This is a genomic window from Bradyrhizobium sp. WSM1743 (assembly GCF_000473065.1).
In the GTDB taxonomy this organism is placed as follows: domain Bacteria; phylum Pseudomonadota; class Alphaproteobacteria; order Rhizobiales; family Xanthobacteraceae; genus Bradyrhizobium.
This window is the reverse complement of sequence record NZ_AXAZ01000035.1, coordinates 1-57,671: the sequence shown is the minus strand read 5'-3', so window position 1 is coordinate 57,671 and position 57,671 is coordinate 1. Positions and strand designations below refer to the sequence as shown.

36 protein-coding genes and 7 pseudogenes (1 of these 43 running past the window's edge) are annotated in these 57,671 nt (G+C 57.8%); 35 read left to right on the top strand and 8 right to left on the bottom strand.

Annotated features, from left to right (window positions below; all coding sequences use genetic code 11):
- From YU9_RS0120950 to pimD, 8 genes and pseudogenes are all read left to right on the top strand, one after another.
- On the top strand, window positions 1-309 hold the 3' portion of the coding sequence (locus tag YU9_RS0120950; protein ID WP_027574563.1) for a M20 aminoacylase family protein. 852 nt of this gene lie to the left of the window's left edge; 309 of the gene's 1,161 nt are visible here — the last part of the coding sequence; its start codon lies beyond the left edge, outside the window; the stop codon is at window positions 307-309.
- Window positions 310-891: 582 nt separating this feature from the next.
- Window positions 892-2,391: an aldehyde dehydrogenase gene (locus YU9_RS0120945; protein ID WP_063623731.1), complete on the top strand. Its 1,500-nt coding sequence runs from the start codon at window positions 892-894 to the stop codon at window positions 2,389-2,391.
- A 746-nt stretch (window positions 2,392-3,137) separates the two neighbouring features.
- Window positions 3,138-4,058: a TauD/TfdA family dioxygenase gene (locus tag YU9_RS0120940; RefSeq protein WP_027574561.1), complete on the top strand. Its 921-nt coding sequence runs from the start codon at window positions 3,138-3,140 to the stop codon at window positions 4,056-4,058.
- A gap of 658 nt (window positions 4,059-4,716) precedes the next feature.
- Complete coding sequence (locus YU9_RS0120935; RefSeq protein ID WP_027574560.1) at window positions 4,717-5,850, top strand: mandelate racemase/muconate lactonizing enzyme family protein; 1,134 nt, start codon at window positions 4,717-4,719, stop codon at window positions 5,848-5,850.
- A gap of 753 nt (window positions 5,851-6,603) precedes the next feature.
- Window positions 6,604-7,452, top strand: coding sequence for an acyl-CoA thioesterase II (locus YU9_RS0120930; RefSeq protein WP_027574559.1), 849 nt, complete (start codon window positions 6,604-6,606; stop codon window positions 7,450-7,452).
- A gap of 238 nt (window positions 7,453-7,690) precedes the next feature.
- Window positions 7,691-8,777, top strand: a pseudogene (locus YU9_RS42090) (IS256 family transposase).
- Window positions 8,778-9,928: 1,151 nt separating this feature from the next.
- Window positions 9,929-11,116 carry a pimeloyl-CoA dehydrogenase large subunit gene (gene pimC / locus YU9_RS0120915; protein ID WP_027574557.1) on the top strand — a complete coding sequence of 396 codons (1,188 nt, stop codon included), beginning with the start codon at window positions 9,929-9,931 and terminating at the stop codon, window positions 11,114-11,116.
- 182 nt (window positions 11,117-11,298) lie between these two features.
- A complete protein-coding gene (gene pimD / locus YU9_RS0120910) occupies window positions 11,299-12,441 on the top strand; it encodes a pimeloyl-CoA dehydrogenase small subunit (RefSeq protein WP_027574556.1) in 1,143 nt (380 codons plus the stop codon).
- Between the two features lie 839 nt (window positions 12,442-13,280).
- On the opposite strand, the gene YU9_RS0120905 is transcribed toward pimD, so the two are convergent.
- The 4 genes from YU9_RS0120905 to YU9_RS0120885 all read right to left on the bottom strand — a co-directional run bounded on the left by YU9_RS0120905 (window position 13,281) and on the right by YU9_RS0120885 (window position 19,711).
- Window positions 13,281-14,054 (bottom strand): CmcI family methyltransferase, encoded by a 774-nt coding sequence (locus YU9_RS0120905; protein WP_027574555.1) that lies wholly within the window; start codon window positions 14,052-14,054, stop codon window positions 13,281-13,283.
- Between the two features lie 1,635 nt (window positions 14,055-15,689).
- Window positions 15,690-17,360, bottom strand: coding sequence for an MFS transporter (locus YU9_RS0120895; RefSeq protein WP_027574554.1), 1,671 nt, complete (start codon window positions 17,358-17,360; stop codon window positions 15,690-15,692).
- 96 nt (window positions 17,361-17,456) lie between these two features.
- Window positions 17,457-18,902, bottom strand: a complete 1,446-nt coding sequence (locus tag YU9_RS42085; protein WP_051380455.1) for an aspartate ammonia-lyase — start codon at window positions 18,900-18,902, stop codon at window positions 17,457-17,459.
- A 332-nt stretch (window positions 18,903-19,234) separates the two neighbouring features.
- A complete protein-coding gene (locus YU9_RS0120885; RefSeq protein WP_027574553.1) occupies window positions 19,235-19,711 on the bottom strand; it encodes an Lrp/AsnC family transcriptional regulator in 477 nt (158 codons plus the stop codon).
- Window positions 19,712-20,120: 409 nt separating this feature from the next.
- Here YU9_RS0120885 and YU9_RS0120880 point away from each other — a divergent pair, with 409 nt between their 5' ends.
- From YU9_RS0120880 to YU9_RS0120810, 15 genes are all read left to right on the top strand, one after another.
- Window positions 20,121-21,332, top strand: a complete 1,212-nt coding sequence (locus YU9_RS0120880; RefSeq protein ID WP_051380454.1) for a DUF2817 domain-containing protein — start codon at window positions 20,121-20,123, stop codon at window positions 21,330-21,332.
- A gap of 72 nt (window positions 21,333-21,404) precedes the next feature.
- Window positions 21,405-22,721 (top strand): NtaA/DmoA family FMN-dependent monooxygenase, encoded by a 1,317-nt coding sequence (locus YU9_RS0120875; RefSeq protein WP_027574551.1) that lies wholly within the window; start codon window positions 21,405-21,407, stop codon window positions 22,719-22,721.
- 103 nt (window positions 22,722-22,824) lie between these two features.
- Complete coding sequence (locus YU9_RS0120870; RefSeq protein WP_036017706.1) at window positions 22,825-23,337, top strand: flavin reductase family protein; 513 nt, start codon at window positions 22,825-22,827, stop codon at window positions 23,335-23,337.
- Between the two features lie 538 nt (window positions 23,338-23,875).
- Window positions 23,876-25,384 (top strand): NAD-dependent succinate-semialdehyde dehydrogenase, encoded by a 1,509-nt coding sequence (locus YU9_RS0120865; RefSeq protein ID WP_051380453.1) that lies wholly within the window; start codon window positions 23,876-23,878, stop codon window positions 25,382-25,384.
- A gap of 11 nt (window positions 25,385-25,395) precedes the next feature.
- Complete coding sequence (locus YU9_RS0120860; protein ID WP_027574548.1) at window positions 25,396-26,781, top strand: aminotransferase; 1,386 nt, start codon at window positions 25,396-25,398, stop codon at window positions 26,779-26,781.
- 266 nt (window positions 26,782-27,047) lie between these two features.
- Window positions 27,048-28,271 (top strand): enolase C-terminal domain-like protein, encoded by a 1,224-nt coding sequence (locus YU9_RS0120855; RefSeq protein WP_245266460.1) that lies wholly within the window; start codon window positions 27,048-27,050, stop codon window positions 28,269-28,271.
- A 791-nt stretch (window positions 28,272-29,062) separates the two neighbouring features.
- Window positions 29,063-29,458, top strand: a complete 396-nt coding sequence (locus YU9_RS51115) for a hypothetical protein (RefSeq protein WP_036017702.1) — start codon at window positions 29,063-29,065, stop codon at window positions 29,456-29,458.
- Window positions 29,459-29,714: 256 nt separating this feature from the next.
- A complete protein-coding gene (locus YU9_RS0120845) occupies window positions 29,715-30,890 on the top strand; it encodes a Xaa-Pro peptidase family protein (RefSeq protein WP_027574545.1) in 1,176 nt (391 codons plus the stop codon).
- Window positions 30,891-31,122: 232 nt separating this feature from the next.
- Window positions 31,123-32,544, top strand: coding sequence for an amidohydrolase (locus tag YU9_RS0120840; protein WP_027574544.1), 1,422 nt, complete (start codon window positions 31,123-31,125; stop codon window positions 32,542-32,544).
- Window positions 32,545-33,361: 817 nt separating this feature from the next.
- Entirely contained in the window at window positions 33,362-34,210 is an 849-nt protein-coding gene (locus tag YU9_RS0120835) for a TauD/TfdA family dioxygenase (protein WP_051380452.1), read from the top strand.
- 375 nt (window positions 34,211-34,585) lie between these two features.
- Complete coding sequence (locus YU9_RS0120830) at window positions 34,586-35,722, top strand: ABC transporter substrate-binding protein (RefSeq protein ID WP_027574542.1); 1,137 nt, start codon at window positions 34,586-34,588, stop codon at window positions 35,720-35,722.
- Window positions 35,707-37,476, top strand: coding sequence for an ABC transporter permease subunit (locus YU9_RS42075; protein WP_051380451.1), 1,770 nt, complete (start codon window positions 35,707-35,709; stop codon window positions 37,474-37,476). Before YU9_RS0120830 ends, YU9_RS42075 begins: the two co-directional genes overlap by 16 nt.
- Before the next feature lie 60 nt (window positions 37,477-37,536).
- The gene (locus YU9_RS0120820; RefSeq protein ID WP_245266459.1) at window positions 37,537-38,625 is read left to right on the top strand and encodes an ABC transporter ATP-binding protein; all 1,089 of its coding nucleotides are present in this window, start codon (window positions 37,537-37,539) and stop codon (window positions 38,623-38,625) included.
- Window positions 38,626-38,742: 117 nt separating this feature from the next.
- The gene (locus YU9_RS0120815) at window positions 38,743-39,708 is read left to right on the top strand and encodes a D-2-hydroxyacid dehydrogenase (RefSeq protein WP_027574540.1); all 966 of its coding nucleotides are present in this window, start codon (window positions 38,743-38,745) and stop codon (window positions 39,706-39,708) included.
- Window positions 39,709-39,891: 183 nt separating this feature from the next.
- On the top strand, window positions 39,892-41,592 hold the full coding sequence (locus YU9_RS0120810; RefSeq protein WP_027574539.1) for a dihydroxy-acid dehydratase: 1,701 nt from the start codon (window positions 39,892-39,894) through the stop codon (window positions 41,590-41,592).
- Between the two features lie 1,697 nt (window positions 41,593-43,289).
- On the opposite strand, the gene YU9_RS0120800 is transcribed toward YU9_RS0120810, so the two are convergent.
- A complete protein-coding gene (locus tag YU9_RS0120800; RefSeq protein WP_245266457.1) occupies window positions 43,290-43,838 on the bottom strand; it encodes a MarR family winged helix-turn-helix transcriptional regulator in 549 nt (182 codons plus the stop codon).
- A gap of 436 nt (window positions 43,839-44,274) precedes the next feature.
- Here YU9_RS0120800 and YU9_RS0120795 point away from each other — a divergent pair, with 436 nt between their 5' ends.
- Window positions 44,275-45,792, top strand: coding sequence for a porin (locus YU9_RS0120795; protein ID WP_027574536.1), 1,518 nt, complete (start codon window positions 44,275-44,277; stop codon window positions 45,790-45,792).
- Window positions 45,793-46,095: 303 nt separating this feature from the next.
- Window positions 46,096-46,233, top strand: coding sequence for a GMC oxidoreductase (locus tag YU9_RS45980; RefSeq protein WP_084299022.1), 138 nt, complete (start codon window positions 46,096-46,098; stop codon window positions 46,231-46,233).
- A 609-nt stretch (window positions 46,234-46,842) separates the two neighbouring features.
- Here the strand turns inward: YU9_RS45980 and YU9_RS45975 are convergent.
- The 3 pseudogenes from YU9_RS45975 to YU9_RS42065 all read right to left on the bottom strand — a co-directional run bounded on the left by YU9_RS45975 (window position 46,843) and on the right by YU9_RS42065 (window position 49,269).
- A pseudogene (locus tag YU9_RS45975) lies at window positions 46,843-47,437 on the bottom strand (aminodeoxychorismate/anthranilate synthase component II).
- Window positions 47,434-48,820 (bottom strand): annotated as a pseudogene (gene pabB, locus YU9_RS42070) (aminodeoxychorismate synthase component I). The pseudogenes YU9_RS45975 and pabB overlap by 4 nt, the downstream one beginning before the upstream one ends.
- Before the next feature lie 127 nt (window positions 48,821-48,947).
- Window positions 48,948-49,269 (bottom strand): annotated as a pseudogene (locus YU9_RS42065) (Dabb family protein).
- Window positions 49,270-49,408: 139 nt separating this feature from the next.
- Between YU9_RS42065 and YU9_RS47960 the strand changes: the two are divergent.
- From YU9_RS47960 to YU9_RS42045, 10 genes and pseudogenes are all read left to right on the top strand, one after another.
- Window positions 49,409-49,720 (top strand): hypothetical protein, encoded by a 312-nt coding sequence (locus YU9_RS47960; protein WP_156952018.1) that lies wholly within the window; start codon window positions 49,409-49,411, stop codon window positions 49,718-49,720.
- Window positions 49,721-49,869: 149 nt separating this feature from the next.
- The gene (gene bioB / locus YU9_RS0120775; RefSeq protein ID WP_027574534.1) at window positions 49,870-50,862 is read left to right on the top strand and encodes a biotin synthase BioB; all 993 of its coding nucleotides are present in this window, start codon (window positions 49,870-49,872) and stop codon (window positions 50,860-50,862) included.
- A gap of 51 nt (window positions 50,863-50,913) precedes the next feature.
- A pseudogene (gene panD, locus YU9_RS45970) lies at window positions 50,914-51,265 on the top strand (aspartate 1-decarboxylase).
- Between the two features lie 83 nt (window positions 51,266-51,348).
- Complete coding sequence (locus tag YU9_RS0120770) at window positions 51,349-52,503, top strand: 8-amino-7-oxononanoate synthase (RefSeq protein WP_027574533.1); 1,155 nt, start codon at window positions 51,349-51,351, stop codon at window positions 52,501-52,503.
- Window positions 52,500-52,871 carry an ATP-dependent dethiobiotin synthetase BioD gene (bioD, locus tag YU9_RS45100; RefSeq protein ID WP_036017687.1) on the top strand — a complete coding sequence of 124 codons (372 nt, stop codon included), beginning with the start codon at window positions 52,500-52,502 and terminating at the stop codon, window positions 52,869-52,871. Before YU9_RS0120770 ends, bioD begins: the two co-directional genes overlap by 4 nt.
- A pseudogene (locus YU9_RS42055) lies at window positions 52,871-53,973 on the top strand (aminotransferase class III-fold pyridoxal phosphate-dependent enzyme). The gene bioD and the pseudogene YU9_RS42055 overlap by 1 nt, the downstream one beginning before the upstream one ends.
- 371 nt (window positions 53,974-54,344) lie before the next feature.
- Window positions 54,345-55,232 carry a 3-methyl-2-oxobutanoate hydroxymethyltransferase gene (gene panB, locus YU9_RS0120745; protein WP_051380457.1) on the top strand — a complete coding sequence of 296 codons (888 nt, stop codon included), beginning with the start codon at window positions 54,345-54,347 and terminating at the stop codon, window positions 55,230-55,232.
- A gap of 13 nt (window positions 55,233-55,245) precedes the next feature.
- Entirely contained in the window at window positions 55,246-55,794 is a 549-nt protein-coding gene (locus YU9_RS51110; RefSeq protein WP_371259176.1) for a pantoate--beta-alanine ligase, read from the top strand.
- Complete coding sequence (locus YU9_RS51105; protein WP_371259175.1) at window positions 55,760-56,119, top strand: pantoate--beta-alanine ligase; 360 nt, start codon at window positions 55,760-55,762, stop codon at window positions 56,117-56,119. The genes YU9_RS51110 and YU9_RS51105 overlap by 35 nt, the downstream gene beginning before the upstream one ends.
- A 248-nt stretch (window positions 56,120-56,367) precedes the next feature.
- Window positions 56,368-57,366, top strand: a pseudogene (locus YU9_RS42045) (IS256 family transposase); the annotation flags it as partial.
- Window positions 57,367-57,671 lie beyond the last annotated feature (305 nt).

Sequence of the window (57,671 nt, the reverse complement as noted above, 5' to 3'; positions counted from 1 at the left end):
GGCGCAGATGTCGACTTTGAGTACCGCAGGTGCGCCCCTGTCACGATCAACCATCCAGGAGAAACTGACCTCGCGGTAAAAGCGGCACGCAATTTGGTTGGATCTGCTTGCGTGGATGAAAAGATAAGCCCGCGGATGGGCTCGGAAGATTTTGCCTACATGCTTGAAGCAAGGCCAGGGGCGGTTATCTTTCTTGGCAACGGATCAACAGCTAGCTTGCACCACCCCGGGTATGACTTCAATGATGAGGCCTTGCCTTATGGAATCGGTTATTGGGCAAACGTCGTCGAGACGGTGCTGGCTCTCTGATGTTCACCGGTGACTGCACCACTGCCCATGCGAATCTAGTCAGGTGTAGAGCTACGATAGAATCGCTGGATGCGTCCGATGGCGGCAATAGCTCTTGGGCTCCTTTCAAATCGTGAGCTGCGAGTTGGTGAGATCGCGCTCGATCCTCATTCCGAAAGTTGAGAAGCCGTCGGAGTTGTAAACGCCTTCGCTAGTCAGTCTGGTAAGCTACACGATCGAAGCGACATTGAGCGACGCTCGGCCGTCAGGTGCCGCTGGGCAATGAATCGGATGGCACTGGCGCACTCACGCTTGTTCCGCGCGCCGACTTTGCTAGCCCCCACAGGGCCTAAGTCACGTCGAGCAGTCGCGCGGAGCAGTTGGAAATGCCGGCGGACGAGCTTCGGAACGAGTAGTCGATGGGAGAGCGGACTGAGGACAATTTAACTGCAAGAACTTAAGGCATTGAGCTCAGCCAGCGCCCGCTTCGCGGTCTAAACGATTCCTAGAGCGAGTCGGTTCCGTCCTAGATCTTGGCGGTGGCAAAGCTCGTTATCGGCTCGATAGTGTGAAGTGAGACATCTTCGAGAGGAGAGGTGGGACATGCACGAAGACATCCGAGATCTGCTCCCAGCGGAATGCTTTGACCGAGGCACCCTCTGGATCGGTGGGCAATGGTGCTGTGCCGCGGATGCTGGTTCATTCGCAGTCACGAGCCCGATTGACAATCGGCATCTGATGGTAGCATCGAGGGCGCAGGCCACAGATGCGGATCGGGCAGTGCGGGCAGCTGAGTCCGTCGCAACGTCCTGGGCCGGGGATAGCGGTAAGCGTTCGGCGCTGATGCTCCGCATCGCGCAGGAAATCCGCAAGCACGCCCAAGAGCTTGGAACGATTGAGACTCTCGATAGCGGAAGACCGATCAGCGAAACCACAACAGATTCCGTACAGCATGCGGCTGAGCTTTTCGACTATTACGCTGGCTTAACCGACAAACTGCACGGCAGTACTGTGCCGATGGGTAGCGACACGACGGCCCTCGTCGAGCGGGAGCCATTTGGGGTCATAGCCGCGATTTCGGCGTGGAATTATCCCTTGCTAAATGCAGCTACGAAGATCGCGCCAATCTTGGCTTGCGGAAATACGATCGTTCTCAAGCCGGCAGAGCAGAGTCCGCTGGTTACGGTTCTGCTAGCTGCGCTCATGCAGCAAGCTGGACTGCCCGATGGCGTCGTCAACATCATTACTGGATTTGGGCCCGAAGCAGGCGCGCCGCTCATCACGCATCCGATGGTATCGAAGATTAGCTTTACTGGCTCCATGGAGACCGGTCGACGCGTTGCGGCTCTAGCTGGTGAGGCGCTTAAGGGTGTCATCCTTGAGCTCGGCGGAAAGTCGCCGCTGATCGTTTTCGATGACGCTGATCTGCCACGCGCAGCATCCGCCGCGGTCTTCAGCACTTTCAAGAATGCCGGCCAAACCTGCACCAGCTGCGCACGCGTTCTGGTCGCGCGGCCGTTAATAGAGCATTTTGCGACACTCTGTAGCGCTATCGCAGCAGATCTGCGCATAGGCGACCCATTGAACCCGCAAACTCAGATCGGCCCTCTCATTTCCGCTGAGCAACTTGCGCGTGTTCGGCGGCTTACCGCGGGGGTGGATGGGCGCCATGTTTGCGAGAAGGGCTATCGGCCCGTCCCTGGTGGACATTTCTTCCCGCCTATGATTGTGACGAAGTACGCGTTTGACAGCGATTTTGCGCGACAGGAAATATTCGGCCCGGTAATGGCGGTGCGGCCCTTTGATACCGATGAAGAAGCGTGGCAGCTTGCGAACGAAACTGAGTATGGTTTGGCTGCCTCGGTTTGGACCTCGTCGCTTTATCGTGCCGAACGGGCGCGCCGCTCGGTCGAAAGCGGAATTGTTTGGATTAATTGTGCGCATACCCTCTCCGTTGGCACACCAATTGGGGGGCATAAGGCAAGCGGGCTTGGTGTGGAGCACGGAGTGGAGGCGGTCGAACAATATATGAAGTTGAAGACGAGCGTGCTCATGTCGGGTGGATGGCATAGCCCGTTTGGCATGCGATCCGCTTCGACATAACGATGCGATCTAGCTAAGTATGAGTTGGTCCGGACGCGGACAGAGTATATTTCATCGAAATATGCGCTTCCACGCGCAATACTAGGCGCAGATAGCATGACCCTGAGAAAAAACCGATCCTGATGATCGGTTTGCCAGACTAGATGACTTGTCGCTCGCTCCAGTCGCGTCGACTGACATAACCGACTTACATCTTGTTTGCGGCGCGTCAGATGATCTGACGATGCAAATCGCTAACCAGATTATATGCGGGCCCAGGTTCTTGCAGCGTTGCGCGGACTCACCTCAATTCTGCGATGCACTGCGAGCGCGCTTACGTTCTGCGAAGAGGCGCCACTCAACGCGTTAGCCTTCGCTGTCGCATTTCGTGCAATTCGACAGGACGGCTTCTGCTCAGCTCGTCCGACTTCGGACCAAAATACTGCGGCTCTGGCATGGACCGCATGTCCTTCCGCCTAAGCAGTAGCTGGCACAGCACTTGCTGGGCATGTTGCAATAGCATGAGGCGCTTCCGTGATCGTGACATCCGCCCGAACTCGGACGCATCGAGCTCGTAACTCTTGTACGCACTTTCTGCGAACAGAAGCTGAAGCAGATGTTAGAGCGCTACGTGCGGGGCACCACGGAACGGAAGATACCGTGCGTTCCACAATGGTGTTGCTCGCGGGCTGCCATCGACTTTTAGGGCTCTGACCAGCGGCTGACTAGCTTTATCTAACAAAGAGGCAAAAACCGGAGAAACCACGATGAGCAAAGCAAAACTGGACAACAATGTCACAGGTTTTAACGTCATCAAACGCGCCGCACGCATTGGCGCGGAAGTGGTCAATATAAAGCTTTCGGGAGATTTGTCGGACGAGACGATTAAAGCGATTAACGATACGCTACTTGAGCACAAGGTGGTGTTCTTCCGCGATCAGGGTCATCTAGACGACGACGAGCACGAGCGGTTTGCTCGTCGTTTGGGTAAGCTTGTGCCTCATCCGACGATGGCTGTTTCGAAAGGGACAGCTTCGATGATCGAGCTGAATTCAGAACGTTGCGGTAGTCGAGCTGACTTCTGGCACACCGATGTCACGTTCGTAGATGCCTATCCCAAGATTGCTGTCTTGAGAGGCGTCGTGATCCCACCATTTGGCGGTGACACGGTGTGGTCGAACACCGCGGCAGCTTATCTCGGGCTGCCAAAGCCGCTTCAACGCCTTGCAGATGAGTTATGGGCCGTTCATAGCAATGCTTATGACTATACCGTAATGGGGAATGCGAGCCAGGCGGACAGGCAGCACTTCGATGAGATCTACACCAGAACAATTTATGAGACGGAGCATCCAGTCGTCCGCGTTCACCCCGAAACCGGCGAACGTACACTCGTCCTTGGAGATTTGGTGCTACGCTTTGTTGGAATCTCCAAGTACGATAGCCAGAAATTGTTCGATCTATTCCAGTCTCACATCACGGCGCCCGAAAATACCGTGCGCTGGAACTGGAAGCAAGGTGACGTCGTCATGTGGGACAATCGGGCGACCCAACATTATGCCGTGAACGACTACGGCAATCAGCATCGCGTTGTACGTCGTGCTGTGATCGATGGCGAGGTGCCGGTGAGTGTGGAAAGCCGACGCAGCGTAATGCGCATCAAGTCCGCCAAGCAGGCGCAGGCCTCCTAGGTCAGCTTGAGCAACAACTCATACGCTGATGAAAGCTTGGCCACAGGACGGTAGCATCTGGGGTGAATTTCTCTTGGATTGCGGGTGTCAATCAGATCCAGACGAATGTGGTGTCGTTTTGATCCCGTATCCCTCGGCGGTACTGGTAACTGTCGTGTTCTCCGCCAAGAGGCTTGAAGCAATCGTCGCTGATGCGCGGTAACGGTCTGACCGCTGGCATTGAGGATGCATGCCGGATGCTAGTACATCGTTAGTGCGGAGAAGGGCGGTCTGGCCGTTCAGAAGGGCGTCCCGAGAGAGGCAAGACGGTATCCGTGCCATGCAGCGTAGATAGAGGGCTGATGGAGAGCCGCGGGCCCCAACTGGGGCAGGTGTTCTCCGGCGAGATAGGGGCCTCGCAGGTTGGCTCATAGATGAGGTCAGTAAGGCCGCGCTTCAGGACACGGCGGGATTCGCAGCTGATCGTTACAACCGAACGGAAAAGACTAGGACGGCAACCGCGCTCGCGCCTAACACCGGTCCTCCTGCGAGCACGGATGTACTTGTCAGCACGCTAAGGCTCAAGCTTGCACATTCGTAGGCTGCCGCCTGCTGAATCGTGGTCCACAGACATTCGATTTGTTAGCGGCCCTGGAGTGGGGACTAAGAGGGAACATCTATGAAAATTAAGGCCGTTCGCACGCACATCCTTCAAGCAGAGCTGTCGCAGGCGCTGGCGTGTTCGCGAGGTTGGTTCAGCACGCGCACGGCCATGCTGGTTGAAATCGAGACAGATCGAGGTATCGTTGGCTGGGGAGAATGTTATGGCCCCGCGCGGATAACGGCCGCAGCCGTCGAGCACGTTGCGCCGTGGCTCATTGGAGAAGATCCGGTACGCTCGGACTATCTTTGGCAATTGATCTACGCGCGAATGCGTGATCACGGCCAGAAAGGCGCTGTGATTCAAGCATTAGGCGGCATCGATATCGCGTTGTGGGACATCAAGGGCAAATATTTTGACGCGCCCGTGCATCAGCTACTGGGTGGTCCGCAACGTACCAGGATCTCGGCGTATGCCACCGGCCTGTATCGGCGTAGAGCTGCAGATCCAATCCAATATCTCGCCGAAGAAGCCGCCGGTTACGTCGCCGAAGGGTTTTCTGCGCTAAAGCTTCGGGTCGGCTTCGGTGTGGAGGAAGACGCCGCCGTGACGCGCGCAGTGCGCGAAGCGATTGGGCCGAGTGCAGCGTTGATGATAGATGCAAATCACGCCTATGACAGCATCGCTGCGATTCGGCTCGGTCGAATGATCGAGCAGCACGACGTTCGATGGTTCGAGGAACCGGTTCCACCGGAAGATATTGCCGGTTATCGTGCGGTAAGGTCCGCGCTGTCGATCCCAATTGCCGGCGGCGAATGTGAGTTTACCCGGTTTGGTTTTCGAGAGCTGTTCGTCATGCACGCGCTTGACATCGCGCAGCCCGATACCTGCGCTGCGGGCGGTCTATCCGAATGTAAGAAAATCGCCGACATGGCGGAAGCCTTCGGCATTCGCTACAATCCGCACGTCTGGGGTACCGGGATTGCGATCGCCGCCTCTCTTCAGCTGCTTGCAGTTCTGCCGCCGCATACACGGCCTTCGCTGATGCCAATGGCACCCATCTTGGAATTGGACCGCACGGAGCACCCCATTCGGCAGGCAATTCTTGTTGAGCCCCTTGAGCACGTCCGCGGCGTCATCCAGGTGCCCGAGGGACCTGGTCTCGGTATCGAGGTTGATCGCAAAGCGCTCGCAAGATTTGTTGCGCGCTAGTGCGCCAGTGATCTGATTTGACTTTTGCGTATCCTGATCTACCTGGGCTGGCGGACACTTAGGCGGCTGAATCGCTGGCGCCGAAAAGGTCCAAGGTGCTTTCGTCACAAATGAAGTTGGGTTCCATTGGGGGAAAGCGTCTTCCGAGTTCGCACCTCGTCGTACGTTGGACGATCAAGTGGGACATACAACAGGCTACCATGCTTAAAGAATAGGGGCCAAATTGGAAACGGCTGAAAGTCCTATTCGTTCTTCAAGTGGACAGGAGAAATGCCAGATACGATTTGTTCGATGTGAGCTTCTCAGGATTGTTTCGAAGCAACTCCGGCCAACTCTCGTTGAGACGCAATGGCCTTGACTTCATGCGCGGATGTCGTCCTTGGCAGTGTCGAACTACAGACGTAAATGTCTGGAGCAAACACTGGAGTAGTGTCCCTGTCGGAGACGCGACCCGTTGGCGTCTGTCTCGTCACCAATGCACCAAATCGCCTTGGCGGCACGCCAATTGCTGGGATTGTCAGGATCCCTTAGTGTCATTGGCACGTAGCAGATGGGAGAGTTCAAATGAACTCTCGTTGTCCGATGAGCCACTGCGAGCTTCCCTCTTTGACCGCACTCCAGCATAGGTGGAACAGGTCACGAGACGAGAAAAGGCGCGCCCGTCATTCCAGGGCTCAATCACGGATGTCGAAATGCTGCAGATTAATGGCTGCGCCGAGCCGAAACCGTCGCTGAAGAGCCCAAGGCACATCAATGTCCAAGATCCTGCTCGATCTGCGTGCCATCCTCGATCTAGAGACGATCGAGAGGGACCTATTTCGTGGCAAGGTCGCGGGCACCGGCGCCCGAGTATTATTTGGCGGCCAGGTGATCGGGCAGGCAATGGTCGCGGCATGTCGAGCAGCGGAACGCCGGCTGCCACATTCGCTCCACTGCTATTTTATCCAAGCTGGCGACCCGCAGTTGCCGATCCTTTATCAAGTCGAGCGTTTGCGCGATGACAACAGCTATTCATTGCGGCGCGTGACCGCGCTGCAGTGTGATAATGCAATTTTTTCCGCCATGATGTCCTTCCACGTCGAAGAGAGCGCAGCTTTCGAACACCAAGACAACATTCCGGTGGTCCATCCTCAGGAACAATGCATTGTGAAGGAAAAATTCGGGTGGCCGACGTTTGTCGAAACGCCTCAGTTCATCCGCCGGCACTATGGAATTGACCTGCGCCCCGTCGAAACTGGCCGCTATCTTGGCGAGAAGGTCGTCGATGGCGCGGTTCACCTGTGGATTAAAATTGCCGAAAAACTACCCGATGACGCCGCACTGCATATGTGCGCGCTGGCTTATGCCTCCGATTACTCGCTGCTCGATGCGGTAACCGCGCGGCACGGCCGGGCGCCCTTCGACAGGCGGGTAATGGTCGTAAGCCTCGATCACTCAATGTGGTTTCATCGGCAGTTCCGTGTCGATGATTGGCTGCTTTATGCTCATGACTCACCAAGCGCACAAGACGGCCGGGGCCTTACTCGAGGCCTAATCTTTAGATCCGACGGTGCGCTGATTGCGTCGGTGGCTCAGGAGGGCTCGGTCCGGGAACGACGCTAAGGGTCCTATGGAGAGAGACTGGATTTCTCATCCGCCGGTTCGACCGGATGCGCTATCACTACAGTCCTCCGCACCCGGGAAGTCGTCCTTCTAGCGACGTAGGACTCGTAGTCGCTACGTTCCGAGTACGTGCGGACAGGTAGTGTGCGGGAGGTTCTGCAAAAGCTGAGAGGCTGAAGCGGTCATGGTAAGACCGGTAGTTACGAAGATCACCGCTCGTAGAGGAGCAAGGACCACCATGACCGTGACGAAGATTAGGACGGATGTATCTGCCATCAAACAGCTGTTGGCGTCGGACAAGGAGTTCCTGAAGCCGCTGATCCAGGCGGCGGTGCAGGAGACGCTCTAGGCCGAGATGACCGACGCGTTGGGCGCGGAGAAGAGCGAGCGGAGCGAGGGACGGCTCGGCTACCGTTCGGGCTACTGTACGCGCGCATTGATCACCCGGGTCGGCAAGCTGGAGCTGCGGGTGCCGCACGATCGAGCAGGGGCGGTTCTCGACCGAGCTGTTCGAGCGCTACCAGCGCTCGGAGAAGGCGCTGGTTGCGGCCTTGGCCGAGATGTACGTGCAAGGCGTCTCGACGCGGAAGGTCAAGCAGGTCACCGAGGAGCTGGTGGGCCATGCCTTCTCGGCCTCGGCGATCAGCCCCACCCAACAAGCGGCTGGATGCGTCGCTGAGGCGTTCTGCGAGCGCAAGCTGAACGAGCCGTTCCCCTATTTGATCCTGGACGCGCGCTCCGCGCGCGTCCAGGACGATGGGATCATTGCGAGCCAGCCGGTGCTGATTGCGATCGGAGTCGACTGGGAAGGCCGCCGTCAGGGCTCGCGGTCGAGTTGGCCAACCGGGAGAGCCGGTCGAGCTGGAAGGAGCTTTTGGAGGCGTTGCGGGCCTGCGGCCTGCACGGCGTGGAGTTCGTGGTCTCCACGATCACCCGGGCTGAAGAAGGCGATCGCCGAAGGACTCGCGGGCGCGTGCTGGCAGCGCTGTTATGTGCGCGCACCGCAAGCACATGAAAGTCAAACCAACATGCTGGAACGTCTCAACGAGGAGATCAGGCGACGCACCTACGTGGTGCGAATCTTCCCCAATGCCGAGAGTTGCCTGCGGCTCGTGCGCGCGCTGACGGCCGAGCGTCACGAGGCTTGGCTCGAAGGCCACCGCTATCTCAATATGGATCTGCTCAGGAGCGCAAGAAGGAAACGCTACGCTAGGCGGCCTGACAATGCTCAGGCCCACCAAGGGGATGCACGCCATCCCTCTCCGCCGCCGTCGCTCGCCAGCGCTACGCTTTTGGACAAGCGAGCGACGGCTCCGAGGGGATAGCTCAGCCGGACCCCTTGATCGTTTTTGCTGAACTTGACGCACATAACTGACAGGCACCAGCGTCAAGCGGTGTTCCAGCTTAGGTCAGGTAGCCTCGGGTCCGCGACCACGAGCGTACGCGCGGCAAAGAATAGGTGCTCGCCAGGTGAAGCTAAAGTCTAGTATTTCCCCAGACTGACTGTGATGCGGCTGCGCCACCCCTGAGGCAGTGCGGACGACTAGCACGATGCCGTTTTCAGTGATCTGCCTTTCCGATCTACTGCTCGATCGCAGTTGGCACGTCGATACGTTTGGTTACCAATCTGGATGGGCTTTGCGATCATTAGGACGCCTCCATTACGTCAAACAAGGCGTTGCGCGTCATTGAACGGCTGCACTATGGCGAATCTTGATGTCTTGTAGCTGACGAGAGCTAGCAGACCACTTCCATAACGCTCGGTAATCGAGCGCCGGCAGTTTAAGCGGAGCACGCGCCAGCAAACCTCGCACGAGACGAATGTCGTATTTGACGAAATCGCGACTCATCTATGGCAGTTGTCGCACCTCAGTTCATGAACATGAGGACTGCAGCATTGCAACGGAATGGCTACAGCTCTCAGAGGCGTCGCACCCGAGAACGTGAACACTACTTCCAGACTCATGGAGCGTGGTAGAGTAGCCGTCGCCGAGATTGCGCGAGCAGCCAATTCGAGAAGGCTGCCATAATGTATTCTGGCCCGGGGCATCGCGCGGCTCCCACCTGCAAAAAGCGTATGGTGCTATCAACTACCGTGGGGTCTGATTCGCGCTGTTGTTTGTTGTACCGTTGTCTCCTTGTTGACAATGCCACAATGTCTGTCGCCAGCACGATCATTTGGCCCGCAAGCTCAACAGATCAAGCGCAATCCGCTTCAGCTGCTGGCACGGAGGTTGCTTATGCCTATAGGCAACAAGTTCTTCTGAAGCGATTGGTCCCTTCCGACCCACATCATAGGCCGAACGCGCGAGAGACCAGCCGCCGGGCTGATCAGAAGCCTATCTCGAGTGAAGCAAACAACGGCCTCGTGAGACAAGCTCGCTATCAACTTCAAGAGGAGGGCGGTCGCCATTTCGGAGCGGCCGCCTCTAGGAATTGACCTCGCTCAGGAGTGAACCGCATACAGGAGAAGCCTATGGATCTCGCACTGACTAATGAGGAACATGCGTTCCGCGAAGAGGTTCGGCAGTTCCTGCGTCGAGCCGTGCCGCCGGCAATGCGGTGCAAGCTGGTCAAAGGGGCGCAGCTGCCCAAAGACGAGCTGGTAGCTTGGTGGCGCCTCCTGAACAAGAAGGGCTGGTGCGTCGGTCAGTGGCCGAAGGAGTATGGCGGGGCGGGCTGGACCCCCGTGCAACATTACATATTCAAGGAAGAGCTGCAGATGTATCCGGCGCCAGTGCCACTTGCCTTCGGCGTCGGCATGGTCGGGCCAGTCATCTACACTTTCGGAAATGAGGCACAGAAGAAGCACTACCTGCCGCGGATCGCTAATATGGACGATTGGTGGTGCCAGGGTTTTTCCGAGCCAGGATCTGGCTCGGACCTAGCTTCGCTAAAGACTAAGGCGGAACGAAAGGGCGACAGGTATGTCATTAACGGGCAGAAAACGTGGACAACCTTCGCCCAATATGCCGACATGATCTTCTGCCTTTGCCGCACAGATCCGACGGTCAAGAAGCAGGCCGGCATCTCCTTCATCCTAGTAGATTTGAAGAGCAGGGGCATCACGGTGCGGCCGATCCAGACGATCGACGGTGGCTATGAGGTCAACGAGGTGTTCTTTGATGATGTTGAGGTGCCCGTTGAGAATCTGGTCGGTGAGGAAAATAAGGGTTGGCACTATGCGAAGTTCCTCCTCGGCCATGAACGCACCGGCATTGCACGCGTTGGCGTCTCCAAAGAGCGCGTTCGCCGCATTAGGGAGGTAGCGTCGAAATTCGAATCCGGAGGCCAGCCGCTAATCGACGATCCCGCATTTCGTGAGAAGTTGACCTCTTGCGAAATTGAGCTGAAGGCGCTGGAGCTGACTCAGCTCCGTATAATCGCTCATGAAAGCAAGCATGGCAACGGTATGCCCAATCCGGCGTCCTCGGTACTCAAGATTAAGGGCTCGGAAATCCAGCAGACGACCACCGAGCTCTTGCTGGAAGTGATAGGACCGTTCGCCGCACCTTACGATAAGAACGTCGAGTCGTCAATTGAGGCAACGGATTGGATTGCGCAGATCGCGCCAAGCTACTTCAACAACCGGAAGGTCTCGATCTACGGCGGTTCCAACGAAATCCAGCTCAATATTATCAGTAAGGTAGTGCTCGGCCTTTAACCTTTGTCCTTCGTTGCCCGGCTTTGAGAGTAGGACGACTAGTCTCTACGCGTAGCAGGCGCAGAAAACTCGATCCACGAGAGTGGTTAGGCGAAGGACTGTTCCAGGACCCGTTTCACGCAAGCTGTGCTTGAGAGCGGGCCATTAGAGAACATGCACAGAAACTGTCAGGTACAGATAACATGGATTTCGAGTTCTCGGAGGAGCAACGGTTGCTCAAGGAAAGTTTGAATGGGCTGTTCGCCGAGACCTATAATTTTGAGCAGCGCAAGAAATACATGAAGGAGAAGGGGGGGTGGAGCAAGCTCGTTTGGCAAAAGCTGGCGGAGCAGGGCCTGCTTGGTCTGCCGTTTGCGGAAAGCGACGGAGGCGTCGGAGCCGGAGCGGTGGAGACCATGATCGTCATGGAGGCGCTCGGACGCGCGCTTGTATTAGAGCCCTATTTGCCGACTGTCGTGATTTGCGGTGGTTTCCTGCGCCATGGCGGTTCGGTCGCGCAAAAGGCCGCGCACGTTCCCTCAATCATCGATGGATCGAGGACGTTTGCGTTCGCCCAGCTCGAGAGAAGCTCCCGCTATGATCTCTATGACATCGCCACATCAGCGAAAAAGAGGGGTAACGGCTGGGTGATAGACGGCGAGAAGCTGCTCGTCATCAATGGCCAGAACGCCGACACCCTGGTCGTCACAGCGCGTAGTAAGGGCGCGCAGCGGGACAAGACCGGAGTCGGTGTCTTCCTCGTTCCAACCAATGCGAATGGCATTGGAAAGAAGACCTATCTGACACAGGACGGCCTGCAGGCCGCCGACATCACGTTCACAGGCGTCGAGGTTAGCGCCGACGCCGCGATCGGCGATTCAGAAAACGGAGTGCTGCTAATTGAGCGCGTGATCGATGAGGCCCGTGCCGCGCTCTGCGCCGAAGCCGTCGGCGCCATGGATGAGTCGCTAAAGATCACGGTCGAATATCTCAAAACGCGGACGCAGTTTGGCGTGCTGATCGGCAGCTTTCAGAGCCTGCAGCACCGCGCCGCCGAGATGTTCGTTGCGCTCGAACAGGCGCGCTCGATGTCGATGTTTGCGACCATGGCTACCAATTTCGTTGATGCAGCCAGCCGGGCGCAAGCGGTCGCGGCGGCAAAGGTGCAGATCGGCCGGAGCGGCAAAGTGATCGGTCAGCAATCGATTCAGCTTCATGGCGGCATCGGCATGACTATGGAGGCTAGGATTGGCCACTATTTCAAGCGGTTGACCATGATCGAAAGCACGCTTGGTGATATCGGTTACCACATTCAACGCGTCAATGAGATTGGTGCGCTCGTCTGATCGCTGGAGAAAAGTTGTTTCTGGGATGGATCGCGACGAAGGCGTGTAAGGGCGTTCGAGTCTCGCCCACGTACGCGAACGTTCGAGCCGAAGTGTCCGAGACTTCGGGCCGATGCCAGATCGAACGCTCTACATGAGCTTCCAATGGGAAATGCAACGCCAAATGCGGTTCTAGTTGTATTGAGGATGTCGGCTTCGCGCCGAAGATGAAGACGTAAACCGCGAAGTGTGCATCTTCCGCCGTGTGAGGCAGCACTTGTCGGTATAGATCCGCTCTATGGCTGCGTTGCGGGTCTCTTGAGGCCCCGTCACAGTTTGTGAGAACAGTAATGTTCACTGGCTCGAACTTGGTGTGCAGATCAAGCCGGACGCCGCGAGCCCGGCCGATTGTAGAGACAACGGAGGTCGCCATCCCCAACTCTACCGTAGAGACTATCCCACCTGCCGTCGCAGGGTGCGAGCGCGCAATTTGTCGCAAAATCTGTTCAGATACTGATCACTACTTCCACGACTTTTGCATCCGTCGCGAAGCTTCATTGCAGCCTTCTGGTTCTTGGCTGATCTTCGCAGCCATCTCGTGCGCCGCCCAAGAGGTCTCGCCCAAGAACACTAATGCAGCTCGTCATCGAACGGCGTTGAGCCAATGCCAGGTCCGAACGCTTGCGCAAGAAGCGCGTTGGGATGCTCTTGGAAAATGGAAGGGTATAGATAAGGACTTTTATGCAATAACGACAATCACCAAGTTCGTGCTCGGGCGGCGGCGAGCATCTCCTGCTGATTGTTGTCAGCGAGGCAGTCAGTGCGGGGTTGGCATCGTCAAAAAGGCTGCCAAGCCAGATTTACGATTTTCGAAGCCAGGCATTCGGAGCGCACGTAAGATTCGCGCCAAACGAGTCTGTGTAATAAGTGTCGATCAAGAACCCGGATCGCTCGATCAACTCGAAGCCGTCGATAATTGTCTTGTTTGCTCTCACAGGATTGTCTTCAATCACGTAGTAGTCTCCTGACACAAGAAAGTTGTTTAGATAGGAGAAGGTGGAAAAAATCTTAACGTGCGCGTCATCGATCACAAGCCAAGGATGAGGGAGCGTCTTTAGTAAATCTTCGTCGAAGTTGTTGACGTCCGAAAGATCAACCTGATGAAAGGAGATCAGTGGATGCTTTCTTGCATCGTCGTGAATGCATTCGGTATGCAAATCAAAGGAGTGTACTTCTCCAGTTAGCTCACAAAGCACGGACATGTTGTCGGCAAACCACAAGGCGCTGCCGCCCTGGTATGAACCGAGCTCCAGAATTGTTCTGGGCTGAAGCTCCCAAATGAGCCTGGGATACAGAGCTATATCAAAGGGAGTCTTGAGGAATATTAGCCCCTTGTAAGTCTTCGCCAACGCTCCAACCTTTGTTGAGCGCTTGTCAAAGGTCCACGGATAGATGGATATCATCCAGTCACGTTCAGAAGGCTTCGCAAAGCGGTCAGAATGATCAGCATTCACCACGTTTTTTATTGCCTCGAACATTCCCCACTGGTCTAGAAGTCCATCTGAACTCATTTGCTGAGGGTAGTTCTTGTGGGCGGCCTCCCAAAATGCCTTGTATCCGGCAGCGAGTTTCATAGGTTCTGTCTCCACTACAACGTCCAGAGGGAATTGCCTTCTCACGAAGGTCCACGATCTTGATCGTATTGACTTTATACGGGGGCCGCGGGCGCTGAAACTATTTAAACTGATAGTAGATATCGCCCGGGGCGCGCCATTGCCGCTTACTCGATTCAGCCGGCTTTCGTTCTAGCCTCATGCTTCATCAATATTTGCGTTAACCGCGCGCGTCTGAACGAAGTCGCGCGTGGCAACTACTTTTGCATTACCCGTACATCGCGTCGACTTTCACTTGCGGCGCGGCTCGGCTACCGCTTTGCCCAGTATACCGGCTGGAGCTGCCGCTTGACGATCGAGCGCGCGATCGAATTTCGTCCGCCTAAGATCAAACCATGCAGGGCAGTATACCCATCGCGTGCAGCTCAGAATTTGCGATCTCACGCGCATCGACAAGCCGTATGCCTTGGCGGTATTGCTGGACGGCGGGCGGCAGCTGTGAAATGGAAGCACATTCTCTTGTGCTACCCGATATCAAAATCTCGGCGACGAGCGGCCCGTTGCACCCGGTGAGGAAAAGTCGCAGGTTAGGATCGATTAGCAGAGATCGCGCAAAGACCGAATGCGCTGAGCATAACGCTGTAGGTCCAGCGCAGTGATCGCGGCACCGATCAGTCTGGTGACGACAGCGTGTATCACTATGATCTTGATCGTGGGCGAATTCGTGATCTGGCGCACACCGGAAACAATGGCGCGGTCGAGCGTTTCGAGAGGATAATCGGGCGGGGTGTAGAGATCCGTCGAACAGAAACGGCACTATTATAAATGGCAGAGAGAGCTGTGCGTCGAGGGCAGACCCAGCCACCGCACCCGAGGCCGCGACCACGGTCCCGCCGATTGCCGGGTTAAAATTGCACGGGTGTTGTGGGTAGTGCCGTTCAGAGCGTCCGCCGCGGGAGCGTTTCCGACGTCACCAGCTCGATGCAATTGCGAGCGAGACCAGCATCACGATCCGATCTCGTATGAGAATGCCCTTGGCGCTCCTCGCCGACTGTATCCGCACACGACGACATTGGCCGCTCACTCATGACAAGCTCGATCGTGCTCTCAGAAAATCAGAACCGGAAATGGCCGCCGACCATTGCTGACGTTCTGAACGATCAATCAAGGTGCGCCGATCAAATTGTTCTGCGAGGGTGCCTATCGGAACCAGAACTGCGTGGCCTCCCGCTGCGAACGCACAAAGGGTTTGTCGCCTTCCTGAACCGGGCCGAAATCGCTGCCGCCTGCACACAGGCCAATGCGTATCTAAGGCCGAATTTTCTTTAGCTCAAATGCTTGCCGGCCGATATGGTCATGACCAATGCGGAAGACAATCGAGAAACGTTGGCTCGCATGGAAAGCAATATGATCTCCGTAGCAACCGTCCGTTTGAGACATGTTCGCATGTTTCGGCAGGACCAAACCCAGTAAGCGGCCTGGTCTAACGAGCCGAGGATCTCGAAGCAGTCGTGGACTGCGACCGTACAAGTGTTCACAACGAAACACTCGAGCTTGCATGTCGTTTGTCATCAATGTGCCCGCCTTCGGCAATGCGCTTCCCCGCTCCAGTAAGAACGTTAGATCTCTGATATTGATGCATGTGAATGCATCCTGTTATATTTTGGAATCTGTGGGTCCGACGTCGTTCGCAGCACGGTCGGGCATCCATTCTTTCCCGCGAACAGATCCGAAGGGTCGCTCCAGCATGCGGCGGATACGCATCGGCTCAGGCCCGATATGGAAAGCGGCCGCCCGACCATCCAGTGCGCGCTCTGACTGTGTCCAGCGGTTGCGCTGGCGTAGATAGTCGAGCCAGGTCGGGCAGTGATAGCGCTCCGTCCACAGCTCAGGATCCGCAAGATCGCGAGCTATCGACCAGCCATAGGCCCCGTTGCGCTGGCGATAAAGCTGCACCTCTTGCATCAGGTTGTGAAACGCCCGGGCGCTTTCTTGGGCGACCCTATACTCAATCTCCACAACAAGCGGCCCACTCCGTCCGGTAATCGGAAGCCGCACCTGGGGATCCGCCAGCATGTCGGCGTCCTTATCATGCACGATAATGCTCGGCATTTGCAGCCATCGGCCCAGAACGGGCGAAACGAATAGAAGGGCCGCCGAAACCAGGAGCGCCGTTTCAACGCCGGCCACATCAGTCAGATGACCCCACGCCCAGCTTCCGACGGCTATACCGCCTGAACTCGCCGCCTGATAGGCAGCAAGAGCGCGGCCGGCGACCCATCTTGGCGCTGATAGCTGTACCCCAATGCTGAAGACCATCCACGCCATCATCCACACGGCGCCAGCCAAAACCAGCGCTACCGCTGTCAATACCGGGGCGCGACTTAGCGACACGGCGGCGACGGCGCCGCCCATTGATAGACAGCAGGCGCGGACGGCGGCCTCGCCGGTCAGACGTTTGCGCAGCTCGGTAATATTGAGTGCACCGATCACCGCGCCCAGTCCGAAAGCGCTGAGCATTATGCCATAGGTCTGCGCGGCACCGTGCAGGAGATCGCGCGCGACTAGCGGCATCAGCGCTGTTATCGCGCCGCCAATCAGACCTGTAACCGCGGAGCGGGTCAACACGATCCTGATTGGAGGCGAATTGTTGATGTAACGAACTCCGGAAACGATCGCGCGGCTAAGCCTTTCGCGAGGCAGGCGCGAGGGGTCTGAGATGCGCCTCCACAGGTATAACGCAAGCATTAGTGGCAGATAAAGCAGGGCGTTGAGGGCGAACGCAGCAACAGCGCCCGAGGCCGCTACAACGATGCCGCCGATGGCTGGGCCCAGGCTGCGCGCGATGTTGTAGCTGACGCTGTTCAGTGCTAGCGCCGCAGGCACCGCTTCCACTGGCACTTGCTCGCTGACCGAGGATTGCCAAGCCGGTCCCATTAGCGCCATGCCCGTGCCGACGGCAAAGCAGGACGCGAGTAGAATGTTCGGCGTGATCAGGTTGAGCCAGTCGAGCGCCGTCAGTACCGCTGCGCCGACAAATGCGATGCCGAGCGAAACCAGTGTGACAATGCGACGGTCATACATGTCGGCAATGGCGCCGGCGGGCATCGCGATCAGCATGACGGGCAGCATCAGCGCCGTCTGAACTAGCGCGACTTTGTCGGCTGAAGGCGCCATCTCAGTCATGGCCCAGGCCGCCCCGACACCTTGGACCAGAATTCCCAAGTTGGAAAACAAGCTCGCCAGCCAGATACGCCGGAACGTAACATTGCGAAGGGGACCGATGATCCCGTCGACCTTGGACGTGGAACTAGGCGGATGCGTCATATCGGCTCATGTCTCGCCTGAAAAGGCTGCATTCCGAGGTCAGTTTATTATGGAAGAGCGCGCCGCCTTTCGGCCGCAAGCGCGACGCGGGCCAACCTATTCGGTCTCAGCGGAGCTTGTGATCCCTTGAAGCTCGAGTTCCTGCGCTTTCCACGGCCTTGTCAGGGTAGATGGATCACGCAATTGATCCAGCAGGTCAGACGGCAGATGCAGCTCTGATTGGATGACGTCCCAGATCATTTGCCCGTTCTTCAGGGTTGCTTTCGCAACTTCGGACGCGCGCTCATATCCGATCAATGGAGTCAGAGCTGTCACGATAGCCGTGCTTGCCTCCAAATGTTCGCGGCACCGTTCCACATTGGCTGTTACACCGACGATGCACTTTTCGCGAAATACTCGGGCAGCGTTCGTCAGAAGGGAGATGGATTGCAGCATACTGTAGGCGATCACCGGCTCCATTACATTGAGCTGGAGTTGGCCTGCCTCGGCCGCCAGCGTGATTGTAAGGTCCGCGCCGATCACTTGGAAAGCCACCTGATTCACAACTTCAGGAATAACCGGGTTGATCTTGCCTGGCATTATGGAAGAGCCTGGCTGGAGGGCCGGCAGATTGATTTCGCCGAAGCCGCCTCGAGGTCCACTCGAAAGCAGTCTCAGATCGTTTGAAATCTTGGAGAGCTTTGTTGCTGTCCGTTTCAGCATCCCTGAGAACAATACAAACGACCCCGTGTCCCAGCAAGCTTCGATCAGATTGCCAGCTGCCAGTAAGGGAAGCTGAGTAAGCCGAGAGAGCTCCTCGACGACGGTCCGAGCGTACTCCGGCTTTGTGTTGATTCCGGTGCCGATGGCCGTGCCACCGAGATTCACCTCCTCGAAGAGAGAAACGAGCTCTTCCATGCGGGCGACATCTTCCCGCATTGTCGTTGCGAAGGCACAGAATTCTTGGCCAAGCGTCATCGGAACAGCGTCTTGCAGCTGTGTGCGGCCCAGTTTCACGACGCTGCCGAACTCCGCCCCCTTTTTTTCGAACTCATCGGCAAGCCGACGAAGCTCGTGGTCCAAGGATCGGTGCGCCAACCGGATCGCAAGCCGGATTGCAGTTGGATAAACATCGTTTGTCGATTGAGAGAGGTTCACATGATCGTTCGGGTGAATAACGTCGTAGCGGCCGCGAGGCAATCCCAAGTGCTCGAGTGCTCTGTTTGCGATCACCTCGTTGATGTTCATGTTCGTCGAGGTGCCAGCGCCGCCTTGAAAAACATCAATTGGAAACTCGGCGTTCAGTTTGCCGGAAACGATATCGTCGCAGGCTCTAGCAATAGCATCAGCCTTGACGCCCGGGATGTCGCCAAGCTTGGCATTTGCCAGAACGGCAGCCTTCTTGACCAGAGCGAGCGCGTAAACAAGTTGCACAAGACGGCCGATCGGAATTCCCGAGATCGAAAAGTTATTGATCGCCCGCACGGTTTGAGAGCCATAGTAGGCCTCAATCGGGACCTCTACTTTTCCTAGACTGTCGATCTCGTGGCGAGTTGTACTCATTCTCACTCTCTATTCGTGGTAGCGGGTATGGCGTGCTGGCCGAAATCAGCCTTTTGCCTGAATTGCGCTTTCGATGTTCTTAGCGCTTGAGCCTTGCGCGCTACCGCAACAGGTTCGCCTTGACGCAAACCTGCGCCCGCTAGCGGCACGATCGCGAACCTGCTTTGATGAGCCAGGCGCAACATCAGCACTGCAAAGACCTCTCCCCAGCTCCGGCGTACGCAGAGAGTAGAGGCAGGCCTCTGAGGGTTTGTCGCGTTCTAATCGAATAGGCGATGAAAAAGTGCGCAACGGGGCCGGCATGCGGCGCGAGACAACACTTGCGCTCGTCGTCAATCCTCGTTCGGAAGCTCCACAGGAATCGCAAAGCCAGCCTTGACGCGGTCCATTACGACCATGGTTTTGAACCCTTTGATGTCCGGGTTCTCATAAAAAAATCGACGAGTGAACTGCTCGTAATCCTCCATCGTTCTCGCCGTGATGTACAGGACGAAATCAGCATCACCAGTGACGTAAAATCCATTGACGACTTCAGCTGAGGATTTGATCGCTTTCTTGAACCTGTCGATTATGTCTGCACGCTCGCGCTCCAGGCTTACCAGCACGAGCATCTGAATCGGTCTGCCTACCATCTTCGCGGAAACGATCGACACGTCGGCTTCGATGATTCCTTCGGAGCGAAGTCTCTTCAGTCGCCGCTGGCAAGCGGTAGCGGAAAGCCCGGCCAGCTCGCCAATGACCTCTGAAGTCAGGCGGTTGTTCTTCTGTACGAGCTCAAGGATGCGGGCGTCTGTTCGGTCGTATTGCATAATCGGGCCTCCGGTGAATTTCCTCGCGAAACACGCGTCTTTTGCAGAAATGGCCCCTGACCGCGGGGAAAAGCGACGCAAATCTGTTTCGGACATCAGTATCCTGAATGCCTGGAAAATTTCAACAAATCACGTCGCGCCTATAGAAGATTGTTGGACAGTGCTGAAACAGGTCAACGTTGTTCGAGAGTCGTCGCCCCGGAAGGGCTTGCACGAGAAAGCCTGGACCGTTTGAAATGGGGTGCTGTAGCTCTTTCAATCGGTTCAGGGCTGCGGAGCGTGGTGCCCGCCGCGAGCCAGGCGGTGATCAGCTCAGAGCGGCGGAATCTGGGAGTTGAGTGCGATCAGATCTGCGAGCTCTGTCGCTGGATCACGCGTTACGGAGCGGCGGATCGTGGAGGGAAGAAACTTGGCTTCTGTACCGACTGAACAGAAAACTGGCCGAGGCGGAAGGCTGCCTCCCCTGGCTGATCGGCTGAAGTGCGGCGAGCTGCTGGTTTCGGTCCGGTCGTCGTTCTCGGATGCGTACGAGCAGGCGAGGCGGAAGTTTCTCGCGACGATGCCGCAGGCGCGTGCCTTCGTGCTGCCAGATCTCGCCGGGCCGCATAATGAGGCTCTGTCCGTCGACGTGGGTTGGATTGGCGATCCGCAGGCCGAATGCGTGCTGGTAATTATTTCCGGCACTCATGGCCCGGAGGGCTTCTGCGGATCGGGCATCCAGATCGACTGGCTTGCACTGCTGGAGGCGAGTGGCCCCCCCAAGCATGTCGCCTTGCTCTTCATTCATGGTCTCAACCCTCACGGCTTCGCGTGGGATCGCAGGGTCACGCAGGAGGGCTGCGATCTGAACCGCAACTTTGTCGATTTCGCCGTCGGCGCTCCAGCTAATCCCGGCTATGATGAACTCCGTGCTCATTTTGTGCCGGCTGCTCTTGACGGGGCGGCATTCGAGGCGGCCCGCGAGGCGATACGGCAGTTTAAGTACGCCCACGGTGAGCGCGCTTTTCAGATCGCGCGGAAGGCTGGTCAGTACACCGATCCTGATGGAATGTTCTTCGGCGGATTCGGTCCGTCCTGGTCGGCCTGCACGCTGGACACCATCGCTCGCGAGTATGCCTTGGCCGCTCGCAAATTCGTGGCGGTCATCGATGTCCATACTGGGCTTGGCCCGTATGGGTATGGCGAGCTTCAGAGTGAGCATATGGCCGCGAGTGCGTCGCAGGTCATCGCGGATCGCATGTTCGGACCAAGCGTCACGTCTGCGGATCTGGGAACGTCGGCTTCGATTCCCATTCACGGCTCTCTGCAACTCTTTTGGGAGCGGCTTCTGGGCGATGGGCGGTATCTCTATCTTTGCCTTGAGTACGGGACCTTCGACACTGAGGCCGCCCAGCGGGTGCTCCTGGCAGATCAATGGCTGCACGTTCATGGCGGTGGCGATCGAACCGGAGCGTTTGGCCGCGAGGTTCGTGCGCGAATGCGGGCCCATTTTTGTCCCGATGATCCGTCCTGGAAAGAGGCGGTCCTGTTTCGCGGGCGGCAGGTGCTGCGCCAGGCCTTGGCGGGACTGGAGCAAATAGGCCAAGGCCAGTTCGCGTTGCCGCCGAGTGCCCCGAAATAAGGGCGGGCTGGCCCGACTGGCCACGCCCTTGCAGAACGGACTCTTAGAGAATAGCCCAAAAGGGAGAATTCAATGTCAAAAGGAATGATGAGTATCGGAGCGTCAATCCGGGGGCTTGGCTATAACGCATCCGCCTGGCGGCACCCTGACGTCGATCCAACCGTCCAGGAATCGATTTCGTTTTATGCGGAACTGGCGAAGAAAGCGGAAGCCGCAAAACTCGATTTCGTCTTTTTGGCGGACAATCTCGCAGCGACTTCGATGGACGATCGCCCAAAGGGAGCGCTCGGCCGCGGCCACGATAACATTACCCTCGAGCCACTGACCACGATGGCTGCTATTGCTGTCCTGACCAGCAGGATTGGACTAGTTGCGACATGCTCGACCAGTTACCAGCAGCCATTTCATGTTGCCCGCCTATATGCCTCGCTCGATCACATAACCGGAGGCCGGGCAGCATGGAATGTCGTTCCATCGTACCGGCAGACCGAGGGAGCAAATTTCGGTTTGTCAGAGCCCATTTCGCACAGTGAACGCTACGAACGGGCAGAAGAATTTGTCACAGTTGTCCAGGGCCTTTGGAATAGCTGGGATCGCGATGCGTTCGTTTATGATAAGAAGTCCGGGATCTTCTTCGATCCGACTAAAGTGCGTGCTTTGCATCACCGCGGCAAGTTCTTCCAAGTGGAAGGACCGCTGACGGCCACCAGATCGCCGCAAGGCAGGCCGGCAATCTTTCAGGCGGGCGAATCGGGCCCGGGCGTTGAACTTGCGGCCAAGTTCGCGGACGCGGTTTACACGGTTCCGCTGGAAAAGGCTGCCTCGATCCAGCAGAGACAACTCGTTCGGCAAACAGCGGCCAAGCACGGGCGTAGCGAAGAGTCGATCAAGGTCATTCCGGGCATTCAGCCTGTCGTTGCGGCAACGAAGAAAGAGGTTGAAGAGAAGCTCGAGTTGTTACGCTCGATAGCCGATCCCATCAAAGAGATGGGAAGATTGATCATTCAGTTCAAGGACATCTCGAAGTACGATCTTGAGGATACTCTTCCTGCATCTTTCGTCGAATCCGCCGTTACAAGTTCGGCCAGACCAATTGCGGAAAAGGCGGTCGCATCCAAATGGACTGTAAGAAGGCTCTGCCAGGAAATGGCGCTTGGACAGCAGCGAATCGTTGCTGGCACGCCGGAAGAGATCGCGGCCGATCTTACTGAATGGTTCAGCAGCGGTGCATGTGACGGTTTCAATGTTTCACCGTCACACGTGCCTGGCGGGCTTTTCGAGTTCCTGGATCAGGTGGTGCCGATTCTGCAGGAGCGTGGCGTGTTTCGAGCTGAATACGCCGGACGCACCTTGCGTGAACACCTGGGAGTTGCCCGCGATGCATCGTAATGACAACGTCATCCGGTGCGCTGCCGGAAGTGCTGGCCCAAAATTGGACGCCGCCGAGCCGGCCGGCGTACGCATGAGATCAATGGAGCAGGGTACGGTCGCAATGAAGCAGTCCGAAGTTTCGACAATCGACTCACAGGCGCTTCGGTACGCGCTTGGCCGCTTCGCCTCGGGAATTACTGTCATTTCGGGGATGGTTGACAACATGCCGACCGGTTTTACATGCCAGTCGTTTTACAGCGTCTCGCTGAACCCACCTCTCGTGTCCTTCTGCGTGATGAAGACGTCGAAGAGCTGGCCCGGCATCCGTCTGTCTCGCCGTTTTACCGTCAATGTGCTTGCCGAAGAACAGCAGGCCGTCTCAGACGCCTTTGCAAAGTCCGGCTCGGAGAAGGGGAAACATGTCGACTGGGCCACCGATCAAGGTGGCAAGGCAGTAATCGCCAAGACACTCATGTGGTTGGATTGCTCACTACACTCGGAACACGAACTCGGCGACCACTTTATGATAATCGGCAAGGTCGAGGAGATGAGTCCGGTTGATTGGGACAGGCAGAGAAATCCATTGATCTACTTCAGAGGCCAGTATCGGCAACTCCTGGGTGATAATGCCTGATTATCTCCAGGCATTCGAAGCGCTTCTGACGCGCCACGTGCATACGTCAGATCAGATCGAGCATGGCAAACGGCAGGGTCAAGGAGCGCGAGTTGCCTCCGCACTCTTCATCGCTTGCGTATACCTCCTGCTCCCAGAAAGCTGTCGCGGCTGATGCGGTTCGCTCTGTCGAAATGCGTCACCGGCTAACCAGTTGAGCGGCTTCCTGCACCGCCGTCATTCATGCGCGCGAAAGCCGCTAGCCCACTTCATTCGCGGGTTCATCTGACAATCCAGTCGTCACCGGTCAACAGAACCCGACATCGTCTCACTGGCGCAGTCTACCCGGTTCCGCTGGGGGAATGGTGATCAGAAGCATTTCTGTCGACCGCTTGCGATTATTGGATAAGGACCCGCGCTTTGCGATGAAATCTAACGAAAGAAGGTTCTGAGATGCAGGAAATCATCCCTGCAACAGGGAAATGCAACGCGAATGTGTGGACGATAACGATACGATGAGAATGGCGCCGATCCAACAAGGGAGCCTTGGGACTTTCAAATGACCTTTCAGAGTGTTCTGCCTGCGCATTCGGCCGGTATCGCTGCGAACTACCTGCGAAACTTGCAGCGCCGCGACTTTGTCGCGGGCGCTGCGCTGATCGACGGTTGCTGGGTTGCAGGCGGGCAGAGGGACCCTGTGGTCGATCCGGCTACTGGAGAGGAAATAGCCGATGTAGCTCATTGCAGTTCCGCAGATATGGAGCTGGCAATTGCGGCGGCCGAACGAGCGTTCCCCGGCTGGCGAGAGCTCCTGCCAGCAAAACGGGGAGAGATCCTCCGGTCCTGGGCAAGGTTGATGCTCCATCATTCCGAGGAGCTTGCTGTCCTGATTACCAGCGAACAGGGCAAGCCGCTGGCTGAAGCGCGCCACGAAATCGCATACGGTGCCGGGTTTCTCGAGTGGTTCGCAGCCGAGGGGGAGCGCGCTTATGGCGAGACGATTCCGAGCCACAAGGCTGCGAATCTCCTCCAGGTGCGCATGCAGCCGATCGGTGTCACAGCCGCGATCACGCCCTGGAATTTTCCGGTCGCCATGATTACGCGAAAGGCTGGAGCTGCCCTGGCGGCTGGTTGTCCAATGATTGTGAAGCCGGCGCCTGAAACCCCGCTGTCTGCTCTTGCTGTGGCCAGGCTGGCTGAGGAAGCTGGAGTCCCGCGCGGTGTGCTTCAGGTTCTGGTCGGTAATCCCGTCGAGCTTTCCGCGCCTCTGCTGCGCGATCCGAGGACGCGCGCTCTTTCGTTCACTGGCTCAACGCACGTGGGTCGCCTGCTTCTGGAAGGGGCCGCTGCAACGGTAAAGAAGGTTTCGCTCGAACTGGGTGGGCACGCCCCCTTCCTCGTCTTTGACGACGTTAATCTCGGCAAGGCTGTCAAAGGCGCAATGGCTGCAAAATTTGCTACGTCCGGTCAGGACTGCCTGGCGGCTAACCGCATCTACGTGCAGCGGGGCGTCTATGATGCCTTTGTCGAGGCTTTTGCCGCGGCAATTGTCCGACTCAAAGTGGGGCACGGCCTCGATCCAGCAACGGAGATTGGTCCAATGACAAGGTTGTCAGTGGCCAACAAATGCAGGTTGCAGATTGATGATGCGAGGACAAAAGGTGCCCGCATCGTTTCCGCGAAGCCAGACGGCGGCCTGGGTCCGAATTTCGTCGCTCCGACGCTGCTTAGTGATGTCAGCGAAGACATGCTCATTGCGCAGGAGGAAACATTTGGCCCGGTGGCTGCCGTCCTGGCGTTTGATTCTGAAGACGAAGCTGTCGCTCGAGCAAATGCGAGCGAAATGGGCTTGGCCGGGTACGTCTACACGGACAGCCTGCGTCGAGCGCTAAGGCTCTCTGAGCAACTTGAGTACGGCATGCTCGGCATCAATACAGCATCGTTTACAGGGCCGCCTATTCCGTTTGGCGGGTGGAAGCAATCCGGCCTTGGCCGCGAAGGTTCTCGGCACGGATTAGCGGAATACATGGAACAGAAATACGTCTGCTTCGGCGACTTGGCGGCTTAGGAGAAGAAGATATGAACGATATCAAAACCATTGCTGAACAAGATCGCGCCACTGTCCTGCATCCTTTCACCCAGCTCAAGGAATTCGCCACCGGTAAAACAGGCGATCCTACGATCATTACGGGAGGGAAGGGCATCCGTATCGAAGATGCGCTGGGACACACCTACATCGACGGTTTTGCTGGTTTGTACTGCGTCAACATTGGATATGGTCGCACCGAGGTGGCCGAGGCCATCGCACGGCAGGCTTACAAGCTGGCATACTACCACACTTATGCTGCGCATACGACCGAGGAGCTCGCAGCGCTTTCAGATCGTCTCGTGCGGATGGCGCCAGGCAAGCCGAGCAAGGTGTTTTACGGGCTCTCCGGATCGGATGCCAACGAAACACAGGCCAAGCTCGTCTGGTACTACAACAATCTTCGCGGCCAGCCCAGGAAGAAGAAGATTATCTCGCGCGAGCGCGGCTACCATGGCTGCTCGGTCATCTCCGGTTCGATGACCGGCATGTCGTTCTACCATGATCATATGGACCTTCCATTTCCGGGCATATTGCATACCGGTACACCGCACCATTATTGGGGTGCCGAGCTCGGGGAAACAGAGGAGGCGTTTTCCCGCCGACGCGCAGACGAACTTGAAAAGCTGATCCTTCGAGAGGGGCCGGAGACGGTCGGCGCATTCATTGCCGAACCTGTCTTGGGTACAGGAGGCATTACGCCGCCGCCTGCCGGTTACTGGCGCGAAATTCAAGCGGTCCTGAGGCGCTATGACGTCCTCCTCATCGCAGATGAAGTGATTTGCGGTTTCGGCCGAACTGGTGCGGATTTCGGCAGCACCTTGTATGGGATGGAGCCGGATCTGGTGACAGTCGCGAAAGGCCTGACATCCGGCTACGTGCCTCTGTCGGCAGCGATCGTTGGCGAGAGGGTGTATGGTGTCATGGAGGAAGCTGCCGATCGCGTTGGAGCTTTTTCGCATGGATATACGTACTCTGGCCATCCGATCGCGGCCGCTGCAGCAAACGCAGTCCTCGACATTGTGGAGAAGGAGCGGCTGAGCGAGCGCGCGAGGACCGTCGGCTCGCACTTCCAGAAGCGGCTCAAAGAGCGGTTTGCGCAGTTGGAAATTGTCGGAGAGGTGAGAGGCGTGGGCTTGCTCGGGGCCATCGAGTTCGTTGCCGACCGCCAGACAAAGCGGCGATTTGATGCAGAGCTCAAGGTGGGGGCCCGCATTTCGAAGGCTGCCCGGGATCGCGGACTTATTGCGCGAGCAATGCCGCACGGAGACATTCTGGGTTTTGCGCCACCGCTGGTCGTTTCCGAATCTGAAATCGATGAGATTGTTGAGCTCGCGTATCGAGCGACGAAACAGGTAATGGACGAGCTTGCAAGGTAATCACCGACCGCTTGAAATTGGCCTTTTGCGTGCCGGTGCGGATCTATCATTAGCCGGGCAATGTGATGCTCTTTGCGTGGACACCCATTCGGGCGCCCTTCTATCTGTTGGCGTCGCTGAGCTGCTGCAGTCATACCCATGTATTCCATTGCCTGGCGACGGGAATGCTGGAGCCCCTCTACAAAGGGGCAGGGGAAGGCAATTAGCTGGGCTCACATGACGCGTCTCCGCTCTGCGTCATGTGTCTGGCCGAGGAGGAGAGTCGAATGACCGAGATGCAATCCTTTGTGGTACCGGCGCGGGCGCCGGATGTGCCGATTCGTATCACGGGAATACGCACGCTCGTCGTGAATGCGGAGATGCGCAACTGGATCTTCGTCAAAGTCATGACAGATCAGGACGGCCTGTATGGCTGGGGCGAGGCAAGCCTGAATTGGAAGACGCGCGCGGTCTGCGGCGCGGTAGAGGATCTCGAGGCTCTGCTGCTTGGCCGTGATCCGCGCGACATCGAGCAGTGCCTGCGTATCCTGAACAAGCACAGTTACTATCGCCTTGGTATCATTGGCGCGACCGCGATCAGCGGGATTGAGCACGCGCTATGGGACATTTTTGGCAAGAGCGTCGGGCTGCCGGTATGGCGACTGTTGGGAGGTCAGGCTCGCAACAAGGTGCGTATATACACTCATCTTGGGCTGGGCGACATGAGATCCGTCTATGAGACCTTCGACCGCGGGGCTCTGCGCGACAAGGCGCGTCAAGTGGTTTCGCGGGGCTATGACGCACTGAAAGTGGTGTTCATCCCGTACGGTCATTTCACTGCGCGCATCCCGGAGCGTCGCCAGGTCGGGCTGTTGATGGAAACGCTGCGCGAAGCCGTAGGTGACAACGTGGAGATCATGGTTGATTTCCATGGCCGACCCGCCTCAGTCGGAGCGGCGCTGCAGTTCATCGAGGAGCTAACACCGTACCGACCGATGTTCTGCGAGGAGCCGGTGCAACCGGGCGATACTGAGGCGATGCGGCAAGTGACCGAGCGAGCCGGCTGTCCGATCGCGACCGGCGAGCGTTTGGTGGGATTCAAGGAATTTGAACCGCTGTTTGCCGCGAAGGCCGTCCACGTCATACAGCCCGACTTGAACCACGTGGGCGGGATACTGGAAGGCAAGCGAATAGCCGCCGCGGCCGAGCACGCCTTCATGGGCGTTGCGCCGCACAACCCGAACGGCCCGCTTGCGGGCATCGCAGCATTGCACTTCGATGTTTCCACCCCGAACTTTGTCATTCAAGAAGAAATGAGCGGCGCGGTGCCGTGGTACGACGACGTGGTGACTACGCCCCTGAAGCGGACTGGTAGTTTCTGGGAGGTGCCGATCGCGCCGGGTCTGGGCGTGGAGATCAACGAGGCGGCGGCCGCGCGCCATCCATTCAAGCCCGAAGTGATGCACACACGATCGGCTGTGCTGGAGGATGGCACGATCGTCGATTGGTGAGCGTAAAGCGACGGCGACAGGTTGTCCGCTGAGCCGTTCGGGCGGGGCGGGGCATCGTGGCCCGATTGGCTGCTAAGTCTTTCCAGTTGTTACAGCGGTGCCGCTGTTGGCGTGACGGTCTGGCCCAAGTCACTGCCGATCCGTCCGCGGCCGAGATCAACGATGTGCGACCTCTTTGGAAGCAAGGATGTTGAGCACGTCGTTCCTGGAGCGGAACACCTGCCCGAGTGAGAAAAACTTGACGCGGTGCTTGGCAATTCAATGCACGGGGAAGCCCTGCAGCGGTTCAACTCGAGTAAGCTGCTCCAGTGGGACCCGCATGAATGTTATCGGACCTTTTAACTGCATGGGGCGCGAGCGCAGCGTACGATGCCAGAGCTGAATGCGGTTGTTGTCGCGTTGTCCCCTATGAAATGCAGGAATTCGGCCATTTCTCGACCTACATTAGGGGAATTCGGCTCCTGAGCGCAGCTAAGGTTTTGTCCATGACATCACAACGATCTCTCGGAATCCTGCAACTTGAACGCGGAGTAGCGCCAGGGGCTACGCCGCCCGTGCCGCCGTCCGGTTCAATGCTGAGTTCGGCCACTTTCGACTTCCCAACCATCTTGGAAACTGTCCCGGGGGCTTGGGTGGAGAATGTCGTACGAGGCGACCCGTCGCTCGAGTCGGCCTACATTGCGGCTGCCCGACGGCTGGTCGACCGAGGTGCCGTCGCGATCAGTTCCACCTGTGGCTTCTCTGTCCGGCATCAGCCGGCGGTCGCTGCCTCCGTAAACGTGCCTGTGCTAATGTCGAGCCTGCTCTACTTGCCGGCGCTGCTTCGCCAGCTGGCGCCGCAAGCCAAAATTGCAGTCCTGACCTATGATTCTACGCATTGCAGCGAGGATCTGCTCGGAATCGATGATCCGGACGAACGGGCGAGAATCGTAATTGGCGGGGTCGAGGGCGGCAAGTACTGGCGCGACGAGTTGAAGCGTCCGGCGCCGCCGACCGACGTTGCCGCCATGGAAGCAGATGTTGCTGCCTGCATCGCGCGGCTTCGCGCATCACACCCGGAGATCGCTGCAATCCTGTTCGAATGTGCGGGATTCCCGATTGTCGCACCAGCAATTCGGCGCATCGTAAAGCTGCCTGTTTACGATATCGCGGGCTTTTGCCGGATGGCGATGGCGTCTCTCGCCTGAGCTTGCTGTTGTTTGCGGACGCGGACAATGAGGGCACACGAAACGGGCTGGTGCAGACACAGGATTTCCGCGGGCTGGTACAATGCCTCGCATGCTGGTTACGCAAGAACGCGTCATTCAACCGGCCGGATGCCTCGGTGTCTGCCATCTCGTGCACTCAGCGAAAGCGCGTACGGCAACAGATCGTTATCGATCCATCTTCCTGCAGAAGACTTGCGCAGCAACTGATCACAATTAACACCCGGAGTGATTCATAATGAAGAAAGAATTGCATTTTGAGCGGGCCGAGTTCGCGGCACGCGTGGTGGCTGTAAAGAAGGAGATGTCGAAGAGAGGAATTGATATCCTTCTCCTCTCGGAGCCGCCGAACCAGAACTACGTGACCGGCTACAACGCCTTCTCGTTCTATACTCCGCAGATGGTGATCGTGGCGCTAAATCACGATGAGCCTATCTGGGTGGGACGGTTTATGGACCGCATCTCAGCCTTGATGACGACTTATCTTGCCGACGGCAACATACGGGCCTACCCCGACCGTTACGTACAATCGACCCTGTCGCCGTACGATTTCGTGGCTGACGTTGCAAAGGAGTTGGGCGGCGAGAAAGCGAAAATCGGTGTGGAGATGGGGGGCTATTACTACTCCGCGCGTGCACATGCAGATCTTGTCCGAGCGCTGCCACTGGCCGAGTTTGTAGATGCCGACCTCCTTGTCAACTGGATCCGGATTGTGAAAAGCCCGGCTGAGATTTCTATCATGCGCCAAGCCGGCAGGATCGCGGACGCCATGATGGAGAGGACTGTCAATACAGTCGAGCCTGGTGTGCGCGAATGCGATGTCGCAGCTGCCGCCTACCACCAGATGATTTCGGGCACGCCCGAGTTTGGCGGATCCTACAGCTGTTCGCCGCCCAATATTTGTATTGGTGAGCGTGTAATCGCGCCGCATGCTCATTGGACGGACGAGCCGCTCGCACCTTCAACCATACTGAATCTTGAACTTTCGGGAGTACGACATCGCTATCAGGTCGTCCTCAGTCGCACGGTCTCGCTCGGCAAGCCTGCCCCCAGCTATCAGAAACTTGCGGACGTGGTGGTCGAGGCTTTGAATACGACTCTCGAGAGTGTCAAACCTGGCCGGACAGCCTCGGAGATCGAAGGAGTCTTTCGGCGGACGCTCGCACGCCATGGATTTGAAAAGGAGGCAAGGCTCGGCTATTCAATCGGAGTTGGATTTCCACCTGCGGTCGGTGAGCGCACTGCAAGTCTGCGCAAGGGCGATGAAACTGTTCTTCAGACCGGTATGGTCTTCCACATGATGCCAGGACTTTGGCTGGACAATGTGGGAATCACGATCACCCAATCCTTGGCTGTTACCGACGGCGGACACGAGCCCTTGACGTCGACGCCGCGCAAACTCTTCGTCAAATAGGCAAAACATCAGGCCTCCGCTACTAATATGCCAGCGGTGGCGCCAGCTGTCGCTGGCCCCGCAATCAGACTGCAAGTCACGGCGGCGCTTTGAGACGAGCCGCCGTTAGACCGCCAGGCTGGTCGTATCTGCGTTTTGGCCACCTGTTTGCCGTGGCTGGTTCGAAACGCGAATGGCCGAAAGGCTTTGTCGCTTCTAAGACGGTCTCGAAAAAGCAAAGCTGAGGACGAAGATGAGAAATTCCGATGCCATTTGGGACATTGCGGACCAGAAAGCGCCGGCATTCCACAAGCTCAGTGACGATGTTTGGGAGAAACCTGAACTGAATTACCAAGAATTCGCGGCATCGGCGGCACACGCGAACATGCTGCGTGCGCAGGGGTTTCGAGTCGAAACGAACGTCGCCGGATTACCGACGGCAGTGATGGGCGAGGCGGGCGAGGGCGGTCCAGTCATCGCCATTCTGGGCGAGTTCGATGCGCTTCCGGATCTGAGCCAGGAGGCCGGCGTTGCTGTTCACAAGCCAATAACGTCTGGCGGCAGCGGACACGGATGCGGCCACAACATGCTGGGGGCTGCCGCCTTGCTGGCTGCTGCAGCGGTCAAGGACTGGCTGGCTGCAAACGGCCAGAAGGGCCGGGTCCGCTATTATGGGTGCCCCGCAGAGGAAAATGGCTCCGGCAAGGGTTTCATGGTGCGGGCCGGTGTTTTTTCCGATGTCGATGTTGCAATCTGCTGGCACCCGGCCGATTTCACAGGCGTTTTCAAGCCGCAGTCACTTGCTTGTGTTGAGATCGAGTTTACCTTCCACGGCCGAGCCTCCCATGCTGCCGTTGCGCCCCATCTCGGGCGAAGCGCGCTCGATGCTGTCGAACTTATGAACGTCGGGGTCAATTACATGCGTGAGCATATGCCGTCCTCGGCGCGTGTGCACTACGCTATCACCGACACCGGCGGATTGGCCCCAAATGTCGTTCAAGCTCGCGCTTCGGTGCGGCACCTCGTCCGCGCTCTTGATCTCAATGAGATGTGGAATCTGGTTGAACGTGTTAAGAACATTGCACAGGGTGCCGCCCTGATGACCGAAACTCGAGTTGAAGTGAAGCAGCTTTCAGGCGAAGCAAATCTAGTTGCCAATCGGGCATTGGAGAGCGCCATGGAAGCAAACCTCCTCCGCCTCGGCGGGCCAGGATTCGATGCGGCCGACCGCGCGTTTGCGGCACAGATTCAGAAGACCATTTCTGCTGAGGACATCAAGGCTGCCTACGCCCGCTATGGTCTGCAACCGCAGGAGGGGGAATTATTGAGCGAGCGCATTTACCCGACCGGCCATGTCGGCGAGCTCCTTCCCGGTTCGACAGACGTGGGCACCGTCAGTTGGGTCGTTCCAACTGTGCAGTGCCGTGTTGCTTGCTATGCGGTGGGCACGCGCTATCACTCGTGGCAACTGGTTGCTCAAGGTAAGCTGCCAGCAGCGCACAAGGGATTGACGCATGCGGCTAAAGCGATGGCCGGTGTTGCTGTCGATGTTTTGAGTAACAAGAATCTGCTGAAATCAGTAAAGGAAGAGTTCGACGCGTTCCGAGCCAAGAATGAGTTCAAGAATCCCATCGCGGAGGACATAGTGCCACCGCTTGATATGGCCGCACCCTGATCTGCGCTCAAAGGATGAAGATCAAGACCGCGCTCATCGCGTTCTTGGCTCGCGGCAACAACTTATAGGACCAGCGCGGCGAGCTCGTTTCTTGAGGCAAGGAGTGCTGCCGGCCAAATGCGCCGGGAAAAATCGTGCGTCGAGATCGCTCATCACGCGATGCAAGGCGCTATTACCCAGATCGAGGTTTGCAACCGCCAATGCGAGATCAGCGCAGCCGCGTGGCCGCGCAGGTTTCGGTCGCGCGGAGTTGGAACTTGCATATAGGATCCGCCCGCAGATTTGATCTGCACGATGGCTGGCAGTACTGGCCTCTCAGCGGTTGCGGCCCAGCTTGGGTGGGGGAGGCTCGCGGAGTTTGATTGAACGAGTTCAGCGCGGCCATTCAACCGCATGACGATTCTCGGACGCCCCAAAAGCGTTCTGCACAGCATGAGACCGCGTAAGCAAGGGCGGGTTCGGTTCGTCCGGCGGACCGGTAGATTTGATCTGCACCTCAGGATCGGCGCTCGCATCTGGAAAGCTGCTCGTCTTGCAGCATTCTACCACCGGCGAGCCCACGAAAAACGTAGCGAACGAACTCGCTCGAGGTGCTTTGCTGGTTCTGGCCTGGGCCAGCTGCGTGATAGATCCCTGCCTGCTCTTCGACTGAGCAGAAGGGCATTGAAAACCGACCAAGAAAAGCTCTTAAACGCTGGATTTCAGCGGTTTCCCGCGGATATTGCATTAAATCGATCTCTAGCAGGACTAGGGTTAGGAAAACAAGCGCTCCGGAAAACCAACGGGTTCTGGAGCGCAAAGACGAGGAGATCCAGGGATGACACATCTTGTAGTGAAGGAGGTAATTCCGGAGTTCGTCGGAGAACTTAGCGATTTCCCGTTCCATGCGATCGACGACCGCGTGGTCAAGGAGCTGCGCGCAGCATGGACGCAGTACCCGGTGCTTCGGTTTCGCAATGTCCCGATTGGTGATGCTGAGCAGGTCGCGTTCACCAGAGCGCTCGGCCCGGTATCTTATCCGGTTAAGCAAAGCAGGGGTAAGCACGAGAAATTTCCAGAGATCCTTGTCATCAGCAACAAGGGCAGCGGCGACCTTGGTGATGGCGAGGTAACTTGGCACACCGACATGTGGTACATAGAGCGGCCGCCATCGGCGGCGATCCTGCGTGCAGTCGAATTGCCTGCGGCGGGAGGGAATACTTATTTCTCCAACATGTATGCAGCGTTCACTAGCCTGCCCGATGCGCTGAAGAAGCGATTGCGGGGATTGAGCATCCATCATCAGTCTGTGCTCGACACCTACGACACCGTCCGTCTTGGCAAAGAGTCACCGTCCTCGTCAGACTTTGCGTCTTGGCCAGGCGTTGATCACCCGATCGTTCGACGGCATGCGGATTCGGGAAAGCCGTGTCTGTATCTCGGCAGCGTCCGTGCATATCAGTCCATTCCTGGCATGAAGCAGCAGGAGGCCAAAGAGTTGCTCGATGAGCTGTGGCAACGCGCCACCGATCGTGCGGACGTCTGGTACCAGGAGTGGAAGCCGGGTGATATGCTCTTGTGGGATAACCGGTGCCTGATGCACCGCCGCGATGCGTTCGATCGGGGCTCTATTCGCCTGATGCATCGCACAACCGTCGAGGGCGAGCGTCCACTGGCGGCGCTGTGAACCGGGCCGCGAGAGCTCCATCTTGCACTCCAAGTGCTCAATGGCTCTATAGTTTCGCCAGGAGCGGCTCAGCGGAGGGGATATGAGTGCGATCGAGCGGAAAAATGACGATCCGGAGGTCCGGGAGCGGAGCCGCGATGAGAGCGTGAGCTAAGATTATGTCTTTGCGTCCGCGTGGCCCAGCCATGGGCCCAGAGCTGTGCGATCCGATGTCTGCACTTTTCTGGCGCGGCGTGCCCCGAGGGAGAGCTGGTCTTGTCTCGCGTTGCGTCGGCTGCGCTTCAATCAATGGATGGCGCTGCTTCTCGCGTTCACGGTCGCAGCCACTCTCTCGCTAGATCGAGTACGAAGAAATACAGGAAAGGTCTTCTTGCCATGAGTGATTTGATGAAACCTGGTCAACAGTTCGGCTGGAGCCGCAGAACCCTCCTGCGGGGTGCCGCTGCGGCAATGACGATTCCTGCGATTGGACGAACAACCACCGCCTCTGCGCAGGAAAAGCTCGCGGGCAGCGGCGAGGTCGTAGTTTACAGCTACGGCGGCTCTTTCACCGAAGGTGTTCGGAAGCATGTCTATGAGCCTTTCACGAAAGCGACTGGAATCAAGGTCGTGGATGTGGTGGCTGATCTCTCCGAGCCGCAGGTCAAGGCGATGCACCAGGCTGGGCGCATCGACTGGGACGTCGCCTATGTGAGGCCAGAGAACTATCCAGCAATGCACGAAGGTGGGATGTTCGTGCCGATCGACTACAGCCTCTGGGATGAAGAGTCGCTCGCGGGTACCCCGCCGCGCAGCCGTCTCAAAGACGCGGTCGCGATATTCGCGGTGGGAATGGTGCTGGCTTACGACCAACGGGCCTTTCCGCAGGGCGGGCCGCAAAACTGGGCGGATTTCTGGAACGTCAAAAAGTTTCCCGGACCGCGTGGGCTCTTTGGTTCGGAGGCTACGCGTAACATAGTCTCTGCGCTCCTCGCCGATGGTGTCTCCCCCAAGGATATTTGGCCGCTTACCGATGACAAGATCGACCGCGCATTGAAGAAACTTGGAGAGATCAAGCCGCACATTACGAAGTGGTGGACGGCCGGTGGAGAACCCGTACAACTCCTGACGAATCGGGAATACGCGATGACCAACGCTTACGACGGTCGTTTGCTGGCCGCTATCCGTCAGGGCGTGCCGCTCAGGATCGTATGGGACGGAGTCTATCTGAGACCTAATTACGCGACTATTCTGAAGGGAGGCCCCAACACGGCCAACGCGCAAAAGTTGATCGCCTTTCTGAATCGCGCGAAGATTGCGGCCGGGTGGACGCAGGGAACTGGCTATCCCGGGCCAAATACAAATCAGCTCGACCACCTGCCGGCCGACTTGATCCCGCTGCTCAACATAAATCCCGAGTACGCTTCAAGGGCCGTCCTCGAGGATGGTGCCTGGCTCGCAGCGAAACGCCCGGACGGCAAGACCAATGTCGACCACATGCAGGAACGGTGGCTGGCATGGCGGACGCAATGAGCTCCATGGCAATCAATGGCCGGTCGGAGCCCTTGCAGGCCTCTGCATTAGGGCCTACCCGATGGGCTTGGCTGCTGTTGCCTGGAAGCATCTTCCTCGTAGTGCTCTTTATCGTGCCGCTCGTGGGGCTTCTCCTGCTATCACTTGGGATGCCAGACTGGACGCTGGCGAACTTCATACGCATCGGCAACAACCCCGCCTATCTCGCCGTCTTGCGTACGACTCTGGAGATCAGCGTTTCGGTGACTGCGCTCGCCTTCGTCCTTGGTTATCCCATCGCTTACGCCCTTACGACAGGTGGGTCGGCCCTGCGCACATTCCTCCTCATTGCGGTCGTGCTACCGTATTTCACCAGCGTTTTGGCGCGCACGTTCGCCTGGGTTGTCCTCCTCGGCCGCAACGGTGTCATTAACTCGATTCTGCTCGAACTCGGCTGGACATCTCAGCCAATCACAATGCTGTACAACAGGTTCGGCGTCATCCTCGGCATGACCCACATCGTAATGCCGCTCATGATCCTGCCCATGTATACGGTCATGTCCAGCATCGACCAGAGGCTGCTCCGTGCGGCAAGAGCAAACGGTGCGAGCCCGCTCGCCGCCTTCCTGACGGTATTCCTGCCGCTCAGCCTGCCCGGTCTGATTGCGGGAGTTCTGCTCGTCTTCATCTACTGTCTCGGCTTTTATATCACACCTGCCTTGATGGGCGGACTTTCGGATCTCACGATCACGATGGAGATCAGTTCCCAGGTTGTGGATCAGCTTAACTGGAGCTTCGGCTCTGCTCTCTCGATGGTCCTCCTGGTAGCTGTCCTGACGGTCTTATGGATCGGCTCGCGTTTCTTTCCTGTTGAACAGCTCCTGGGATTCTCCGATGCCAAGAGCGGTTCAGACACTATCACACGGCGGCAGGTGGGAACGCAGTGGCTGATGCGCGTCGGCGCTGCGGCGAACGTACTCGACCGTTGGCTTCCTTCCATGGGAGGCCAGGGGGTGCCGGCCTTGGCAAGCATCTTGGCAGTGCTGCTCCTGCTGCCGGTTCTGATCGTCGCATACCTGTCCCTGAGCGCTTCTTCCTACTTCGTGTTTCCCTTGCCAGGCTATTCGCTGCGCAACTACCAAGCCTATCTCTCCGATACTCTTTGGTTGCGTGCAACGTTCACCAGCATCCGGGTTGCTCTCATGGCGGCCGGCATGGCTACCGTCCTTGGCAGCATGCTCGCATTCGGCCTATCCCGCGGCCGAATCCCAGGTCGGGGCGCGATTGTCGCTCTCGTGCTCTCGCCGATTATCATGCCGACCGTTGTGGTGGCGGTTGCAACATATTTCCTGCTTGTGCGGGTCGGGCTCCAGGGCACCGAATTTGGCTTGGCACTTGGTCATGCGGTGCACGCCATCCCCTACGTGGTCGTGATCGTCGTCGCCAATCTGCGCGACCTCAACCCGACCTACGAGCGCGCAGCCCGCAGCCTTGGTGCCGGGCCTGTGGCCACCTTTCGTACAATTATCGCGCCGCTCGTCATGCCGGCGCTTGTCGTTGCGGGCTTTTTTGCGTTCCTGGCCTCTTTCGACGACGTGGTTTACGTGCTGTTTCTTGGCATCGGAAAGATAACGACCCTGCCAATGCGAATGTGGGAAGGAATCCGGCAGGACATCAACCCGACGATTGCAGCCGTAGCCACATTGCAAATGTTGTTCGCCGGCATTGTCATCATGATCGGCGCGATGCTGGGCCAGCGGAAAGAGAATACCTAGCGACTTGAAGTCAGCACGCAGGTCGAACGAGAACATCACTGGATTGCTCTAGGAGCTGAAATGTTGATGAGAGCCAAGTTGAGCGGCACGGATGTCAGAACCGGAGGCATTGCGCTGCACAAGCTGCAAAAGCGTTATGGCAGCGCAATGGCCGTGGATGATGTCAGTCTTTCCATATCGCCGGGAGAGTTCATTTCTTTGCTGGGCCCCAGCGGATCAGGGAAGACAACAACTCTGATGATGATCGCCGGATTCGAGCTGCCTGACAGCGGTCAGGTGCTGCTGGACGGTAACGACATCACGCACCTGCCGCCGCACCGCCGCGAACTCGGCGTGATTTTTCAGAACTATGCTCTGTTTCCCCACATGACCGTAGCCGAAAACGTCGCTTATCCTCTTCGCATGCGACGTATGGCCAAACCAGAAGTCGAGACTCGGGTACGTCGTGTTCTCGATCAGGTGCACCTTGGAGCTCTGGCCTCACGCCGCCCCCACCAGATGTCCGGTGGTCAGCAGCAGAGAGTAGCAATTGCAAGGGCACTTGTTTTCGATCCCCCCGTCCTCCTTCTTGACGAACCGTTGGGTGCACTCGACAAGAAGTTGCGCGAGCATCTCAGGGGCGAGATCAAGACCCTCCACAAGGAGGTCGGCAAAACGATGATCTACGTCACGCACGATCAGGATGAGGCGCTTGCGATGTCTGATCGAGTCGCGGTGATGCACGAGGGGCGGATCCGGCAGGTCTCGGCACCCGAGGACATCTATCGCAGGCCGGCCGACCTGTTCGTGGCGGGCTTTGTCGGCGAGGTGAATTTCATACCTGCCAAGCTCCTCTCTGGCATTGCTTACGGTCCTGCAGGCGAGAAGCTGCCTGCAGCGCCGTGGCCCGACGCGGACAGAGATGCAACGGTTTGCGTGCGCCCTGAACATTTGCGTCTCCACGCCAAGGCTTCCGCGGCAGAGGGGGTTCAGGGGCACATCGTTGGCCGAACATTCATTGGAGACGCGACCATTCTCGAATTCCGCGCCGATTCCGGACTGCAGCTGACGTCGAAGGTGCTGAACATCTCGGTTGAAACGACGCCCCAGATTGGAGCGGCCTGTGTCGCCTCATGGGCTGCGACTGACGCAACCATTCTGACAGAGTAGCTTGCTGGCACAGAATAGCTGATCCGCATTGAGTGCATCCGCTCGAGGCTTGGCGCGCCTTTGAGCGCGCTAGGCCGTTAGTGCCTGGCCATCCCACCCACAGCCATAGAGGTAAACATGACTTGTGAAAGCCCAGCGCTTACCATCGTACTCAACCATGCTGCCGCCGAAAGCTATGCGCGGCTTATCACAGAGCGCTTCCCGCAGGTGCGCGCGATCGTGGCGCCGGACCCTGGCCGGCTCGAGCAGCACATAGGGGAGGCAGACGCGCTGCTCGCATTTCGCTTTCCCGTTGAGCTATTTGACCAAGCGAAGAAACTGCGCTGGTTCCAGTGCACTGGAGCCGGTGTCGATTCCATACTTCCCGTCCGTGACAAGGCGAGCCACATCACGGTGACCAATGCACGCGGCATCCACGGGGACGTCATTGCGGACTACGTGATGGCCGGCGTCACGATGCTGCACTGGGATTTCCGCAGGCTTCTGCGCGAGCAGGCGGAGCGGAAGTGGAATCCTCGCTACGTGTCTCCATTGGCCGACAAGACGCTCGGCGTCGTCGGGCTCGGCTCGATTGGTGCGACCATCGCCCGGCGCGCCAAGAGTGCTGGTATGACTGTGGTTGGCTCAAAGCGCGACATATCTGCTCCAGTCGAAGGCGTTGACAAGCTGTTTGCCTCCAACGCACTTCAGGATCTGCTCCCGCTTTGCGATTTCGTAGTTCTGGCCGTGCCGGGAACGGGGGAGACAGTGAGGCTGATCGGTGCAGCCGAGATCGGATGCATGCGGCGCGATGCCTTTCTGATCAACATCGCGCGGGGCAACGTTATTGCCGAAGCAGAGCTGATCAAGGCTCTGAAGACGGGTACGATCGCCGGAGCAATGCTGGACGTCTTCGAGCGAGAGCCGCTCCCGCAAGACAGCCCGCTGTGGGATATGCCGAACGTAATCGCAACTCCGCATGTGGCAGGAAGCCCGGCAAACTATACAGAGCGGGTATTCTCCTCCATCCTGGCGGAGAACATCGAACGTTTCCTGAAAGGCCAGGCTCTGAAGAACGTGGTGAACCTGCAACGCGGGTATTGATGCGGCGCGTTCGTCTGCGCCAACTTCGAACTGATGTCTTGGCTCAGCGTGAACCGGTCGGAGCGGTTCGTCGCGTTGATCCTTTCGCATTGAGCAGGCCGGGAGCGTGAAAGCGCTTCCGGCACGCATGAGAGATGCAGTCCTTCTGCGTGGGGGCATCCATGAAACGCGGTGAGCGATAAGATGTCTGACAAGCCTCTCGGCCTGGACAACGGCTTGACGAATTACGGCGACTTCGACTTCGCCCGATTTCTGCGCCGTTCATTCGGCCGATCAATGGGCATCTCTCGCGAGATGCTCGACAAGCCGGTCGTCGGCATTGCGATGACCCCGTCCGGCTTCAATAACTGTCACCGCTACATGCCCGACCTGGTCGAGGCGGTTTCACGCGGCGTCCTTGCTGCGGGTGCATTGCCCCGGGCATTTCCGACCATCTCGCTCGGCGAAGTGTTTCTCAATCCCACGAGCATGATGTATCGAAACCTCATGGCGATGGACACAGAAGAGATGATCGGTGCTCAGCCGATGGACTCAGTCGTGCTCATCGGCGGTTGCGACAAGACTGTGCCCGCGCAGCTGATGGGAGCAGCCTCAGCCAATCTGCCCGCTATCCAACTCGTCACGGGACCTATGTCAACAGGGCGGCACAGGGGCCAGAGACTTGGCGCCTGCACCGACTGCCGTAGTTACTGGGGCAAATATCGGGCCGGCGATATCGATTCTAAGGAGATTGAGGCAGTAGAGGGGCGACTCTCGGTGACGGCTGGTACCTGCGCCGTGATGGGAACCGCGTCAACATTGGCCTGCATCGCGGAAGCGCTCGGCATGTCCCTGCCAGGAACGGCAACCATTCCTGCCGTTTACGCTGACCGTCTTGTTGCGGCAGAGGAAAGCGGTAAAGCTGCGGTAAGGCTGATCGCCAGCAAGCTCACTCCGCGTGACGTCATCACGCGCAAGTCTGTCGAGAACGCACAGCGCGTTCTGCTGGCGCTGGGAGGCTCTACCAACGCTGTGGTGCATCTGGCCGCCATCGCCGGCCGTTTGGGAATTAAAATCCCCTTCTCACGATTCAACGAACTTTCTGACGAGACGCCTGTCCTCGTCGATCTGAAGCCGGTTGGCGAAGGCTACATGGAGGACTTCCATGCGGCCGGGGGCATGGGAGCGCTGTTGCGTGAATTGCGTCCGCTGCTTCATCTGGACACTGTCGATGTGGAGGGGCGGCGTCTGGGCGATCGTCTGGCCGAGCCTATCCACTGGGTTGATCGAGCGGTTATTCGTCCGTTTGCTGATCCAATCTCAAAGGTCGGAGGACTGGTCGCGCTAACCGGCAACCTGGCGCCCGAAGGCGCGATCTTCAAGCGAGCCGCGGCCACGGCTGCATTATTCGAGTCTGAAGGACGGGCGGTGGTGTTCTCCGGGCTTGAGGACTTGACGAGGCGAATTGATGATCCTGAGCTGGATGTCAGGCCGGATGATATTCTCGTTCTGCAGAACGCAGGCCCTCAAGGTGCCGGTATGCCGGAAGCTGGTTATTTGCCAATCCCGAAGAAGCTAGCTCAGGCAGGCGTCAGGGATATGGTGCGAATTTCGGATGCGCGCATGTCTGGTACTGCCTTTGGATCTATTGTTCTGCACATCGCTCCCGAGGCAGCGGCGGGAGGACCTCTTGCGGCCGTTCGCAACGGCGACCGCATCCGCCTCTCAATCGCAAACAAGAGTATCGACCTTCTCGTCGAGGAGGCCGAGATCAAGCGGCGTCTGGCGGGCCACAGGCCGCCTCCGGTGCCCGCTCGCGGCTACAAGTCGCTCTTTCGCCGCACTGTGCTTCAGGCCCCAGATGGCTGCGATTTCGATTTCTTGACGGACAATGGGACGAGATGAGTGCATCTCTACGACTGCACTGACCACCTGCCTCAGGGGCCGATAGAGCAGTGGGGAGCAAGGGGCAAGCTGCCTAAAGTCCAGGTCTGCAGCACGAACTGCGCGGCCGGAAAGCGCGGACGCCCTAGGACCAGGAGAACACACCGAGACGTTCGCAGGTGTCGCTCAGCTATCCGATTAACCGAAGAGACCGTCGACGAAATCCAGGTCTCCATAAATCAAATAACTGCATTTTTGAGCAAAAGTAGCAGAATTTCTGCGACACACGACCACACGTTAGCGGGCTTTTGCTTTTGTGCCGGCTACTATTGCGCAAAGGGCTGGAAATGCGGGGCGTGCCGCCAGTCACCGTAGACTTGAGCGGCTCCTCGAAAGGTCTTCAGACAAAGCGCGGGTGTCTGGGGAATTTCAAAAGGTTGGTGACAAGCCGAGGGGCGATTCGGATGTTGGGGGCTCTTTGGCCTCAAGCAGGTGGCGATCTTGCGTCAACGCGGCGCAGCGCCGAGCTGTTTTTAGATGGCCTCCATGGCGCCTACGGAGGCTTGAGTCGGCAGAATTGGGCCATAAGATGGATAAGTATCGGAGACGCTCACCGCCTTGCCGCTGACTTGCATGTCGAAAGCGGGCCAGTCTACAAGGCGACAGAATCCTGGCTTTGCGCGCTAACTGCCTTTGAGGTTGCCAGGAGGCTGATCGATGAAGACGATTCACAAAGCGCGGACGTTTCGGCAAGGATAAACGCAGGCATTCAAAGGTTCGGAAGACTCGAGCAGAGGCTCCACCGGATACAATTGTCGTGCTGTGATCAAGTCCGATTTGAGGCCTTCTACTTACCCGCTGGTTGTCCGGCTTCATGCGCCTCAGCCGTCATCTGCATCAGCAGGGAAGAAGAAACAGAAGCGACATTGCTTGCAAGACTTTTGCCTGTAGTCCTGGGCCGCGGCACGTCGCTTCTTGTGGTTTCTCATTACGCTGTTTCAGAGTGGCGGGGCCAAGCGCAAGCGATTCTGTCCTCCTGTCTGGATTACCTGTCAGCCAGGCCCGGGGTTGATGCTGCTCGAATAGGCGTCTATGGGGAAGGATTGTCCGCGGCTCTAGCTACTGATCTCGCGGTTTTTGACGGCCGTATTGCTGCTGCCGTTTGCGATGGCGGTCTTTGGAATTGGGCCCGTACTCGGGCCTCCATCGGGTGGATGACTGGGACAACCGATGTACTGGACGAAGAACTGGTTTCGATGCGTCGCTCGCGAGTAGCGCGACAGCTGAAGTGTCCGGTTCTCGTCGTGGCTGGGGGGCGTGGCATCGTCAGCGTGCCTGAGGCGATCAAACTCGAAACTGATTGCACGGCCGCTCGCATCGATGTCGAGCTGGCAATGGCGCGTACGACGCAGACTTCAATGGGGGAGTTCGAAAATTTCATTGCGGCCGACGAGTGCATCTTTGGATGGCTACATCGTAAGCTCGCCTGCAGTTCTGCTCCGTAACGTGATCAACACTCCTGAAGACCTGTTCGTCTGTTCGTCGACGCTGCTGGAACTTCAAAAACGATTCGTGCGGAAGAGGCCCTGGGCCATCGGAATGGCTGACTGAAGCAACCTTGATGTGTCCGAAAAAAGAACGTCCCAACCTAGGCAAAATGTTCTCTCAAAAAAGCCGTGCCGCGAACGGGACCCATTCAGGGCGACAAGATCGCCCCCCTACAACAACCCGATGCTCAGTTTTTGTGATGCCAGCCGGCTATTCTTCGCAATCGAGCTAAGCCGTTTGTTGAGGTAGTCCAGTGACTGTTCATCCAGGCCGCCAAACATCGTCGAATTGACGGCTCGTCTCTTCAGAGACAGCTTCGCGATTTCCGTTTGTGCTTTCTGAGTGAGCGAGATCTGCAGAAATCTCGCATCATCAGGCGACGTGGTGCGTGCGAGGAAATCCATCTGCTCGAGTTTTTTCGTCTGGTTCGTCACGAAGGCCGGATGGATTCTCAGTTTGTTGGCAACGGCTGTACCCGAGACACCACGCCCCTCGTCCAATTCATCAATCGCCATCAGGATCAACCATTGCGGCTCCGATACACCCAGCATGTCAGCCCAACTTTTATGTATTTCTTCGAGCTGGGAACGGATTTCCACGATGTTCCAGAGGAAGTCGGCAACGGCTCGATCGAACTGCTCTTGGTCAGCCATGTTGGTCTTTTTGCCAAAGTTCATTGTTCGCTCGCGGGCCGAGGAAGCGATTCGTTTATAGGCCATGACTATCCTATCCATCATGGATGAGCCGAAAAAGACTGACCAGAACATGGGCACCATGCTATAAATCAATTGACTAACGCAATTATTTAGGCGACCATTGTGACGATCGTTTAGGCTCTTGATCCGGCGGTCAGCATTTAAAAACCTCCAAGTGAACCTCCGGGATGCCCCCCGGAGGTTCGTTTTTGCGCAAATTGGGCGATTTCTGTATTCTAAAAGCTCAAACGGCTCCCCTGTTGCTCAATTGCGACACTCGCGGGGCAAACGCCGTCGCCTCAAATTAATTAATTGCAGCAATTGATATATGTAACTAATCCTTGCTCGACAGCGAGGGGGTCCTCGAAGTCGTTTCGCCAAGAGCCCGCTCAAGAGATGGGGCTAGCAGCGGCGGATGTTTGAAGGACGGAAACGACGTTACCAACTTGGAGGTTCATCGATGAAAGTGATGAAGAGTTTTATTCTTGGGTCTGCGGCAATGTTCGCAGGCGCGGGAGCGCAGGCCGCCGACCTTCCCGTGAAGGCCAAGGCGATCGAGTATGTGAAGATCTGCTCGCTCTACGGAGCAGGATTTTATTACATCCCCGGCACTGACACGTGCATCAAGCTGGGTGGTTATCTGCGCGCCGATGCCTTGGCGGCTACGAGCACTGACTTTGATGCCGCTAACGCCGGTGTGGCTGGCGCGCGGAATCGGCTCAGTAATTACTACACGACACAGTCCCGTCAGGACCTGCAAATCGACACGCGCACCGCGACCGAGTACGGGGTTGTTCGGACCTTCGCCGAGTTGGCCTTCACATGGAGAAGCGGTACCTATAGCGGCGCTGGCACGACTGCCGTGAATGGCTCGACCGCCTATACCTCATCGGCCACCTCCCAAGTCGCTGGTGGCGGTCTCAATATTTTCTACGCCTTCATCCAATTCGCTGGGTTCACCTTCGGTAAGGCGGAGTCGCAGTTCAGAACGCCTTGGGCCGAGTATCCGGCGAACTCTATGGAGCTTCCGGGTAGCGGCGGCTGGGACCCCGTGAACCAGATCTCGTATACAGCCGATTTCGGTCAGGGTATCACGGCTACTGTCTCGGCCCAGGATCAAGTGCCTCATGATCAAGTTGCCATCTGGAACGTAAGTGGCGCAACCGTCGCAAGTAATGCGACCGGTAGCTACGGTGCTAACGACATCGGCGGCTCGCGCGCTCCGGACCTCATCGCGCGAGTTCGCGTTGACCAAGCTTGGGGACTATTCCAGGCCTCGTTCGCGGCGCATGACAATCATGCCGCCTATTATGGTGCCTCCGAGGTGACTGGCTATCCGGGCGACAAGTGGGGCTGGGCTGGACAGCTGGCATTGTCGATCAAGAACCTCCCGACGGGCGCGGGTGACTCGATCAATTTGACCGCCGTGTATACGAACGGGGCGAGCCGCTACAACTTCCACGACTATTTAGGGTCCACGTTCGCGATGTACGGTGGTACAAGCGTGCCCGGTGCTTATCAAAGTCTCGGGCTCGCCGGTGTATCTGACTCCGTGTTCGTCACCGGTGCCGGTCAGGAGCTGACAACGACATATGGCTTCAATGGTGGCTACACCCACAACTGGGATCCATATTGGAATACGTCTATTTTTGGTGCGTGGGCGGCTGTGCGGTACAACAACACGGCCAAGGGATATATCTGCGGAGCTTTCGTGGCAAACCTCGCGCTGTCGAGCGGTCTTGCGGGCTGCAACCCCGACTTCAACTACGCAGTTGTCGGCACGAGGACAGGCTGGACTCCTGTCAAGAACCTGACCTTCTCGGCCGAGCTCGCTTACATGATGCTCGACCAGAAATACGCAAGCGGAAGCACTGTGACCCTTCCGTTGCAATCGAGCATCGCAAAGCCAGCCGCGACTTATGAGCTGAAGGACCAGAACAGCCTCGTGCTGCTCCTCCGTGCTCAGCGCAACTTCTAAGTCCTCTGTAATTAAACGGAAGGAGATAACTGAACGGCTCTTACGACCTAAAGTTTAACCTCCAAGAGGGCCCCCGGTATGCCCCACCGGGGGCCCTTCTCCAGTCAGATCGGTTTTTGAGCGCCGCGCGTCACACAGTGGTGGCGGGTGCGCAAACAGAGCGCAAGCTCGTGCAAAACCCTGCCACCGCCAAATACATCGCGTTCGAGATCGATCCCGGCGACAAAGTGCAGACTACGAACAATGGCTTGAGGATGCTCGACATGAGGGACGGGGGCACCACCGTTTCGTTGGCATTCCAAGATGGGCAGAGATCCTATGGCGGTCGTTGATCACCGCTTGCGTGTGCATGGTCTTGCCGGACTGCGCATCATAGACGCCGCTATCATGCCGACCGCGCCTTCAGGCAACACCTGCGCGCCGACCCTAATGATTAGCTGAGAAAGGCGCTGCCCCATGGCAAGTTCATAGACATTGCCCGGCATCTCTAGCCAGCAGGATGCGAGCCTGACTTGGCTGGGTGGGTTGTCTTTGGGCGTCACAGTTGCCGCAATCCGCGATCCTCCGCCTTGTCATCACAGCTCGAACTCGTTCTCGTCCCACCCACAGGAACCGTGAACAGTGACATGGGAATGCGCCGCGATCCCGCGACCGCCCCGATCGCCGCGCCACGAATACGCGGTTCGCACACCTTCAGCGCATTTCTAATCACCTAGCCAGTTTCTTGGTCTCGCCGGTTCATCTGTTGTCGCTATAGCTGAGCTGTGCGTGAAGGACTGGGCTGTTGCATGGCATGCGGGCATCAACTTGCGCAGCTTTGTCTCAGGTCGCCGTTGTGCGCATTCCCTTCGTCTGCGCCGCCGACGACGTCGCGCCAATTGGATCGCGTCGTAGCGACATTCTCAGGTGATTTGAGGAATTGATACTGACACAAGCGACACTCCGCCTACGGGCCGCTGTGTGCATGGCATGACTGCAGCTATTGGAGTTACTTGGTTCTCGACATGGTTGATCAGCCCAAATCGACGAGAGATATCCAGAGTTCTCGCGTCAGTACTCTCCGATCTCCGGTCGGGAGGTCTCTGCTAACCGCAAGAAGTTGACAAGGAGCGTGTGCCCTTGTTCGGTAAGTATCGATTCCGGATGGAATTGCATGCCATAGGTCGGTGGTACCGATGTGCGAGTGCCATAATCTCGCCTCCTCCGACGTGGCTATGACCGTGAGTTGCGGCGCGCATGTCTCATCAAGCTCAACAAGAGAGTGGTAGCGTCCCACGCGAAGCGGGGAGGGGAGCTCGTCGAACAGCCCATGGCCCCTATGCACCACGTACGAGGGCCGGCCGTGCATAGGCCGGCGTGCCCGCGCCACACGTCCGCCAAATACGGTCCCAATACACTGGTGCCCGAGGCAGATGCCGAGAATTGGAACGCGACCCGAAAGCTCGCGCACCAGGGGAATAGATATTCCGGCCTCAAATGGGGTACAGGGGCCCGGTGAGATGACCAAGGCGCGAGGCTTGAATCCGACCAGATCGCAAACTGTGACAGCGTCGTTCCGGACGACCTCGGTCTTTTCACCAAGGTTATGGAAATACCGGGCAATGTTGAAGACGAATGAGTCGTAGTTGTCGATGATCACAATCAAGATGCACCGGAGAGGGCGGGGGCAAAAGCATCGAAGATTCGCTGCGCCTTGACGAGCGTTTCCTCGTGCTCGGCCGCAGGGTCTGACATCGCCGTTATTCCGCCACCTGCATGTAACACAGCCAGATCGCGGTCAATCGTCACAGTTCGTATTGCAACATTCGTATCCGTTGAAGCCAATGAAGCCTATCGATCCACAATAAACCTCTCGCGCGAAACGTTCGATTTCCGCGATGATCTCCATCGACCTCACCTTTGGGGCACCGGTAATTGAGCCGCCAGGGAAGCAGGCGCGAAGCAACGCAATAGCATCCTGGTCTCCTGCCAATTCGCCCGTAACTACAGATACAAGGTGGTGCACCGAGGCGTACGATTCCATGCCGCACAACATGGGGACATCGACGGACTGCGGAGTGCAAACTCGCGATAGATCGTTACGCAGGAGGTCCACGATCATCGTGTTTTCGGCCCAGTCCTTTTCGGATGCAGCTAGCAGTTCAGCGCGGCGCTCGTCTTCTTTCGAATCAGCGGAACGGGCGATAGTGCCCTTGATGGGTCGGGTTTCGACCCGTCGTCCGTCGAGCTTTAAAAATCGCTCTGGTGAGCTCGAAGCAATGGTCAGCTTGCCATAGCGCAGCAGTGCCGCAAAGGGCGCCGGATTCAATAATCTCAGCCGGCAGTAGAAGGCAACCGGATCAAATGAGGCAGATAGCCGGGCGCTGAAGCGCTGCGCAACGTTAGCTTGAAAGATGTCTCCAGCCAGAATCAAGCCGATGACACGCTGTACCGCCGCAACGTAGCTGTCACGGCTGAAATTGGAAAGCCAAGGACCTGCCGTGCCAAGAAATTCGCCCGGCTCCGCCTTTGGCCTGGCAAGAAGAGCTTCGAACTCATCGGCCCGACGGCGCGCGCGCTCTCTGCGGCGCAGCGGATCCTGCTCGGGCCATCCGGTCGAGACGATCCAGCATCGGGCGTGACGATGGTCGAAGCTGATGACTACATCATACAGATGCATAACGGATTGAGGCAATCTTAACCCCGGAATTGCGGGCACCGGCAATCGCTCCAATGTCCTGTTCAGATCGTACCCCAGGAATCCGGCCGCGCCCCCCTGAAATGGAGGAAGATCGGGACGAAGCTCCTGCGGATATCTGGCGAGAAGTGCGCGAAGCCCTTCCCATGGCTCCTCCTCCAGGGCCGCACCATTGCAACTCAGCTGCCCCTCCCGAATGATGCAAGTGCCGAACGGGTCACACGTCAGATAAGAGTAGCGGCCGAGCAACTCGTGTCCTGCCGCGCTATCCAGAAACGTAAGGTGCGGCCGGTGCGCCAGACCTCGCAGGGCAGTGGTAGGATCGATCCACTGCAGTTCGCGAACATGCATCTGGCTATCCGTTAATCACCGGTAGGACTCCCTGCGAGATCCACTTCGATTGTGATCACCATCGCCCCGTCGATCTCTAGAGTCTCAGGTTATTCGCGCCAAGCCCACCAAGAGACAAGTAACTTGCCTATTTGGGGCCGCTTCCTGAAGAACCAGAGCTGGAGGGCACATCGTAGTCAGCCGCGAACCGGAGTTCCCGGAGTGGCCGGACCCGCTTGATCGACTCCTGGTATAGATCGTGCGCCTTATATGCCACGAGTTCAGCCTCGTTGTCGAACTCACCGTAGACCACGACATCAATCTCGTTGGCGAGCTGGTCAGTCTTGCGATTGCGAGCGTACCTCGAGCCGGCGTGCATGAGGGATTGTGGTGAGTACGGACAAACCCTCGACCATTCGGCTGATATAAGCTTCGTCCTTGGCCGTGAACAAGACGATATGGCGGATCATGGATTACCGTAGGAGTGAGCTGGGGCAGTTTTATGTGGAGTTCGTGTCGTTGGCAACGTTATCGCCGCATGTTCGTCATTCCGCAAGACAGGTCAGTGTCCAATTTCTCTGCAGCACTTTGCTGGATTGAACTCCCCAGATGTTTCAAATTGATGATCCTGATTTGAGCACGGTGGCCAGCTCGCACCTGTGTTCGCGGCCAATGGTGATTTCGCGAGGTTCGTCGGTCCTAGCTGGCGAGCAGGCGCGCCATCGCGAGCGCGCCAGCCGTGTCATTCGATTGTTCTTTGTCTCGCCTGAGATCGTAAACAAAACAAGCACTTTGCGAGCCGGGTATTCAGATGAAGCAGCAGGCAACCCAGCCAAGTGGCGTCGAAATGGCAACAATTTGCGATTGGTGCAGGATTTCTGCGTTGTTGCGTGGATTTTAGCTCTCTTTACGCGCTGCTAGCCGCTAATCGAGAGCATCAGCTGGGTTGCGAAAGCTGCACGACCAACATCGCAGCCCCCGAACGTTTGGCTGGGGCCAACGCGTGAACAGCTATCTCGAGGACTGCAGATGGTCCCTAGGATCGGCTCGTGGCTGTCGAAGCAAATCTGATGATGGCCGGTATGGGGGTGGAGCGCCACGACGGCATCAGTGCGCCGGTCCGGACTGACTGGAAGCGCGCCGAGGCCGAAGGGCTTTATGACTTGCCGTTTCCTGACCTGATGTTTCAGGCGCAGATCGTTCACCGCGTCAACTTTGATCCGAACCGCATCGAAACCGCAAGCCTGCTCAGCATCAAGACCGGCGGCTGCCCTGAAGACTGCGGCTACTGCTCGCAGAGCGCCCATTACGAGACCGGTATGAAGGCCACTCGGTTGATGGATCGGGCTGATGTTATTGCCGGCGCGCAGCGCGCCAAGGAGGCTGGTGCGACACGATTCTGCATGGCCGCGGCTTGGCGCAATCCAAAGGATCGCGACCTCGATCAGATCTGCGAGATGCTGAGCGCGGTTAAAGGTCTCGGCATGGAAACCTGCGTCACGCTTGGCATGCTGACGGCGGAGCAGGCCAACCGGCTCTCCGGCGCCGGCCTGGACTTCTACAATCACAACGTGGACACCTCGCCAGAATTCTACGGCAAGATCATTACCACTCGAACCTTGCAGAATCGCATTGACACGCTTGCACATGTGCGCGAGGCCGGCATCAAAGACTGCTGCGGCGGCATTATCGGCATGGGCGAGCACGTCGAAGACCGCCTCGGAATGCTCCTGCTGCTTGCGAATCTTCCGAGTCACCCAGAAAGCGTACCGTTCAATCTGTGTAATGAAGTCAAAGGTGTTCCAGTCGACGATACCGCTAACCGTCCAGATCCGATCGCAATGGCGCGCCTGATCGCGACGGCGCGGATTATGATGCCGAAGAGCGTGGTGAGGTTGTCGGCGGGGCGACAGTATATGACGGACGAACTGCAGGCGCTGTGCTTTTTGGCCGGCGCGAATTCCATCTTCATTGGTGATGTGCTGTTGACGACCAAGAACCCGCAGCGAGATCGCGATGCGAGTCTGCTGCACCGACTCGGCATCGCGTCAGGCGTTGCTTAAGTTAAGCTGAAGCAGCCTGCGCGCTGCTCCCTATTCCGGCCTGAATGAGAGATGCAGATTACGCTGATGAAGGGCAAAATCCATCGCGCAACGGTGACCGAAGTCGATTTCCACTCTGAGGATCGGTGTCCATTGACGGTGAGCTGTTGGACGCTGCCGCATTTCTGATCAATGACCGGGTCGAAATCTGCAACATGTAAACCGGAGCGCACTTTTCCACCCACGTAGTAGAAGCGCCTCGAGGGTCTGGTACCATTGACGTGAATGGCGCGGCTGCACGGCTCGCGCTACCCGGAGACCAAATAACTATAGTTGCATATGCCTTACTTGATGAGGCCGAGGCTAAGTCTTTGCGCCGCGCGTTGTTGTGGTCGGGCGAGAAAATCGCATCTTGCGAGGTTAGAATACTAGGAGATGCGGTAGCTTTTTATTCCTGCTGACCGCCAGAACTCTTGCGAAATATGGCCGCTGCAGTACGGGTAAAGAATGAAGCTAATCCATACGTCCAAGCTTGCCAGTTATGCCTCGGCCTTGCAAGCCTTGAACGAAGATGGTCGACTGCGCCGCATGAGGCCGCGTGCGGGCATAGATTTCGTATCGAATGACTATCTGGCGCTCGCTAACGCGCCTCGCATGAAGAAGGCCATTTGGACTGCACTTGACGCTGGCACGCCGATCGGAGCTGGCGGATCGCGGCTGCTGCGCGGCAATTGTGAGGAGCACGAAAAGCTCGAAACGGAAGCGGCTCGATTCTTCGGAGCCGATGCGGCGCTCTTCTTCGGTAGCGGGTATGTCGCAAATTTCTCTGTCCTCACAACTCTACCGCAGCGAGGCGATCTGCTCGTGCTGGATTCTCTCGTGCACGCCAGCATTCACGAGGGTGCGCGCGCTGGCAGAGCTGACTTTCGGATAAGCAGGCATAACGATCCTCTGTCCGTAGAAAGCAGGATTCGAGACTGGCGAGCGAAAGGCGGAAGGGGCCGGGTCTGGATCGTGGCCGAGAGCCTCTACAGCATGGACGGAGATTTCGGGCCGCTTGAAGATCTCGTCGAAATTGCGGACCGGCATGATGCCTTCGTGATGGTGGACGAAGCACACGCGACCGGCGTCTACGGTCAGCTAGGGCGTGGGCTCACTGCGCCGTATGAAGGGCGAGAAAACCTCGTAGTGGTGCATACCTGTGGGAAAGCCTTAGGCGCCGTTGGTGCGCTTGTCACTGCCTCCGGTGTGCTGGCTGATTTCATGGTCAACCGGTGTCGACCCTTCATTTTCGCCACTGCGCCCTCACCTTTGATGGCTGTTGCTGTGCGGGAAGCGCTCATGATTTTGCAGGACGAACCAGAGCGTCAGGAGCGCCTTTCCAAGCTCGTTGCGTTCACGCACCAGCAGATGCGGCTTCGCGGTGAGAGAAATACTTCGTGTTCGCAGATCATCCCCTATATCATCGGCGACAACATTCGTGCGATGCGGCTCGCCTCGGCGTTGCAAGCTCGTGGCTTCGATATTCGCGGGATCCGGCCGCCAACCGTGCCGGCGGGCACGGCCCGCTTACGAATCTCTCTGACGCTCAACGTGGGGGAGGCACACGTACGCGCAATGCTCGACGCGCTAAATGAACAAGCGAGGGGGTGGTCTCGATGACTCCGCGGATCGTGATAACAGGCACAGATACCAGGGTAGGAAAGAAGGTATTTTCAGCAGGTCTCGCTGAACTCCTCGGCGCGAGTTACTGGAAGCCGATTCAGGCTGGCTTCGAAGGAGAGACCGACGCGGAGGCCGTAGGACGGTTGGGCAGACTTTCGCCGGACCGGATCGTTCCAGAGCTCTATCGTCTTCGAACACCAGCCTCGCCACATCATTCTGCGGAAATCGATGGGGAGAGTGCGATCTGCGAGATCGGACGAGTGCGTTGGCTCGGCCGGCTGCCCTGGATCGGTCCGCCGACCGCTGAGACACTTCAGGCCGCGTTCCGGCAATCGTTCGTCCGCGATGACTTCCTGAGCCCGTGATGCTGTACAAGCGATCGCCGATTTGGCATCCATTCACGCAGCACGCACTTCAAGGCAAAATGACAAGGGTGCTTCGTGCTGACGGTGCCTATCTCTACACGAGCGACGATCGCAGAATCATTGATGCGATTTCATCCTGGTGGGTGGCCACCCACGGCCACTGCCACCCCGCAATTGTGAGCGCGATCAGGGAGCAGGCGGGAAAGCTGAACCAGATCATCTTCGCCGGCTACACTCACGATCCTGCCGAGGAAGTTGCGGCGCTGCTCTTGAAGGTCGCACCTCGCGGCCTGGATCACGTCTTCTTCTCTGATAATGGCTCAACAAGCGTTGAGGTGGCTCTAAAGATGGCGCTGGGGTACTGACACAACATCGGCAAGCAAAGAAGAAGTATTGTCGTGATGCAGTATTCCTACCACGGGGATACGATTGGCGCGATGTCAGTGGGAGCTCGAGGCATATTCAACGCACCCTATCGCCCTTTGTTATTTGACGTGGTCTCAATCCCGTTCCCGTCAGAAGGTCGCGAGTGGGAGACGCTGAATGTCCTCTACTCCGTATGTCAGAATGAGAGTCCAGCGGCCTTCCTTGTGGAGCCTCTCATTCTGGGAGCAGGCGGTATGCTGATGTACCCGGCCTGGGTACTCAGGGAAATGAAGCCTACTGCGAAGCCTTTGATGTCCTGTTCATTGCAGACGAGGTCATGACTGGTTGGGGTCGCACCGGAACACTGTTCGCCTGCGAGCAGGCCGATGTCACGCCCCGCAAAGGCCAATTTGGATCTTTGGCTGAATCAGCAGTCTCACAGGCGCCTGGCGTCAATCGCGGCGATGCAGGAACAGGCAATCATGCCATTTCTCGAGGACAAGCGCTTTGCAAATGTCCGCCGGACCGGCACCATCACGGCGCTTGAGCTGAAAACGAGCGACGCTGGTTAGCTTGCCGATATCGGCCCGAAACTTCAGGCGTTCTTCAGCAATAGGAATCTTCTGTGCGACCGCTCGGCAATACAATTTATGTCATGCCACCATTTTGCATCACGGCCGCGGATATCGACGAGATCTATGGAGCGATCCGGAGTGCTGCCGATGCACTGACGTGAGGACGTGCTGTGCAGAAGGTGAGGCTGAGCATGTCTGAGCACGTCCGGTCTACAAAAATATGAAGTGGTCATGCTCGATCTACATAGTTGAGGGTTGGTTGGTCATGACAGGTGCGAGGAGCAGACCCGCGGCGAACTATGAAGCTAACAAAGCGCTTCTTATGTTGCTGCTTGGTACGCCATATTGCTCGCCTCCCTCTTTTGAGGCACGCCAACACAGGACAAAAGCGAATCCGCTGACGTCATAGTGCGAGCGGACGTGCTACCTGACTGGGCCACCGCATACCGCATGGTTTTGGTCTGTCCCGCTTGGAGGGCAGGAGCCTTCCTCTCGGCTACCGTTGAAGGCTTTTTATCAGTCCACCAAGCGCATGAGCGAGTGCCAACTGAACCACAGTGTGGACCAACTGCGCGAAGAAGTCACAACTTCAGTCCTGCAGCGATGGAAGAGGGAGGGGCGCCTGATTACGATGACGACGGCTTACGACGCGGTCTCAGCGCGCATTGCCGACCCCATTGTTGACGTCATCCTTGTTGGCGACAGCGTCGGCAACGTCTGCCTCGGATTCGATAATACACCGCCCGTCAGCCTGGCCATGATGAATCACCACCTGGAAGCGGTTGCGCGCACGAGGCCACAAGCGTTGCTTGTCGCTGATATGCCCTTTCTGACTTTTCATCTTAGTCCCGAGGATACGATACGCAACGCCGGAGGGTTTTTGCAACGCGGCGCTGACGCCGTTAAACTGGAGGGCGGCGCCAAACGTGTCGAAATGGTCCGTGCCTTGGTAGGCTGCGAGATACCCGTGATGGGCCATCTTGGCCTCACGCCGCAAAGCGTCAGCCTCATGGGAGGATTCAAGGTGCAGGGCCGGAATGCCGATGATGCGTTGCGTCTGCTTGACGACGCACACCACCTACAGGATACCGGCTGCCTCGCCGTGGTTCTTGAAGGCATTCCGGCCGAGCTCGCTGCACGTGCGACCGAAACGTTGACGATACCGACTATCGGGATTGGGGCCGGGCCCAAATGCTCTGGTCAGGTGCTCGTTTTCCATGATGTCCTCGGCCTGACAGAAGGTCATCGCGCGAAATTTGTCCGCACCTATACTGATGGGTTCCAGCTGTTGCAGGAGGCGCTAGAACGCTGGGCAGTCGATGTTCGTAGCGGAGCATTCCCGGCGTCACAGGATTCATATCGGCTTCCCGAAGAACTGAGAGACGCGGTCGCAAACTGGCTGCCTTCCAGATCAATCTGAGGTCAAGCTCAACATGCAAACAGTTACAACGATCGCCGAGTTGCGTCTCGCCCTCGGAAAGGCTCGTGAAACGGAAAAACGTGTCGGCTTCGTGCCTGCCATGGGTTATCTCTATGATGGGCACCTGGCGCTGGTCGAGGCGAGCCAGCAGCGAAACGACATCACTGTCGTCAGTATCTACGTCAACCCCACGCAGTTTGGACCGAAGGAGGACCTCAACACCTATCCGCGAGATTTCCCGGGCGATGAAAAGTTGTGCCGTAACGCCGGCGTTGCGATCCTGTTTGCGCCGGATTCGCGAGAGATCTATCCGAATCGTTTCGACACCTTCATCGAGCCCGGCGAGCTCGCCAAGCCACTGTGCGGGGCGTTCAGGCCTGGACATTTTCGGGGCGTTGCGACCGTGGTTTGCAAGCTGTTCAATATTGTGCAGCCGGTGTTGTTTTCTTCGGGCAAAAGGATTTTCAGCAATGCGCGATCCTGCGGCAAATGGCTGTTGACTGAACTTTCCGGTCGAGATCGTTACAGTGCCGACGGTTCGGGAGCCAGACGGACTCGCTAAGAGCAGCCGCAACCGTTATCTTTCTGCGGAGGAACGCGCGCGAGCCCTTGCTATCAGCCGCGCTCTGTTCGCGGCAGCGGATGAGTTTTGCTCAGGCGAGCGCAGCGTTGAGAAGCTCCTTGCGATCGCAAGGACGAATTTGGCAATAGTGGATCACCTGCAACACCTTGAACTCGTCGATTGTGACACGCTCAGGCGTGCCGAAAGCCCTCTGCGGAGGCCAGCGGCGCTGTGTGCCGCGGCTTATGTCGGCTCAACACGATTGATCGACAACGTGATATTGTCATTGTCGGCTGCAAAGCGCGATCAGAGCTCAAATGGCTGAATGGACTTGACGCGTCGGACAATAGCGTTGTTTCGGCAATATTTAACAGCAGAACTCAGGTCATCCTCGAATAAGGCGAATGACGCGGACCCGGTCGTGTCCCAAGGAGTGGTGTAGCTGGTAGCGAAGCCGCTCGCGACGCGCGCCCCACATAGCGCCGTAGCGAGCGAGCGGCTTTGCGGGTGGTCACCGATGATTCGTCGGTAAGGTTTGGATTGCGACAACCAACCTGATTCGAGGAACCACCGATGACCGACGACATGATGAACCTGCGCGCGCTCGTAGAGAAGACCCCCGATGCCGATCTGTTGCGCGAGATGATCGGCTTCGCCGCCCAACGGCTGATGGAGCTGGAGGTCGAGGGCCTGACCGGGGCCGCGTACGGCGAGAAGAGCCAGGAGCGCCAGGCCCAGCGCAATGGCTACCGCGATCGGAGCTGGGAGACCCGCGCCGGCACGGTCGAGCTGCGCATCCCCAAGCTGCGCAAGGGCTCCTACTTCCCGGGCTTCCTCGAGCCGCGGCGGATGGCCGAGAAGGCGCTCACCGCCGTGGTGCAGGAAGCCTATGTCCAGGGCGTCTCCACCCGCTCGGTCGACGATCTGGTGCAGGCGATGGGCATGACGGGGATATCCAAGAGCCAGGTGTCGCGGCTGTGCGGCGAGATCGACAAGGTGAAGGCCTTCCTCAATCGCCCGATCGAGGGCGACTGGCCCTATCTGTGGATCGACGCCACCTACGTGAAGGTGCGCCAGAACGGGCGCATCGTCTCGGTCGCGGTGATCATCGCGGTCGGCGTCAACAGCGATGGCCGGCGCGAGGTGCTTGGCATGGACATCGGCCCCTCCGAGGCCGAGACGTTCTGGACCGCGTTCCTGCGCAAGCTGGCGCGGCGGGGCCTGCGCGGCGTCAAGCTCGTCGTCTCCGACGCCCATGAGGGGATCAAGGCTACGGTCGGAAAGGTTCTCAACGCCTCCTGGCAACGCTGCCGCGTCCACTTCATGCGCAACGCGCTGGCGCATGCCGGCAAGAGCGGCCGGCGCGTCGTCTCCGCCTTCATCGCCACCGCGTTTGCCCAAGACGATGCCGAGGCCGCACGAGCGCAGTGGCGGCGCATCGCCGACCAGCTCCGCCCCAAGCTGCCGAAGCTCGCGGCGTTCCTCGATGAGGCCGAGACCGACGTGCTCGCCTATATGAGCTTCCCGGTCGCGCACCGCGCCAAGCTGCACTCGACGGATGAGATGGACAAGCGATTTTTAATGACCGCGCCGCGATGACGATTGCGGAATCGCGTCCATTCTTTTGTTCGGCCGCGCCGCGGGCCATTCTTCCGTCCCGGCCACCGATCTCGCAGCTGCCGCGCGCAGGGTCGGTCAAGGCTGGCCGCGTTTGCGGCCACCGCACGGCTTGGCCTTGACCGGCCCGAGCACGGCGGCATGCTGGCGTGGAACGGGACTGCATTCCTGGCTGGCACTTGCCGTCAGCGGCGGTTATGGTTGTCGGGCGCGGGCGACCTCGTGGCGAAGCGTGACGCGTCGGCTGCAAGCGTCACCGG

Coding starts and splice junctions, on each gene's coding strand:
- YU9_RS0120895 (WP_027574554.1), bottom strand. CDS start 17,360: ATGACGCATCCGCCTAGTTCCACGTCCAAGGTCGACGGGATCATCGGT.
- YU9_RS0120815 (WP_027574540.1), top strand. CDS start 38,743: ATGACTTGTGAAAGCCCAGCGCTTACCATCGTACTCAACCATGCTGCC.
- YU9_RS45980 (WP_084299022.1), top strand. CDS start 46,096: ATGGGCAGAGATCCTATGGCGGTCGTTGATCACCGCTTGCGTGTGCAT.
- YU9_RS0120930 (WP_027574559.1), top strand. CDS start 6,604: ATGTCCAAGATCCTGCTCGATCTGCGTGCCATCCTCGATCTAGAGACG.
- YU9_RS0120855 (WP_245266460.1), top strand. CDS start 27,048: ATGACCGAGATGCAATCCTTTGTGGTACCGGCGCGGGCGCCGGATGTG.
- YU9_RS0120875 (WP_027574551.1), top strand. CDS start 21,405: ATGTCAAAAGGAATGATGAGTATCGGAGCGTCAATCCGGGGGCTTGGC.
- YU9_RS0120945 (WP_063623731.1), top strand. CDS start 892: ATGCACGAAGACATCCGAGATCTGCTCCCAGCGGAATGCTTTGACCGA.
- YU9_RS0120885 (WP_027574553.1), bottom strand. CDS start 19,711: ATGCAATACGACCGAACAGACGCCCGCATCCTTGAGCTCGTACAGAAG.
- YU9_RS51115 (WP_036017702.1), top strand. CDS start 29,063: ATGTCGAGCCTGCTCTACTTGCCGGCGCTGCTTCGCCAGCTGGCGCCG.
- YU9_RS0120865 (WP_051380453.1), top strand. CDS start 23,876: ATGACCTTTCAGAGTGTTCTGCCTGCGCATTCGGCCGGTATCGCTGCG.
- YU9_RS0120845 (WP_027574545.1), top strand. CDS start 29,715: ATGAAGAAAGAATTGCATTTTGAGCGGGCCGAGTTCGCGGCACGCGTG.
- YU9_RS0120940 (WP_027574561.1), top strand. CDS start 3,138: ATGAGCAAAGCAAAACTGGACAACAATGTCACAGGTTTTAACGTCATC.
- YU9_RS0120840 (WP_027574544.1), top strand. CDS start 31,123: ATGAGAAATTCCGATGCCATTTGGGACATTGCGGACCAGAAAGCGCCG.
- YU9_RS0120800 (WP_245266457.1), bottom strand. CDS start 43,838: ATGGCCTATAAACGAATCGCTTCCTCGGCCCGCGAGCGAACAATGAAC.
- YU9_RS0120870 (WP_036017706.1), top strand. CDS start 22,825: ATGAAGCAGTCCGAAGTTTCGACAATCGACTCACAGGCGCTTCGGTAC.
- YU9_RS47960 (WP_156952018.1), top strand. CDS start 49,409: ATGTTTCAAATTGATGATCCTGATTTGAGCACGGTGGCCAGCTCGCAC.
- YU9_RS0120795 (WP_027574536.1), top strand. CDS start 44,275: ATGAAAGTGATGAAGAGTTTTATTCTTGGGTCTGCGGCAATGTTCGCA.
- YU9_RS0120830 (WP_027574542.1), top strand. CDS start 34,586: ATGAGTGATTTGATGAAACCTGGTCAACAGTTCGGCTGGAGCCGCAGA.
- YU9_RS0120835 (WP_051380452.1), top strand. CDS start 33,362: ATGACACATCTTGTAGTGAAGGAGGTAATTCCGGAGTTCGTCGGAGAA.
- YU9_RS0120860 (WP_027574548.1), top strand. CDS start 25,396: ATGAACGATATCAAAACCATTGCTGAACAAGATCGCGCCACTGTCCTG.
- YU9_RS42085 (WP_051380455.1), bottom strand. CDS start 18,902: ATGAGTACAACTCGCCACGAGATCGACAGTCTAGGAAAAGTAGAGGTC.
- YU9_RS0120905 (WP_027574555.1), bottom strand. CDS start 14,054: ATGAAACTCGCTGCCGGATACAAGGCATTTTGGGAGGCCGCCCACAAG.
- YU9_RS0120820 (WP_245266459.1), top strand. CDS start 37,537: ATGTTGATGAGAGCCAAGTTGAGCGGCACGGATGTCAGAACCGGAGGC.
- pimD (WP_027574556.1), top strand. CDS start 11,299: ATGGATTTCGAGTTCTCGGAGGAGCAACGGTTGCTCAAGGAAAGTTTG.
- YU9_RS0120810 (WP_027574539.1), top strand. CDS start 39,892: ATGTCTGACAAGCCTCTCGGCCTGGACAACGGCTTGACGAATTACGGC.
- bioD (WP_036017687.1), top strand. CDS start 52,500: ATGACTCCGCGGATCGTGATAACAGGCACAGATACCAGGGTAGGAAAG.
- YU9_RS51110 (WP_371259176.1), top strand. CDS start 55,246: ATGCAAACAGTTACAACGATCGCCGAGTTGCGTCTCGCCCTCGGAAAG.
- YU9_RS42075 (WP_051380451.1), top strand. CDS start 35,707: ATGGCGGACGCAATGAGCTCCATGGCAATCAATGGCCGGTCGGAGCCC.
- YU9_RS0120770 (WP_027574533.1), top strand. CDS start 51,349: ATGAAGCTAATCCATACGTCCAAGCTTGCCAGTTATGCCTCGGCCTTG.
- YU9_RS0120935 (WP_027574560.1), top strand. CDS start 4,717: ATGAAAATTAAGGCCGTTCGCACGCACATCCTTCAAGCAGAGCTGTCG.
- pimC (WP_027574557.1), top strand. CDS start 9,929: ATGGATCTCGCACTGACTAATGAGGAACATGCGTTCCGCGAAGAGGTT.
- panB (WP_051380457.1), top strand. CDS start 54,345: ATGAGCGAGTGCCAACTGAACCACAGTGTGGACCAACTGCGCGAAGAA.
- bioB (WP_027574534.1), top strand. CDS start 49,870: ATGATGGCCGGTATGGGGGTGGAGCGCCACGACGGCATCAGTGCGCCG.